The organism is Vibrio diabolicus, assembly GCF_011801455.1.
GTDB lineage: Bacteria > Pseudomonadota > Gammaproteobacteria > Enterobacterales > Vibrionaceae > Vibrio > Vibrio diabolicus.
The window spans coordinates 173,014-230,684 of the sequence record NZ_CP042451.1 but is presented as its reverse complement, the minus strand read 5'-3'; the positions used below and the strand labels follow the sequence as shown (position 1 = coordinate 230,684).

The 57,671-nt window shown below is 46.6% G+C and carries 38 protein-coding genes, 8 tRNA genes and 6 rRNA genes (2 of these 52 only partly in view); 16 read left to right on the top strand and 36 right to left on the bottom strand.

Going from position 1 to position 57,671, the window contains the following annotated elements:
• The 9 genes from FR741_RS01120 to fis all read left to right on the top strand — a co-directional run.
• Positions 1-91, top strand: the final stretch of a protein-coding gene (locus tag FR741_RS01120) for a DUF294 nucleotidyltransferase-like domain-containing protein (protein ID WP_167426161.1). The gene continues 1,736 nt to the left of window position 1, outside the view; 91 of the gene's 1,827 nt are visible here — the last part of the coding sequence; its start codon lies off the left edge, out of view; it ends in the stop codon at positions 89-91.
• A 35-nt stretch (positions 92-126) separates the two neighbouring features.
• Positions 127-756: a 3'-5' exonuclease gene (locus tag FR741_RS01115; protein WP_005382363.1), complete on the top strand. Its 630-nt coding sequence runs from the start codon at positions 127-129 to the stop codon at positions 754-756.
• Between the two features lie 237 nt (positions 757-993).
• A complete protein-coding gene (acs, locus tag FR741_RS01110; RefSeq protein ID WP_167426160.1) occupies positions 994-2,946 on the top strand; it encodes an acetate--CoA ligase in 1,953 nt (650 codons plus the stop codon).
• A 303-nt stretch (positions 2,947-3,249) separates the two neighbouring features.
• Positions 3,250-3,699, top strand: a complete 450-nt coding sequence (gene aroQ / locus FR741_RS01105) for a type II 3-dehydroquinate dehydratase (protein WP_167426159.1) — start codon at positions 3,250-3,252, stop codon at positions 3,697-3,699.
• Between the two features lie 61 nt (positions 3,700-3,760).
• Positions 3,761-4,225: an acetyl-CoA carboxylase biotin carboxyl carrier protein gene (gene accB / locus FR741_RS01100; RefSeq protein ID WP_005397840.1), complete on the top strand. Its 465-nt coding sequence runs from the start codon at positions 3,761-3,763 to the stop codon at positions 4,223-4,225.
• Positions 4,226-4,239: 14 nt separating this feature from the next.
• The gene (gene accC, locus FR741_RS01095) at positions 4,240-5,583 is read left to right on the top strand and encodes an acetyl-CoA carboxylase biotin carboxylase subunit (RefSeq protein ID WP_005397839.1); all 1,344 of its coding nucleotides are present in this window, start codon (positions 4,240-4,242) and stop codon (positions 5,581-5,583) included.
• 165 nt (positions 5,584-5,748) lie between these two features.
• On the top strand, positions 5,749-6,636 hold the full coding sequence (gene prmA / locus FR741_RS01090; RefSeq protein ID WP_012841316.1) for a 50S ribosomal protein L11 methyltransferase: 888 nt from the start codon (positions 5,749-5,751) through the stop codon (positions 6,634-6,636).
• Between the two features lie 139 nt (positions 6,637-6,775).
• Positions 6,776-7,744 carry a tRNA dihydrouridine synthase DusB gene (gene dusB / locus FR741_RS01085; protein ID WP_041853011.1) on the top strand — a complete coding sequence of 323 codons (969 nt, stop codon included), beginning with the start codon at positions 6,776-6,778 and terminating at the stop codon, positions 7,742-7,744.
• 23 nt (positions 7,745-7,767) lie between these two features.
• Positions 7,768-8,064 carry a DNA-binding transcriptional regulator Fis gene (fis, locus tag FR741_RS01080; protein WP_000462885.1) on the top strand — a complete coding sequence of 99 codons (297 nt, stop codon included), beginning with the start codon at positions 7,768-7,770 and terminating at the stop codon, positions 8,062-8,064.
• Between the two features lie 74 nt (positions 8,065-8,138).
• Here fis and FR741_RS01075 read toward each other — a convergent pair whose 3' ends face one another.
• The 16 genes from FR741_RS01075 to zntR form a co-directional block, all read right to left on the bottom strand.
• Positions 8,139-9,296, bottom strand: coding sequence for an MFS transporter (locus FR741_RS01075; protein WP_167426158.1), 1,158 nt, complete (start codon positions 9,294-9,296; stop codon positions 8,139-8,141).
• Positions 9,293-10,864, bottom strand: a complete 1,572-nt coding sequence (locus FR741_RS01070) for an ABC-F family ATP-binding cassette domain-containing protein (protein WP_104971038.1) — start codon at positions 10,862-10,864, stop codon at positions 9,293-9,295. The genes FR741_RS01075 and FR741_RS01070 overlap by 4 nt, the downstream gene beginning before the upstream one ends.
• A 932-nt stretch (positions 10,865-11,796) precedes the next feature.
• Positions 11,797-11,873 (bottom strand) — tRNA-Asp (locus FR741_RS01065).
• 46 nt (positions 11,874-11,919) lie between these two features.
• Positions 11,920-12,036: ribosomal RNA gene (gene rrf, locus FR741_RS01060) — 5S ribosomal RNA — on the bottom strand.
• Positions 12,037-12,121: 85 nt separating this feature from the next.
• Positions 12,122-15,012 (bottom strand): 23S ribosomal RNA (locus FR741_RS01055).
• Between the two features lie 323 nt (positions 15,013-15,335).
• Positions 15,336-15,411, bottom strand: a tRNA-Val gene (locus tag FR741_RS01050).
• A 28-nt stretch (positions 15,412-15,439) separates the two neighbouring features.
• Positions 15,440-15,515 (bottom strand) — tRNA-Lys (locus FR741_RS01045).
• Between the two features lie 2 nt (positions 15,516-15,517).
• Positions 15,518-15,593: transfer RNA gene (locus FR741_RS01040), tRNA-Glu, on the bottom strand.
• 90 nt (positions 15,594-15,683) lie between these two features.
• Positions 15,684-17,236, bottom strand: a 16S ribosomal RNA gene (locus tag FR741_RS01035).
• Between the two features lie 331 nt (positions 17,237-17,567).
• Positions 17,568-17,684 (bottom strand): 5S ribosomal RNA (gene rrf, locus FR741_RS01030).
• A gap of 93 nt (positions 17,685-17,777) precedes the next feature.
• Positions 17,778-20,668 (bottom strand): 23S ribosomal RNA (locus tag FR741_RS01025).
• Between the two features lie 276 nt (positions 20,669-20,944).
• A 16S ribosomal RNA gene (locus FR741_RS01020) occupies positions 20,945-22,497 on the bottom strand.
• Together the 16S, 23S and 5S rRNA genes with 4 tRNA genes alongside form the textbook arrangement of a ribosomal RNA operon.
• Positions 22,498-23,313: 816 nt before the next feature.
• A complete protein-coding gene (locus tag FR741_RS01015; protein WP_031382113.1) occupies positions 23,314-25,449 on the bottom strand; it encodes a lysine decarboxylase CadA in 2,136 nt (711 codons plus the stop codon).
• Between the two features lie 117 nt (positions 25,450-25,566).
• Positions 25,567-26,910, bottom strand: coding sequence for a cadaverine/lysine antiporter (gene cadB, locus FR741_RS01010; protein WP_046874613.1), 1,344 nt, complete (start codon positions 26,908-26,910; stop codon positions 25,567-25,569).
• A 748-nt stretch (positions 26,911-27,658) separates the two neighbouring features.
• Positions 27,659-29,227: a lysine decarboxylation/transport transcriptional activator CadC gene (cadC, locus tag FR741_RS01000; protein WP_167426157.1), complete on the bottom strand. Its 1,569-nt coding sequence runs from the start codon at positions 29,225-29,227 to the stop codon at positions 27,659-27,661.
• A gap of 163 nt (positions 29,228-29,390) precedes the next feature.
• Positions 29,391-29,789 carry a Zn(2+)-responsive transcriptional regulator gene (gene zntR, locus FR741_RS00995; RefSeq protein ID WP_005397290.1) on the bottom strand — a complete coding sequence of 133 codons (399 nt, stop codon included), beginning with the start codon at positions 29,787-29,789 and terminating at the stop codon, positions 29,391-29,393.
• Between the two features lie 265 nt (positions 29,790-30,054).
• On the opposite strand from zntR, the gene purH reads away from it, so the two are divergent.
• Positions 30,055-31,647 carry a bifunctional phosphoribosylaminoimidazolecarboxamide formyltransferase/IMP cyclohydrolase gene (gene purH / locus FR741_RS00990; RefSeq protein ID WP_085344624.1) on the top strand — a complete coding sequence of 531 codons (1,593 nt, stop codon included), beginning with the start codon at positions 30,055-30,057 and terminating at the stop codon, positions 31,645-31,647.
• 293 nt (positions 31,648-31,940) lie between these two features.
• On the top strand, positions 31,941-33,230 hold the full coding sequence (gene purD, locus FR741_RS00985; RefSeq protein ID WP_167426156.1) for a phosphoribosylamine--glycine ligase: 1,290 nt from the start codon (positions 31,941-31,943) through the stop codon (positions 33,228-33,230).
• Positions 33,231-33,311: 81 nt separating this feature from the next.
• Here the strand turns inward: purD and FR741_RS00980 are convergent, their stop codons facing one another.
• On the bottom strand, positions 33,312-34,010 hold the full coding sequence (locus tag FR741_RS00980) for a DUF1481 domain-containing protein (protein WP_167426155.1): 699 nt from the start codon (positions 34,008-34,010) through the stop codon (positions 33,312-33,314).
• A gap of 39 nt (positions 34,011-34,049) precedes the next feature.
• A complete protein-coding gene (hupA, locus tag FR741_RS00975) occupies positions 34,050-34,322 on the bottom strand; it encodes a nucleoid-associated protein HU-alpha (protein WP_005382524.1) in 273 nt (90 codons plus the stop codon).
• A 253-nt stretch (positions 34,323-34,575) separates the two neighbouring features.
• Here hupA and FR741_RS00970 point away from each other — a divergent pair, with 253 nt between their 5' ends.
• Positions 34,576-35,709, top strand: a complete 1,134-nt coding sequence (locus FR741_RS00970) for a hemolysin family protein (RefSeq protein WP_167426154.1) — start codon at positions 34,576-34,578, stop codon at positions 35,707-35,709.
• Between the two features lie 80 nt (positions 35,710-35,789).
• Here the strand turns inward: FR741_RS00970 and FR741_RS00965 are convergent, their stop codons facing one another.
• Positions 35,790-36,377: a YjaG family protein gene (locus FR741_RS00965; RefSeq protein ID WP_167426153.1), complete on the bottom strand. Its 588-nt coding sequence runs from the start codon at positions 36,375-36,377 to the stop codon at positions 35,790-35,792.
• Between the two features lie 66 nt (positions 36,378-36,443).
• Between FR741_RS00965 and FR741_RS00960 the strand changes: the two genes are divergently transcribed.
• Entirely contained in the window at positions 36,444-37,367 is a 924-nt protein-coding gene (locus FR741_RS00960) for a D-2-hydroxyacid dehydrogenase (protein WP_167426152.1), read from the top strand.
• A gap of 2 nt (positions 37,368-37,369) precedes the next feature.
• The gene (locus FR741_RS00955) at positions 37,370-37,942 is read left to right on the top strand and encodes a uracil-DNA glycosylase family protein (RefSeq protein ID WP_005382518.1); all 573 of its coding nucleotides are present in this window, start codon (positions 37,370-37,372) and stop codon (positions 37,940-37,942) included.
• A 221-nt stretch (positions 37,943-38,163) separates the two neighbouring features.
• Here the strand turns inward: FR741_RS00955 and hemE are convergent, their stop codons facing one another.
• Positions 38,164-39,231, bottom strand: a complete 1,068-nt coding sequence (hemE, locus tag FR741_RS00950; RefSeq protein WP_006743188.1) for a uroporphyrinogen decarboxylase — start codon at positions 39,229-39,231, stop codon at positions 38,164-38,166.
• Between the two features lie 247 nt (positions 39,232-39,478).
• Positions 39,479-40,276, bottom strand: a complete 798-nt coding sequence (gene nudC, locus FR741_RS00945; protein ID WP_167426151.1) for an NAD(+) diphosphatase — start codon at positions 40,274-40,276, stop codon at positions 39,479-39,481.
• A 177-nt stretch (positions 40,277-40,453) separates the two neighbouring features.
• On the opposite strand from nudC, the gene FR741_RS00940 reads away from it, so the two are divergent.
• Positions 40,454-40,945: an Rsd/AlgQ family anti-sigma factor gene (locus tag FR741_RS00940; protein WP_031780615.1), complete on the top strand. Its 492-nt coding sequence runs from the start codon at positions 40,454-40,456 to the stop codon at positions 40,943-40,945.
• A 187-nt stretch (positions 40,946-41,132) separates the two neighbouring features.
• On the opposite strand, the gene rpoC is transcribed toward FR741_RS00940, so the two are convergent.
• The 13 genes from rpoC to FR741_RS00875 all read right to left on the bottom strand — a co-directional run bounded on the left by rpoC (position 41,133) and on the right by FR741_RS00875 (position 55,125).
• Complete coding sequence (gene rpoC, locus FR741_RS00935) at positions 41,133-45,335, bottom strand: DNA-directed RNA polymerase subunit beta' (RefSeq protein WP_005397277.1); 4,203 nt, start codon at positions 45,333-45,335, stop codon at positions 41,133-41,135.
• 104 nt (positions 45,336-45,439) lie between these two features.
• Positions 45,440-49,468 carry a DNA-directed RNA polymerase subunit beta gene (gene rpoB / locus FR741_RS00930; protein WP_005397275.1) on the bottom strand — a complete coding sequence of 1,343 codons (4,029 nt, stop codon included), beginning with the start codon at positions 49,466-49,468 and terminating at the stop codon, positions 45,440-45,442.
• Positions 49,469-49,720: 252 nt separating this feature from the next.
• On the bottom strand, positions 49,721-50,089 hold the full coding sequence (gene rplL, locus FR741_RS00925) for a 50S ribosomal protein L7/L12 (protein WP_005397273.1): 369 nt from the start codon (positions 50,087-50,089) through the stop codon (positions 49,721-49,723).
• A gap of 57 nt (positions 50,090-50,146) precedes the next feature.
• The gene (rplJ, locus tag FR741_RS00920) at positions 50,147-50,641 is read right to left on the bottom strand and encodes a 50S ribosomal protein L10 (protein ID WP_005397270.1); all 495 of its coding nucleotides are present in this window, start codon (positions 50,639-50,641) and stop codon (positions 50,147-50,149) included.
• Between the two features lie 293 nt (positions 50,642-50,934).
• Positions 50,935-51,636: a 50S ribosomal protein L1 gene (rplA, locus tag FR741_RS00915; protein ID WP_005384683.1), complete on the bottom strand. Its 702-nt coding sequence runs from the start codon at positions 51,634-51,636 to the stop codon at positions 50,935-50,937.
• Positions 51,637-51,640: 4 nt separating this feature from the next.
• Positions 51,641-52,069: a 50S ribosomal protein L11 gene (gene rplK / locus FR741_RS00910; RefSeq protein ID WP_005384682.1), complete on the bottom strand. Its 429-nt coding sequence runs from the start codon at positions 52,067-52,069 to the stop codon at positions 51,641-51,643.
• A 164-nt stretch (positions 52,070-52,233) separates the two neighbouring features.
• The gene (gene nusG, locus FR741_RS00905; RefSeq protein ID WP_005384681.1) at positions 52,234-52,782 is read right to left on the bottom strand and encodes a transcription termination/antitermination protein NusG; all 549 of its coding nucleotides are present in this window, start codon (positions 52,780-52,782) and stop codon (positions 52,234-52,236) included.
• Between the two features lie 13 nt (positions 52,783-52,795).
• Positions 52,796-53,176: a preprotein translocase subunit SecE gene (gene secE, locus FR741_RS00900; protein WP_005397258.1), complete on the bottom strand. Its 381-nt coding sequence runs from the start codon at positions 53,174-53,176 to the stop codon at positions 52,796-52,798.
• Positions 53,177-53,442: 266 nt separating this feature from the next.
• Complete coding sequence (tuf, locus tag FR741_RS00895; protein WP_012841309.1) at positions 53,443-54,627, bottom strand: elongation factor Tu; 1,185 nt, start codon at positions 54,625-54,627, stop codon at positions 53,443-53,445.
• A 102-nt stretch (positions 54,628-54,729) separates the two neighbouring features.
• Positions 54,730-54,805: transfer RNA gene (locus FR741_RS00890), tRNA-Thr, on the bottom strand.
• A 13-nt stretch (positions 54,806-54,818) separates the two neighbouring features.
• Positions 54,819-54,893: transfer RNA gene (locus tag FR741_RS00885), tRNA-Gly, on the bottom strand.
• A 35-nt stretch (positions 54,894-54,928) separates the two neighbouring features.
• Positions 54,929-55,013: transfer RNA gene (locus FR741_RS00880), tRNA-Tyr, on the bottom strand.
• Between the two features lie 36 nt (positions 55,014-55,049).
• A tRNA-Thr gene (locus FR741_RS00875) sits at positions 55,050-55,125 on the bottom strand.
• Positions 55,126-55,330: 205 nt separating this feature from the next.
• Here FR741_RS00875 and coaA point away from each other — a divergent pair.
• Positions 55,331-56,254, top strand: coding sequence for a type I pantothenate kinase (gene coaA / locus FR741_RS00870; protein ID WP_005398335.1), 924 nt, complete (start codon positions 55,331-55,333; stop codon positions 56,252-56,254).
• Between the two features lie 7 nt (positions 56,255-56,261).
• On the opposite strand, the gene birA is transcribed toward coaA, so the two are convergent.
• Both birA and murB read right to left on the bottom strand, forming a co-directional pair.
• On the bottom strand, positions 56,262-57,227 hold the full coding sequence (gene birA / locus FR741_RS00865) for a bifunctional biotin--[acetyl-CoA-carboxylase] ligase/biotin operon repressor BirA (RefSeq protein WP_167426150.1): 966 nt from the start codon (positions 57,225-57,227) through the stop codon (positions 56,262-56,264).
• Positions 57,224-57,671, bottom strand: the final stretch of a protein-coding gene (murB, locus tag FR741_RS00860; RefSeq protein WP_167426149.1) for a UDP-N-acetylmuramate dehydrogenase. 596 nt of this gene lie beyond the right edge of the window; 448 of the gene's 1,044 nt are visible here — the last part of the coding sequence; its start codon lies beyond the right edge, outside the window — the gene reads right to left on this strand; the stop codon is at positions 57,224-57,226. The genes birA and murB overlap by 4 nt, the downstream gene beginning before the upstream one ends.

Below are 57,671 nucleotides of genomic sequence, written 5' to 3'. Positions count from 1 at the left end.
TAGAACCGAGCGTGACTTACTTCGCCACAGCTTACATGTAGTGAAAAAATTTAAGCAATTTTTAGGCTTCCACTATCAAATTCGTGATTAACCATGATTTTAATAAATCATACAGAGGCGTAGGCAATGAACTGGTTACAACGCAAATACTGGCACTACAAACTGAAAGGCTCTCCTTATCAGTCGCTTTTTTGCACGCCCGATAAAACAGAATACGTTTCTCTCGACTGCGAAACCACTAGCCTTGATCCAAATCGTGCCGAGTTGGTGACCATTGCGGCCACGAAGATCATCGACAACCGCATCATCACTAGCCAGCCATTTGAAGTCCGCTTACGCGCGCCGCAATCGCTCGATTCTGGCTCAGTCAAAATTCATCGAATTCGCCACCAAGACTTAGTCGACGGGATTAGCGAAAAAGAGGCGCTGCTCGAGCTGCTCGACTTTATCGGCAACCGACCACTTGTCGGTTATCACATTCGTTACGATAAAAAGATCTTAGATCTTGCTTGTCTGAGGCAACTTGGCTTTCCACTTCCTAACCCGCTCATCGAGGTCAGTCAGATTTATCACGACAAGCTGGAAAGACATTTGCCGAATGCCTATTTCGACTTAAGTCTGGATGCCATTTGTAAACACCTCGAACTTCCTATCCAAGATAAACACGACGCTTTACAAGACGCGATTTCTGCCGCTTTGGTCTTTGTCCGCTTAACGAAAGGCGATTTACCCAACCTAACCGCGCCGTATACATAAAAATCAGTTGACCTAGCTCCCAGAAATGCTTTTGTTTCAGCGATTTCCCGGCGCTTCCATCACTCTCATCCTAAAGTCTAATTGTGGAAATACGCGCAGTGACTGACAGTTATAAGCACAACGTCGTCATTACCACGACCAAGTTATTTAGAACCAAAAAACAGCCCTACAAAAACATATTCAAAATCTTATCTAGATTGGTGTAAGGCCGAGAAATAAGGCACAAGGAGAGAAGCCATGAGCGAAGCCCACGTTTATCCGGTAAAAGAAAATATTAAAACTCATACACACGCGGATAATGATACTTACTTAGCCATGTATCAGCAGTCGGTAACCGATCCAGAGGGCTTCTGGAACGAACACGGCAAAATCGTTGATTGGATCAAACCTTTCACCAAAGTAAAAAGCACCTCTTTCGATACTGGTCATGTCGACATTCGTTGGTTTGAAGATGGCACACTGAACGTCTCGGCGAACTGTATTGACCGTCATCTCGCAGAACACGGGGATAACGTCGCCATCATTTGGGAAGGCGATGATCCAGCCGACGACAAAACACTCACTTTCAACGAACTACACAAAGAAGTGTGTAAGTTCTCCAACGCATTGAAAGAGCAAGGCGTACGCAAGGGCGACGTGGTATGTCTATACATGCCAATGGTGCCAGAAGCCGCAGTGGCTATGCTCGCTTGTACCCGCATCGGTGCGGTTCATACCGTTGTATTTGGCGGTTTCTCACCAGAAGCTCTCTCTGGCCGTATCATCGACTCTGACGCGAAAGTCGTGATCACCGCTGATGAAGGCGTGCGCGGCGGACGTGCCGTTCCACTGAAAAAGAACGTGGACGAAGCACTAACTAACCCAGACGTAAAAACCATCAATAAAGTGTTGGTGCTTAAACGTACAGGTGGTGATGTCGAATGGCATGAACACCGTGATGTTTGGTGGCACGAAGCAACAGCTAACGTTTCTGACGTTTGCCCACCAGAAGAGATGAAAGCCGAAGACCCGCTGTTTATCCTCTACACATCTGGCTCGACAGGTAAACCTAAAGGCGTACTACACACAACAGGCGGTTACCTCGTTTACGCGGCGATGACCTTCAAATATGTGTTCGATTACCAACCAGGCGAAACCTTCTGGTGTACCGCGGACGTGGGTTGGATTACCGGTCACACTTACCTTATTTACGGCCCACTTGCGAACGGCGCGAAAACAATCCTGTTCGAAGGTGTACCAAACTACCCAAGCACAAGCCGCATGAGCGAAGTAGTCGATAAACATCAAGTCAACATTCTATACACCGCCCCAACCGCGATTCGTGCCCTAATGGCAAAAGGTGATGAAGCGGTTGCAGGCACATCTCGTTCAAGCCTGCGCATCATGGGCTCAGTGGGCGAACCAATCAACCCAGAGGCGTGGGAGTGGTACTACAAAACGATTGGTAACGAGAACTCACCTATCGTCGATACTTGGTGGCAAACGGAAACTGGCGGCATCTTGATTGCGCCACTACCAGGGGCAACCGATCTAAAACCAGGCTCTGCGACTCGCCCATTCTTCGGCGTCCAGCCTGCTCTTGTCGATAATATGGGCAACATTCTTGAAGATACCGTTGCTGAAGGTAACTTGGTTATCCTTGATTCTTGGCCAGGCCAGATGCGCACGGTTTACGGCGACCATGAGCGCTTTGAACAGACCTACTTCTCAACCTTTAAGGGTATGTACTTCACCAGTGATGGTGCGCGTCGTGACGAAGACGGCTACTACTGGATCACTGGCCGTGTTGATGACGTACTAAACGTGTCGGGTCACCGTATGGGTACCGCTGAAATTGAATCAGCGCTAGTGGCTCACCACAAGATTGCAGAAGCGGCGATTGTTGGTATTCCACATGACATCAAAGGCCAAGCTATCTACGCTTACATTACATTGAACGATGGTGAATTCCCGTCAGCTGAGCTGCACAAAGAAGTTAAAGATTGGGTGCGTAAAGAGATTGGTCCAATCGCGACACCAGATGTACTGCACTGGACGGATTCCTTACCGAAGACTCGCTCTGGTAAGATAATGCGTCGAATCCTGCGTAAGATTGCAACGGGCGATACAAGCAACCTCGGAGACACGTCAACGCTTGCCGATCCAAGCGTGGTAGACAAACTTATCGCAGAGAAAGCAGAATTGGCATAAATTCAACCAACTGTTTTAAAAGCACTTTAAAAACCGCCATCACTCATGGCGGTTTTTTGCTTTTGCGCACAAATTAGCCACATAAAGAACATGGCAATTATGTTGTTTTTGTTAACTTGGTTACAGAAACGAAGGTGGCTATTAGGAGATTAGACCAGTAAATTGCTGCTAATTGCTATGAATTAGCTATAATCTTGGTCGATTTTTTAAAATTTGCTCGGTTTTAACAAAAAAATCGTGCTGAACTATCGTATATTTGGGAATATAAACGTTCCACTCACGATAAGGGAAGATAGCAACATAATGTCTGCAAAGTCACGGATTCTTGTTCTAAACGGACCAAATCTTAACCTATTGGGTCTGCGCGAACCGACACACTATGGTCACAGCACCTTAGCACAAGTTGTGGATGCTCTTACGAAGCAAGCTCATAACGCTGGGGTGGAACTGGAACACCTACAATCAAATCGTGAGTACGAACTGATTGAAGCCATTCATGCTGCTCATGGCAAGATTGACTTCATTATCATCAATCCAGCGGCTTTCACTCATACCAGTGTGGCACTGCGAGATGCATTACTTGGCGTCGCCATCCCATTTATTGAGGTGCACTTATCAAATGTGCACGCACGTGAACCATTTCGTCATCACTCTTATCTGTCAGATAAAGCAGAAGGCGTGATTTGCGGTTTAGGCGCACAAGGTTATGAATTCGCTCTGTCTGCCGCGATTAATAAGCTACAGGCAAAGTAACCCTAACACTCTGCAACCCCACGAGGGTTGTCTTAATCACAAGATAAAAGAGAAAGAAAAGATGGATATTCGTAAAATCAAGAAGCTAATTGAGTTAGTTGAAGAGTCTGGCATTGCTGAGCTAGAGATTTCTGAAGGTGAAGAGTCAGTACGCATCAGTCGTCACGGCACTGCAGCCCCTCAAGCACCAGTTCACTACGCAGCAGCTCCAGTAGCGGCACCTGCTCCAGCAGCAGCGGCACCAGTAGCAGAAGCGCCAGCAGCAGAAGCTCCAGCAGCTGCAACGCCTGCAGGTCACCAAGTTCTTTCTCCAATGGTTGGTACTTTCTACCGTTCTCCAAGCCCAGACTCTAAAGCATTCGTAGAAGTGGGTCAGAAAGTAAATGCTGGCGATACGCTATGTATTGTTGAAGCAATGAAAATGATGAACCAAATCGAAGCGGACAAATCTGGCGTTGTTACAGCGATCCTAGCTGAAGACGGCCAACCAGTTGAATTCGACCAACCTCTTGTTGTAATCGAATAAGCGGGGCTTGCCTTATGCTAGACAAAGTAGTCATCGCGAACCGAGGTGAAATTGCACTTCGTATTCTTCGCGCTTGTAAAGAATTAGGTATTAAGACCGTCGCTGTTCACTCGACAGCTGACCGCGATCTTAAGCACGTACTACTCGCAGACGAAACCGTGTGTATCGGCCCTGCTCGTGGTATCGACAGCTACCTAAATATCCCACGAATTATTTCTGCAGCAGAAGTAACAGGGGCCGTTGCCATTCACCCTGGTTACGGCTTCTTGTCAGAAAACGCAGACTTCGCTGAGCAAGTTGAGCGCAGTGGTTTCATCTTCGTTGGTCCAAAAGCAGACACTATCCGCCTGATGGGTGACAAAGTGTCGGCTATCAACGCAATGAAGAAAGCTGGCGTTCCTTGTGTACCTGGTTCTGACGGTCCTCTGGACAACGACGAAGAGAAAAACAAGGCGTTTGCTAAACGCATTGGTTATCCAGTCATCATCAAAGCGTCTGGTGGCGGCGGTGGCCGTGGTATGCGTGTCGTTCGCGCAGAAAAAGACCTAATCCAAGCGATTGCAATGACGCGCGCTGAAGCAAAAGCAGCGTTCAACAACGATATGGTTTACATGGAGAAATTCCTAGAAAACCCTCGTCACGTTGAAGTACAAGTTATCGCTGACGGTCAAGGCGGCGCAATCCACCTTGGTGAACGTGATTGTTCAATGCAACGTCGTCACCAAAAAGTAGTGGAAGAAGCTCCAGCACCAGGTATCACTGAAGAGATGCGTAAGTACATCGGTGAACGTTGTACTCGTGCATGTATCGAAATTGGCTACCGCGGCGCAGGTACGTTCGAATTCCTATACGAGAACGGTGAATTCTACTTCATCGAAATGAACACTCGTATTCAGGTAGAACACCCAGTAACAGAAATGGTTACCGGCATCGACCTAATCAAAGAACAGCTTCGCGTTGCTGCGGGTCAACCTCTGTCATTCACTCAAGATGACATTAAGATCCGTGGCCATGCGATTGAGTGCCGTATCAACGCAGAAGACCCAGAACGCTTCCTACCATCTCCAGGTAAGATCGAGCGTTTCCACGCGCCTGGCGGTATGGGTGTGCGTTGGGAATCACACATCTATTCTGGTTACACAGTACCACCTCATTACGATTCAATGATTGGTAAACTGATTACTTACGGTGAGAACCGTGATGTAGCGATTGCACGTATGAAAAACGCACTGGGTGAGATGATCATCGAAGGCATCAAAACTAACGTGCCACTGCAATTCTCTATTATGAATGACGAAAACTTCCAACACGGTGGTGCAAACATCCACTACCTAGAGAAGAAGCTTGGCTTACAATAAGCCTAAGCAAACGTCTTAAAAAATGCCCACTCCCGTGGGCATTTTTGTTTTATATGTACGCGAACGGCTCAACATATAAATCGGCTTATTTGGGTATATACTCAAACAAATCGTAGAGTTCTGGTAAACTCTGCGCCACTTCATTCACTTTAAGAGCAAAAACCAATGCCTTGGATTCAAATCAAACTCAACGCGACCAATGAAAACGCTGAGCAAATCGGCGATATGCTAATGGAAGAGACTGGCGCGCTGTCTGTTACATTCTTAGACGCGCAGGATACACCTGTATTCGAACCTCTACCTGGCGAAACTCGCTTATGGGGCGATACTGACATTCTGGCACTGTATGATGCAGAAGCAGACACTAACTTCATCATCGACCAAATTAAAGCGAGCAATATGCTGGCTGACAATTTTGCTTACAAAGTAGAACAGCTTGAAGATAAAGACTGGGAACGCGAATGGATGGAAAACTTCCACCCAATGAAATTTGGTGAACGCCTATGGATTTGTCCAAGCTGGCGCGACATTCCAGATCCTGACGCTGTTAATGTTATGTTGGATCCTGGCCTTGCATTCGGTACGGGTACTCACCCTACAACAGCACTTTGTCTTGAGTGGCTAGAAAGCATGGATCTTAGCGGTAAGACCGTTATCGACTTCGGTTGTGGCTCTGGCATTCTGGCGATCGCTGCGATCAAACTGGGCGCTGAAAAAGTGATAGGGATCGACATTGATCCTCAAGCACTGCTTGCTTCAAAAGACAATGCTGAGCGTAATGGCGTTGCAGACAAACTAGAAGTTTACTTACCGCAAAATCAACCAGAAGGTCTGATTGCAGACGTGGTTGTTGCTAACATTCTTGCTGGCCCATTGCGTGAACTTGCACCAATCATTAAAGGCCTAGTTAAGCCACATGGCGACCTCGCTATGTCTGGCGTATTAGACACTCAAGCCGAAGATGTTGCGAACTATTACCGTGACGAGCTTCACATTGACCCGATTGTTGAGCAAAGTGAATGGTGTCGCATCTCTGGTCGTAAGCAAGGCTAGACAAGGTTTTCAGAGCTAATTGTTTGAAATTCATACAATTTACAAAAACAATTTGTAAATGCTCAAATATTAGTCTTTTCACGCAGTGAAAAAATGCGTAAAATGCGCGCCCTTGCTGGTACAGAACTGTGATGACGTTTTGAAAATCGGAAACTATCAACTTAAGAACAATCTAATCGTAGCCCCTATGGCTGGTGTAACGGATAGACCGTTTCGCGAGTTGTGTCTTCGCTATGGTGCGGGAATGGCCGTCAGTGAAATGATGTCTGCTAACCCAAAACTATGGGGAACGTCAAAGTCGAAACAGCGCATGGTACACGAGGGCGAATCGGGCATTCGCTCTGTACAGATTGCGGGTTCCGATCCACAGCTTATGGCGGACGCAGCTCAATTCAGTGTTGAGAACGGTGCACAAATCATCGACATCAACATGGGCTGCCCGGCAAAAAAAGTGAATAAGAAGCTAGCGGGCTCTGCTCTGCTTCAATACCCAAACATTATCGAAGAGATTTTGAAAGCGGTCGTGAATGCAGTGGACGTTCCTGTAACGTTAAAGACTCGAACTGGCTGGGATACAGACAACAAGAACTGTGTCCAGATCGCTAAATTAGCCGAAAACTGCGGCATACAAGCTCTTGCTCTGCATGGCAGAACGAAAGCATGTATGTACAAAGGTGAGGCCGAATATGACAGCATTAAAGCGGTAAAAGAGGCGATTTCAATTCCGGTTATCGCGAACGGTGATATCGATAGCCCGGAGAAAGCCAAATTTGTACTGGAGTACACCGGTGCGGACGCTTTAATGATTGGACGCCCTGCCCAGGGTCGTCCGTGGATTTTCCAGGAAATCCATCACTATTTGGAAAACGGCACCACAATGGAGGAGCTTCCAACTGAGGAAGTGAAAACCATTATGCTTGGTCATGTAAATGCTCTGCATGAATTTTATGGGGAGTACTTAGGCCCACGTATCGCGCGCAAGCACGTTGGGTGGTACCTAAAAGAGCATGAACAGGCAAGTGAGTTTCGCCGTACCTTCAACGCTATCGACGCAGCTCCGCTGCAAATTGAGGCGTTAGAAGGTTATTTTGATAACGTTGCATCATAATTAAGAGAAGAGCTAGACCGAATATGTTCGAACAAAATCTGACTTCAGAAGCATTAACAGTAACTACAGTAACGTCACAAGACCAGATTACTCAGAAGCCTTTACGTGACTCTGTTAAAGCGTCTCTTAAAAACTACCTTGCTCAACTAAACGGCCAGGAAGTAACAGAACTATACGAATTAGTTCTAGCTGAAGTTGAACAGCCACTATTAGATACTATCATGCAGTACACTCGCGGTAACCAAACTCGCGCGGCAACTATGATGGGTATCAACCGCGGTACTCTTCGCAAAAAACTTAAGAAATACGGCATGAACTAAGACCGGCTTTCAAAAAGTATTTGGAACAAGCCGTTACCTTTTTAGGTAACGGCTTTTCTTTATCTACTAAAACACTACGAATAACGCTCACTTTGTTCAGCATTACCAACTGGCTTTAAGATAACCACTGCTGAGCCAAACAATAACAAAGCCACGACAGCGACCCATTCATGACCTACAGAATAAGCAAAGCCCGCCAAGGCAGACCAAATCGCGACACCAAAGTGCATCATACTCATTCCAGAAGACATCAGCACACCTCGATGTTCATCAGATAAGCTTGCTATATGTGCTTGTAACGCCGGAGAGCCTACCCCTCCAGCAAGAGACCAGAGCACTAGAGCTGGAAGATAAGCGGTCACCGTACTCATCTCATTTGAGAACACCCATGCACTGCAAGGTATGCACACCATTAAAGCCACTCGCATAACGGCTCGAGAGCTACCAAGCCAACGGCAAGCTCTCCCCACGCACATATTTCCAACCACACTCACGATCCCTAGAGCAGCATAAATAGCGCCCACCCAACCAAGCGCCAACTCGCTGGTATCTCGAATATGAAGGCCTATCAGGTTAAATACACCAATACCTCCCCCTAGGCCTAAACACATCGCTAGAATCGCCCTCAACGCGCCTGGAAGATGAATGACGTCTGTGATAGGCGGCAGAGTATCTAATGCCTTTGACTCATCATGCTTGTTGTTCATGAACACTACGCTCATGGCACCGACAAGAAGAGCCGCAACGCCCAAAATAATAAAAGCGGCACGCCATGATAAAAGCTGGGTCAACAATGCTCCGAGCGCCGGGCTGGTTATCATACCCAGCGTTAATCCCGCCTGAACCATCACAATTTGACGCATCGCTCTATTACCCTTCGCGTCTCCCGCCAACGCGAATGCAATTGGCAACATGCCTGCACTTGCAATACCTGTGATCACTCGACTTGCAATCGCAAGTTCAAAATCATGAACTATGCCCGTCGTAATAGACGCAACCCCAAATACGAAGCAAGCAGGCAACATGATACGAATACGCCCAACCCGGTCTGATAAACGTCCCAGGTAAGGAGCACAAATTGCTATAGCTAAACTATATGCCGTAATAAATAACGTAACCTGACTCGGTTGAACACTTAAATCATTTCCGATAGGTTCAAGAATAGATACAAGCATCAACTCATCAGCACCAACAAGAAAAGCAACAAGAAATAGGATCATGGACTGCATCATAGCGCCACCTCCTGTTCTGTTTCCGATTCAGCATAAGTGAGCAACGAAATATCTAAAACTCTATCAGGCCAAGATTGTAAAAACGCCTTCTCATGAGATACCACAATCACACTACCAGAAAAGCGCTGGAGAGCCTCTTTAAGCGCATTTTTACTGCTGCTATCCAAATGTGTCGTTGGCTCGTCCAACAGCAAAACATTGCATTTCTGGACTGATAAACAACAAAGTTTCACGCGAGTTTGCTCACCTCCACTTAATGTATCTAGGTGGCGCTGCGTCTTATCTCCGGTGACCCCAAAGCGAGCTAATAGCTTGCGTGATTCTTTGCTTGATATCGTTGGATCACAAGAGCATAGCTCCTGCTCAGGCGTGTGCTGAGGGTGACGCCAAGACAAATCTTGAGAAAAATACCCAATCATTGCACCTTTTGCCAATACCACCTCACCAGAGAGCGGCTCGATCTCCCCCATAAGGGTTTTAATTAAAGTCGACTTACCTACGCCGTTAAAACCAGAAACGACCAACTTCTCCCCGCGCGCTAACGTGATATCAAGCGCAGGAAGCAGAGGCTGCTGATAACCTATCATCAACGCTTTTGCGTCAATCACATACTGTTGCCCAATAGGCTGGTGAGCAAAGTCAAACATCGAAACTTTCTCTATACAATTCAGTTGAATACGTTCGATTTTATCCAGTTTTTTCTTGCGTCCCTTAGCAAGACTCGCGTTAACTCCAGCGCCATTTTTGGCAATAAATTGCTCTAACTTTCGAATTTCATTTTGCTGAGCCTTATATTGCTTTTCTAACAAAGCACCGTCGTGATGCTTTTGCTGCATTGCTTTGACATAAGTGCCGCTGTATTTTCGGACCGTTTGATAATCAATATCACAAATACTGGTCGCTACTTGATTAAGGAAGTCAATATCATGAGAAACCAGTAAAACAGTGCCAGTGTAATCGTTAAGAAACGTGACCAACCATTCAATGTGCAGAGCATCAAGATAGTTTGTCGGCTCGTCGAGAATTAACACATCGGGGTTGCGGAGTAACAACCTCCCTAAAAGGACCTTGTGTCTTTGACCCCCACTTAGCGAGACAAGCGGTGTATCTAAGCCAAATTGATAAATGCCAAGACCTACAGCAACTTGTTCAATTTTGGTATCAATTGCATAGAAGTCTTCATCTTCTAAATATGCCTGTAGTCGGGCGACTTGGCTTAAAAGAGATGTAGAGTGAGACTCGGTCATCGCCTGATACAAAGTCCAAAGCTTCTGCTCGGCAGCGTATAAGTTCTCAAAAGCACTCTTTAAGCATTCATAAACCGTCAGCGCATTATCCATCTTAAAATGTTGCTCTAAATACCCCACCTCAAGGTTTGGTAACCAGTCAATGCAGCCCTTATCTGCAGATAATTCACCGATAAGCAGTTTTAATAAGGTGCTTTTTCCAACGCCATTCGCTCCGGTGATACCTATTTTCTCTCCCACGTTAATTCGAAATGTCGCGTTATTATATAAACTCTTATCAGCGAGCTGATAAGACAAATTTTTAACTTGTAAAATACTCATGTTTTTAACCAAATAAAAAGGGCCGGTGATCAATACCGGCCCTTATTTCAATACTGGATAATGCTTTGTAGCTGCTTAACAGATACAAAAAGGCCGATGATGAAATATCACCGGCCATCTCTTCTCTTTTATCAGGTGTACAGACGCCTGCGTATAACTTCAGCGAAGTTACTCACGCATAAAACACCTGATGAAGATTAATTTAAGACTCCGAGCAACACTTCATCGCGTTTTTTGCACGGAGTTCAGCCTTCTTACAAAGCTTTTAAACAAGAGATATAACATGGTTTACTGTCGAAAAAACATTCGATGTGAAGCGTACACCTTTAGAATAAAAAGTGCCAGATAATTATTAAAACTATCGTGACTTACACGAAGGTCCACTGAAAGAAGACCTTTCCTCAGTCAATGTGCCAGCTGAACGACTTACTTAGCAAACACAGCTATGAGAGCACCTATACCGCTCACGTTATACGTACGTAGTGGTGGCTTTATCGGTTGGAGACGATTAGAGGGGAAGAAGTAGCAAATATCCTTTAAGGCAGGCACTGGCTTAAATAGATCTACAAACAAAATCCATGTTCGGAAAGTTTTAAATGCGCTGAGTTTATTTTAATGAGCGCCTGTGGCTAAATCAAAACATCTAAAGCAGAGAAATCTCCCCCGAAAATAACATAACCTAGTGAATTAACTTTCTAGGTAATAATAAAGGAAGCTTTGGTAAGTTAAGCACAGGGGCTCAAAACTAGAGCTCGAAACTGCAGAAACCACACAGAACTGCGCATCAACTCGTTCATGACAGGGCTTAGAAAGCATAGCGAAGAGGGAAGTCTGCCTCTCGATGCAAGGTTTCAATATGGAAATGAGGTTAAGGTAAGTCGGGTAACCAAAACGAAAAAAGCCCCAGTCTTTCGACTGAGGCTTAATATAAGTGGCGGAGTGGACGGGACTCGAACCCGCGACCCCCGGCGTGACAGGCCGGTATTCTAACCAACTGAACTACCACTCCGCAGTGGTATCACTCGCTTGTAATCAGCAAGTGTCCATAATTTAAAGCCTGGCGATGTCCTACTCTCACATGGGGAAGCCCCACACTACCATCGGCGCTATTTCGTTTCACTTCTGAGTTCGGCATGGAAGTCAGGTGGGTCCAAAACGCTATGGTCGCCAAGCAAATTCTTTAATTCGGAAAGCTGTTTTCGTTCTTACACATTCAATGTTCTTTCATTGAGTCCATCAAAACCCCTTGGGTGTTGTATGGTTAAGCCTCACGGGCAATTAGTACAGGTTAGCTCAACGCCTCACAACGCTTACACACCCTGCCTATCAACGTCGTAGTCTACGACAACCCTTTAGGATACTTAAAGTATCAGGGAGAACTCATCTCAAGGCTCGCTTCCCGCTTAGATGCTTTCAGCGGTTATCGATCCCGAACTTAGCTACCGGGCAATGCGTCTGGCGACACAACCCGAACACCAGAGGTCCGTCCACTCCGGTCCTCTCGTACTAGGAGCAGCCCCTTTCAATTCTCCAACGCCCACGGCAGATAGGGACCGAACTGTCTCACGACGTTCTAAACCCAGCTCGCGTACCACTTTAAATGGCGAACAGCCATACCCTTGGGACCGACTTCAGCCCCAGGATGTGATGAGCCGACATCGAGGTGCCAAACACCGCCGTCGATATGAACTCTTGGGCGGTATCAGCCTGTTATCCCCGGAGTACCTTTTATCCGTTGAGCGATGGCCCTTCCATTCAGAACCACCGGATCACTATGACCTGCTTTCGCACCTGCTCGAATTGTCATTCTCGCAGTCAAGCGGGCTTATGCCATTGCACTAACCTCACGATGTCCAACCGTGATTAGCCCACCTTCGTGCTCCTCCGTTACGCTTTGGGAGGAGACCGCCCCAGTCAAACTACCCACCAGGCACTGTCCGCAACCCCGATAAGGGGTCGACGTTAGAACATCAACACTACAAGGGTGGTATTTCAAGGACGGCTCCACGCAATCTAGCGACTGCGCTTCAAAGCCTCCCACCTATCCTACACATGTAGGGTCAATGTTCAGTGCCAAGCTGTAGTAAAGGTTCACGGGGTCTTTCCGTCTAGCCGCGGGTACACTGCATCTTCACAGCGATTTCAATTTCACTGAGTCTCGGGTGGAGACAGCGTGGCCATCATTACGCCATTCGTGCAGGTCGGAACTTACCCGACAAGGAATTTCGCTACCTTAGGACCGTTATAGTTACGGCCGCCGTTTACCGGGGCTTCGATCAAGAGCTTCGACCGAAGTCTAACCCCATCAATTAACCTTCCGGCACCGGGCAGGCGTCACACCGTATACGTCATCTTGCGATTTTGCACAGTGCTGTGTTTTTAATAAACAGTTGCAGCCACCTGGTATCTGCGACTCTCAATAGCTCCATCCGCGAGGGACTTCACCGTCGAGAGCGTACCTTCTCCCGAAGTTACGGTACCATTTTGCCTAGTTCCTTCACCCGAGTTCTCTCAAGCGCCTTGGTATTCTCTACCCGACCACCTGTGTCGGTTTGGGGTACGATTCCTTACAATCTGAAGCTTAGAGGCTTTTCCTGGAAGCATGGCATCAATGACTTCACATCCGTAGATGCTCGACGTCGTGTCTCAGCCTTAAAGAGAGCCGGATTTACCTAACTCTCAAGCCTACGCACTTGAACCTGGACAACCGTCGCCAGGCCCACCTAGCCTTCTCCGTCCCCCCATCGCAATTGTAAGAAGTACGGGAATATTAACCCGTTTCCCATCGACTACGCCTTTCGGCCTCGCCTTAGGGGTCGACTTACCCTGCCCCGATTAACGTTGGACAGGAACCCTTGGTCTTCCGGCGAGGAGGTTTTTCACCCCCTTTATCGTTACTCATGTCAGCATTCGCACTTCTGATACGTCCAGCATGCGTTACCACACACCTTCAACCGCTTACAGAACGCTCCCCTACCCAATGCACTAAAGTGCATTGCCGCAGCTTCGGTTTACTACTTAGCCCCGTTACATCTTCCGCGCAGGCCGACTCGACCAGTGAGCTATTACGCTTTCTTTAAATGATGGCTGCTTCTAAGCCAACATCCTGGCTGTCTGAGCCTTCCCACATCGTTTCCCACTTAGTAGTAATTTGGGACCTTAGCTGGCGGTCTGGGTTGTTTCCCTCTCCACGACGGACGTTAGCACCCGCCGTGTGTCTCCCGGATAGTACTTACTGGTATTCGGAGTTTGCAAAGGGTTGGTAAGTCGGGATGACCCCCTAGCCTTAACAGTGCTCTACCCCCAGTAGTATTCGTCCGAGGCGCTACCTAAATAGCTTTCGGGGAGAACCAGCTATCTCCAGGTTTGATTGGCCTTTCACCCCTAGCCACAAGTCATCCGCTAATTTTTCAACATTAGTCGGTTCGGTCCTCCAGTTGATGTTACTCAACCTTCAACCTGCCCATGGCTAGATCACCTGGTTTCGGGTCTATATCCAGAGACTGAACGCCCAGTTAAGACTCGGTTTCCCTACGGCTCCCCTAGATGGTTAACCTTGCCACTGAATATAAGTCGCTGACCCATTATACAAAAGGTACGCAGTCACAGGACAAAGCCTGCTCCTACTGCTTGTACGTACACGGTTTCAGGTTCTATTTCACTCCCCTCACAGGGGTTCTTTTCGCCTTTCCCTCACGGTACTGGTTCACTATCGGTCAGTCAGTAGTATTTAGCCTTGGAGGATGGTCCCCCCATATTCAGACAGGATATCACGTGTCCCGCCCTACTCGATTTCACTGAATATGCGTCGTCAGTTACGGGGCTATCACCCTGTATCGCCAAGCTTTCCAGCTTGTTCACCTAACGCCTATAAAGCTTAAGGGCTAGTCCAATTTCGCTCGCCGCTACTTTCGGAATCTCGGTTGATTTCTTTTCCTCGGGGTACTTAGATGTTTCAGTTCCCCCGGTTCGCCTCGTTATGCTATGTATTCACATAACGATACTTACTTATGTAAGTGGGTTTCCCCATTCGGAAATCCCAGACTCAAGTGGCTTTTACTGCCTAATCTGGGCTTATCGCAAGTTAATACGTCCTTCATCGCCTCTGACTGCCAAGGCATCCACCGTGTACGCTTAGTCACTTAACCATACAACCCGAAGGAGTTTCGAGTTGATGTTCAAATCACCAAAGTTGTCTCTCATTATTTGAATGAGCGAGAGACATATCGATTTTGCCGGACTCAAATTCCAAGAACACTTGAATGTGTTATTAGTTGTATTCATAAATGAATACTTTGAGAACTTTACAAACAACAATAAATTGTTGTTTTGTCAGCTTTCCAAATTGTTAAAGAGCTATGTTTCTTCACAAGGAAGTTACATTTTCTAAAGACTTTCAGAGTCAAAAGTACCAACCAGTATCAATTGCTTGTTCTGGTTTGGACGTTTTATTCCAAAAATACTTAGAGAATGGTGGGCGATACCGGGCTCGAACCAGTGACCCCCTGCTTGTAAGGCAGGTGCTCTCCCAACTGAGCTAATCGCCCACATTGTTTTGATTTCCGTGGAAGGAAATGGTGGGTCGTGCAGGATTCGAACCTGCGACCAATTGATTAAAAGTCAACTGCTCTACCAACTGAGCTAACGACCCAATGGTATCCCGTAGGGGAGTCGAACCCCTGTTACCGCCGTGAAAGGGCGGTGTCCTAGGCCTCTAGACGAACGGGACACTAAGTTGAACATCTTGGGGGATGTTCTATCTCTTAAACTTCATAAACCGTATCAATCTGTGTGAACACTCATCGCAATAATCATCGTATAAGGAGGTGATCCAGCGCCAGGTTCCCCTAGCGCTACCTTGTTACGACTTCACCCCAGTCATGAACCACAAAGTGGTAAGCGTCCCCCCGAAGGTTAAACTACCTACTTCTTTTGCAGCCCACTCCCATGGTGTGACGGGCGGTGTGTACAAGGCCCGGGAACGTATTCACCGTGGCATTCTGATCCACGATTACTAGCGATTCCGACTTCATGGAGTCGAGTTGCAGACTCCAATCCGGACTACGACGCACTTTTTGGGATTCGCTCACTCTCGCAAGTTGGCCGCCCTCTGTATGCGCCATTGTAGCACGTGTGTAGCCCTACTCGTAAGGGCCATGATGACTTGACGTCGTCCCCACCTTCCTCCGGTTTATCACCGGCAGTCTCCCTGGAGTTCCCGACATTACTCGCTGGCAAACAAGGATAAGGGTTGCGCTCGTTGCGGGACTTAACCCAACATTTCACAACACGAGCTGACGACAGCCATGCAGCACCTGTCTCAGAGTTCCCGAAGGCACCAATCCATCTCTGGAAAGTTCTCTGGATGTCAAGAGTAGGTAAGGTTCTTCGCGTTGCATCGAATTAAACCACATGCTCCACCGCTTGTGCGGGCCCCCGTCAATTCATTTGAGTTTTAATCTTGCGACCGTACTCCCCAGGCGGTCTACTTAACGCGTTAGCTCCGAAAGCCACGGCTCAAGGCCACAACCTCCAAGTAGACATCGTTTACGGCGTGGACTACCAGGGTATCTAATCCTGTTTGCTCCCCACGCTTTCGCATCTGAGTGTCAGTATCTGTCCAGGGGGCCGCCTTCGCCACCGGTATTCCTTCAGATCTCTACGCATTTCACCGCTACACCTGAAATTCTACCCCCCTCTACAGTACTCTAGTCTGCCAGTTTCAAATGCTATTCCGAGGTTGAGCCCCGGGCTTTCACATCTGACTTAACAAACCACCTGCATGCGCTTTACGCCCAGTAATTCCGATTAACGCTCGCACCCTCCGTATTACCGCGGCTGCTGGCACGGAGTTAGCCGGTGCTTCTTCTGCAGCTAACGTCAAATGAATACGCTATTAACGCATCCACCTTCCTCACTGCTGAAAGTACTTTACAACCCGAAGGCCTTCTTCATACACGCGGCATGGCTGCATCAGGCTTGCGCCCATTGTGCAATATTCCCCACTGCTGCCTCCCGTAGGAGTCTGGACCGTGTCTCAGTTCCAGTGTGGCTGATCATCCTCTCAGACCAGCTAGGGATCGTCGCCTTGGTGAGCCCTTACCTCACCAACTAGCTAATCCCACCTAGGCATATCCTGACGCGAGAGGCCCGAAGGTCCCCCTCTTTGGCCCGTAGGCATCATGCGGTATTAGCCATCGTTTCCAATGGTTATCCCCCACATCAGGGCAATTTCCTAGGCATTACTCACCCGTCCGCCGCTCGACGCCGTTATCGTTCCCCGAAGGTTCAGATAACTCGTTTCCGCTCGACTTGCATGTGTTAGGCCTGCCGCCAGCGTTCAATCTGAGCCATGATCAAACTCTTCAATTTAAGATTTTGTTCGGCTCAATGAATACTGAACATTCCTTTGCTAATAAATAGCTAAAGTAATGTTTGAATTGACTGTGCTGAGTCCGAAGACTCAATGGTCACTTCGTATCATTGAAACCTAAATTGTTTCCGAGGAAACTATTTGGATTATCATCAACGAGTGCCCACACAGATTGATAGGTCTATATTGTTAAAGAGCTTGGCTTTCAGTGCCTTAGCACGTAAGCGAGGTGCGTATAATACGCTTTCCACTTTGAAAGTCAACATAAAACTCTAAAAAGATTAGAACCTTATGGTGACTTGCTTAAATCTTAAGCAAGTGCAAAATAAAGCCTGGCGATGTCCTACTCTCACATGGGGAAGCCCCACACTACCATCGGCGCTATTTCGTTTCACTTCTGAGTTCGGCATGGAAATCAGGTGGGTCCAAAACGCTATGGTCGCCAAGCAAATTCTTTAATCTGGAAAGCTGTTTCTTAATTCTCGTTACTACACATTCAATGTTCTTTCATTGAGTCCATCAAAACCCCTTGGGTGTTGTATGGTTAAGCCTCACGGGCAATTAGTACAGGTTAGCTCAACGCCTCACAACGCTTACACACCCTGCCTATCAACGTCGTAGTCTACGACAACCCTTTAGGATACTTAAAGTATCAGGGAGAACTCATCTCAAGGCTCGCTTCCCGCTTAGATGCTTTCAGCGGTTATCGATCCCGAACTTAGCTACCGGGCAATGCGTCTGGCGACACAACCCGAACACCAGAGGTTCGTCCACTCCGGTCCTCTCGTACTAGGAGCAGCCCCTTTCAATTCTCCAACGCCCACGGCAGATAGGGACCGAACTGTCTCACGACGTTCTAAACCCAGCTCGCGTACCACTTTAAATGGCGAACAGCCATACCCTTGGGACCGACTTCAGCCCCAGGATGTGATGAGCCGACATCGAGGTGCCAAACACCGCCGTCGATATGAACTCTTGGGCGGTATCAGCCTGTTATCCCCGGAGTACCTTTTATCCGTTGAGCGATGGCCCTTCCATTCAGAACCACCGGATCACTATGACCTGCTTTCGCACCTGCTCGAATTGTCATTCTCGCAGTCAAGCGGGCTTATGCCATTGCACTAACCTCACGATGTCCAACCGTGATTAGCCCACCTTCGTGCTCCTCCGTTACGCTTTGGGAGGAGACCGCCCCAGTCAAACTACCCACCAGGCACTGTCCGCAACCCCGATAAGGGGTCGACGTTAGAACATCAACACTACAAGGGTGGTATTTCAAGGACGGCTCCACGCAATCTAGCGACTGCGCTTCAAAGCCTCCCACCTATCCTACACATGTAGGGTCAATGTTCAGTGCCAAGCTGTAGTAAAGGTTCACGGGGTCTTTCCGTCTAGCCGCGGGTACACTGCATCTTCACAGCGATTTCAATTTCACTGAGTCTCGGGTGGAGACAGCGTGGCCATCATTACGCCATTCGTGCAGGTCGGAACTTACCCGACAAGGAATTTCGCTACCTTAGGACCGTTATAGTTACGGCCGCCGTTTACCGGGGCTTCGATCAAGAGCTTCGACCGAAGTCTAACCCCATCAATTAACCTTCCGGCACCGGGCAGGCGTCACACCGTATACGTCATCTTGCGATTTTGCACAGTGCTGTGTTTTTAATAAACAGTTGCAGCCACCTGGTATCTGCGACTCTCAATAGCTCCATCCGCGAGGGACTTCACCGTCGAGAGCGTACCTTCTCCCGAAGTTACGGTACCATTTTGCCTAGTTCCTTCACCCGAGTTCTCTCAAGCGCCTTGGTATTCTCTACCCGACCACCTGTGTCGGTTTGGGGTACGATTCCTTACAATCTGAAGCTTAGAGGCTTTTCCTGGAAGCATGGCATCAATGACTTCACATCCGTAGATGCTCGACGTCGTGTCTCAGCCTTAAAGAGAGCCGGATTTACCTAACTCTCAAGCCTACGCACTTGAACCTGGACAACCGTCGCCAGGCCCACCTAGCCTTCTCCGTCCCCCCATCGCAATTGTAAGAAGTACGGGAATATTAACCCGTTTCCCATCGACTACGCCTTTCGGCCTCGCCTTAGGGGTCGACTTACCCTGCCCCGATTAACGTTGGACAGGAACCCTTGGTCTTCCGGCGAGGAGGTTTTTCACCCCCTTTATCGTTACTCATGTCAGCATTCGCACTTCTGATACGTCCAGCATGCGTTACCACACACCTTCAACCGCTTACAGAACGCTCCCCTACCCAATGCACTAAAGTGCATTGCCGCAGCTTCGGTTTACTACTTAGCCCCGTTACATCTTCCGCGCAGGCCGACTCGACCAGTGAGCTATTACGCTTTCTTTAAATGATGGCTGCTTCTAAGCCAACATCCTGGCTGTCTGAGCCTTCCCACATCGTTTCCCACTTAGTAGTAATTTGGGACCTTAGCTGGCGGTCTGGGTTGTTTCCCTCTCCACGACGGACGTTAGCACCCGCCGTGTGTCTCCCGGATAGTACTTACTGGTATTCGGAGTTTGCAAAGGGTTGGTAAGTCGGGATGACCCCCTAGCCTTAACAGTGCTCTACCCCCAGTAGTATTCGTCCGAGGCGCTACCTAAATAGCTTTCGGGGAGAACCAGCTATCTCCAGGTTTGATTGGCCTTTCACCCCTAGCCACAAGTCATCCGCTAATTTTTCAACATTAGTCGGTTCGGTCCTCCAGTTGATGTTACTCAACCTTCAACCTGCCCATGGCTAGATCACCTGGTTTCGGGTCTATATCCAGAGACTGAACGCCCAGTTAAGACTCGGTTTCCCTACGGCTCCCCTAGATGGTTAACCTTGCCACTGAATATAAGTCGCTGACCCATTATACAAAAGGTACGCAGTCACAGGACAAAGCCTGCTCCTACTGCTTGTACGTACACGGTTTCAGGTTCTATTTCACTCCCCTCACAGGGGTTCTTTTCGCCTTTCCCTCACGGTACTGGTTCACTATCGGTCAGTCAGTAGTATTTAGCCTTGGAGGATGGTCCCCCCATATTCAGACAGGATATCACGTGTCCCGCCCTACTCGATTTCACTGAATATGCGTCGTCAGTTACGGGGCTATCACCCTGTATCGCCAAGCTTTCCAGCTTGTTCACCTAACGCCTATAAAGCTTAAGGGCTAGTCCAATTTCGCTCGCCGCTACTTTCGGAATCTCGGTTGATTTCTTTTCCTCGGGGTACTTAGATGTTTCAGTTCCCCCGGTTCGCCTCGTTATGCTATGTATTCACATAACGATACTTACTTATGTAAGTGGGTTTCCCCATTCGGAAATCCCAGACTCAAGTGGTTTTTACTACCTAATCTGGGCTTATCGCAAGTTAATACGTCCTTCATCGCCTCTGACTGCCAAGGCATCCACCGTGTACGCTTAGTCACTTAACCATACAACCCGAAGGAGTTTCGAATTGATGTTAAACAACCAAAGTTGTCTCTCATTATTTGAATGAGCGAGAGACATTCGATTTTGCCGGACTCAAATTCCAAGAACACTTGAATGTGTTATTAGTTGTATTCATAAATGAATACTTTGAGAACTTTACAAACAACAATAAATTGTTGTTTTGTCAGCTTTCCAAATTGTTAAAGAGCAATAATAGCTCGAAGCTTTCGCTTCAAAACCATCAATCTGTGTGAACACTCATCGCAATAATCATCGTATAAGGAGGTGATCCAGCGCCAGGTTCCCCTAGCGCTACCTTGTTACGACTTCACCCCAGTCATGAACCACAAAGTGGTAAGCGTCCCCCCGAAGGTTAAACTACCTACTTCTTTTGCAGCCCACTCCCATGGTGTGACGGGCGGTGTGTACAAGGCCCGGGAACGTATTCACCGTGGCATTCTGATCCACGATTACTAGCGATTCCGACTTCATGGAGTCGAGTTGCAGACTCCAATCCGGACTACGACGCACTTTTTGGGATTCGCTCACTTTCGCAAGTTGGCCGCCCTCTGTATGCGCCATTGTAGCACGTGTGTAGCCCTACTCGTAAGGGCCATGATGACTTGACGTCGTCCCCACCTTCCTCCGGTTTATCACCGGCAGTCTCCCTGGAGTTCCCGACATTACTCGCTGGCAAACAAGGATAAGGGTTGCGCTCGTTGCGGGACTTAACCCAACATTTCACAACACGAGCTGACGACAGCCATGCAGCACCTGTCTCAGAGTTCCCGAAGGCACCAATCCATCTCTGGAAAGTTCTCTGGATGTCAAGAGTAGGTAAGGTTCTTCGCGTTGCATCGAATTAAACCACATGCTCCACCGCTTGTGCGGGCCCCCGTCAATTCATTTGAGTTTTAATCTTGCGACCGTACTCCCCAGGCGGTCTACTTAACGCGTTAGCTCCGAAAGCCACGGCTCAAGGCCACAACCTCCAAGTAGACATCGTTTACGGCGTGGACTACCAGGGTATCTAATCCTGTTTGCTCCCCACGCTTTCGCATCTGAGTGTCAGTATCTGTCCAGGGGGCCGCCTTCGCCACCGGTATTCCTTCAGATCTCTACGCATTTCACCGCTACACCTGAAATTCTACCCCCCTCTACAGTACTCTAGTCTGCCAGTTTCAAATGCTATTCCGAGGTTGAGCCCCGGGCTTTCACATCTGACTTAACAAACCACCTGCATGCGCTTTACGCCCAGTAATTCCGATTAACGCTCGCACCCTCCGTATTACCGCGGCTGCTGGCACGGAGTTAGCCGGTGCTTCTTCTGTCGCTAACGTCAAACAACGCCGCTATTAACGACGCCGCCTTCCTCACGACTGAAAGTACTTTACAACCCGAAGGCCTTCTTCATACACGCGGCATGGCTGCATCAGGCTTGCGCCCATTGTGCAATATTCCCCACTGCTGCCTCCCGTAGGAGTCTGGACCGTGTCTCAGTTCCAGTGTGGCTGATCATCCTCTCAGACCAGCTAGGGATCGTCGCCTTGGTGAGCCCTTACCTCACCAACTAGCTAATCCCACCTAGGCATATCCTGACGCGAGAGGCCCGAAGGTCCCCCTCTTTGGCCCGTAGGCATCATGCGGTATTAGCCATCGTTTCCAATGGTTATCCCCCACATCAGGGCAATTTCCTAGGCATTACTCACCCGTCCGCCGCTCGACGCCGTTATCGTTCCCCGAAGGTTCAGATAACTCGTTTCCGCTCGACTTGCATGTGTTAGGCCTGCCGCCAGCGTTCAATCTGAGCCATGATCAAACTCTTCAATTTAAGATTTTGTTCGGCTCAATGAATACTGAACATTACATAAAGTAATGTTTGAATTGACTGTGCTGAATCCGAAGATTCAATGGTCACTTCGTTTCATTGAAACCTAATTTGAAACCGAAGTTTCTAATTGGATTATCATCAACGAGTGCCCACACAGATTGATAGGTTTATATTTTTAAAGAGCTTTTCTAACTTATCCAGCAACTTAGTTGCTCGTCGTTAGGGGTGCGTATCTTACTCCGCACCGTGAGAGAGTCAAGCATTTTTTCAAATTTCTTTTTCTCTCACTTCCGACTCGCTGTGTGACTTTCGTCTCACTCCGTGTCGGTGGATGCGCAGTATAGGGAGTTGAGAAATTAGCACAAGCGTTTTTTGCAAAAAAACTTTCAACCGAACAAATAACAAGCATCCTGCATAGATACTCAACGATTTTGTCTAATATTTCGGGTTGTAGAGGATCTTTTCATGAAGAAACACCTGACTTCTGCATTAAAAGACCGCCGATTTCTTGGTAATTTCGATCGCTGATCTTATCTCTCTTGGTTCTTTTTTCTCTTTCTAACTATATAAAGACGAAAAAAAGAGCAGAACGATAACGAACTGCTCTTTGGTCTTTGCTTTTTACTTGGGGTACTTCAGGTGAAGTCTTGGAAATTGCTTCTTCTATATAGAAGAAAAGATCAGAGCATCCTTGCCCTTCTCTTTACGACAGATTAGTTAGGGGTATATCTAAATGTCGTTATTGTTCGATGACACATTGAGCTCGTAAGAGTGGAGCATGCTTGCATTCCCAATGACGTCATCTTCGAGAGGAACTTAGTTCTTCAATACTTTTACGGTGTAGCTACCATCTTTTTGTTGGTACAGACCGTGGATGTCGGTTTCGAAACCTGGGTAATGCGCACCGATCTCACAAAGCATCTCTAGGAAGTCCAGTACAGGGCGAGACTCTTGAGTCACCATTTCACCAGGAAGTACTAGTGGCACACCTGGAGGGTAAGGAAGGATCATGTTCGCACTTACGCGACCAACCATTTCTTCCAGTTTGATTTCTTCTACGTTACCGCGAAGCTCTTCTTGCCATGCTGCGTGTGGTGTTACTTTCATTTCTGGAAGTACATCGAACGCTTTGTACATTAGCTCTGGCAGGTTGTATTTCTTAGTTAGGTCGTGAATTGCTTGTGCTAGTTCTTGAACGCGCATGCCTTCATAGAAGCTTGGGTCTTCGTTATATAGCGAAGGAAGGAAGCTCTTGATGGTTAGGTTCAAGTCGTAGCCACGTTTAAATTCAGTTAGACCGCGTAGCAATTGCATTGCTTTTGATTTGTCGATACCGATTGAGAATAGGAACAACAAGTTGTATGGACCTGTTTTCTCTACCACGATGCCGCGCTCGTCTAGGAATTTAGCCACCAGCGAAGCAGGAATACCTGATTCTTCTAGTTCGCCTTCTTTATTCATCCCAGGAGTCAATAGCGTTACTTTGATTGGATCAAGATACATGTGGTTGTCATCCATGTTCTTGAAGCCGTGCCATGTATCGCTAGGGTCTAGTTTCCAACATTCTGTGGTATCGATGTTTTCTGGTTGCCATACATCGAAGAACCAGCTGTCACTTTCTGCTTCTAGGCGTTTGATCTCTTTACGGAAGCGAATTGCGCGATCGATAGAGTCTTGCATCAACTTCTTACCAGTGTTGCCGCGCATCATTGCCGCTGCAGTTTCAGTAGAAGCAACAATGCCGTACTGAGGTGAAGTTGAAGTGTGCATCATGAATGCTTCGTTGAAAGACTCTTTATCAAAGTCACCTTTCACGTGAATCATTGAAGCTTGTGAGAACGCTGCCAATAGTTTGTGTGTTGATTGTGTTTCGTAGAACACTTTGCCTGGCATCGCTTCACCACTCATACCACATTTACCTTCGTAAATTGGGTTGAAGTTAGTGTAAGGCACCCAAGCACTGTCGAAGTGGATGTGTTTACAGTCTAGCGACTCTTTGATGAATTGTGTGTTGTACAACAGACCATCGTAAGTTGAGTTAGTCACTACTGCGTAACTTGGCGCTGTTGCACCTGGAGTTCTCGCCACTTTCTCTGCAATGACATCGCGGCTGAATTCGCTTTGTGGAATACCACCAAGGATGCCGTATGCGTTACGAGTTGGGCGGAAGTAGATTGGTGTCACGTCGCTCATCATCATTAGGTGAGTCAGAGATTTGTGACAGTTACGGTCAATCAGTACTGTGCTGCCCGCAGGTGCTGAGTACATACCAACGATTTTGTTCGATGTAGACGTACCGTTAGTTACGATGTAAGAGCTGTCTGCATTGAATGTGCGTGCGATGTATTCTTCTGCATCTTTATGTGGACCTGAGTGGTCTAGTAGAGAACCTAGCTCAGGCATTGAGATTGATACGTCCGCTTTAAATGTGTTTGGACCGTAAAAATCGTAGAAGATGCTACCAGCAGGGCTTTTCTGGAATGCAGTACCGCCCATGTGACCTGGAGTACAGAAGGTGTATTTACCTTCTTCTACGTATTTGAATAGCGCTTTAGTGAATGGAGGCATGATGGCATCTTTGTATGCCTCGGTCGCTTGGTTGATTTTGATAGCGATGTCGTCAGCCATACCTAAAGCGTACTCGAAGAAGCTCACGTTCAGACGTAGGTCTGTTAGTGAAATATCGAGAGTAGACTGTTCGTTAGCAAATGCGTGAACAGGCAGTTTTTCGTTGATTTGGCTAATACGTTCACATAGCTCTAGTGAGTATTTATCCCAGTCGAACAGCACACCGCAAATGCGTGGGTTCATCTCAATCATTTTGATCAAGTCTTTATCATCTACTGGGTAAACCACTTCGTAGCCCGCTTTCTCAAGAGCAGCGTGAAGTTGACGAACTGGCTCTTCTTTAAAGAACACACCCATGTGGTTCAAGATAGCGAATATATTCATTTGGACATCTCCAAGGCGAATGAGGGCGCTCTTTGCCATTTACAGGCAATGAGTAAAGGTGAGCGCCGCGTGAATTTGGGTTTTATGGGCTGGCACCGAAGTGCCAGCGTTTGGGGATTAGTTGCTTGCTTGGGCAGGCATATCGTCAGCGTGCATTTTCACGTACTGAGCAAGACCTGCTTTTTTGCTGTAGAACATCAAGATAACGAGAGACACGATGAAGGTTGCTGTGAGCGTACCGCCTTCTGCACCCGCTAGTGCGATGAAGCAGAACAGACAAGCCACACCAGAGAACAGCATTACGAAGCCGTTGCGTGTTGTCATACCTTCGAAGCGAATCAAGTTAATGCTTGAGTAGAAGTAAGGCAGCATAGTTAGTAGAACTGCATCAGTCGTTAGCTGGTTGAACAGGTCTGATGCGTGTGCTGTTTTAGAGCTGAAGAACATCAGTACAACCATTAATGCTGTCATCTTGATTGACGCAAGGATTAGACCTTTCTTAGGCACACCGTTTTTGTCAGTTTCGCCGTAGATTTTAGGGAAGTTGCCATCGCTTGCTGCACGTTTACCAGCTTCGCCCACCAGCATCATCCAAGAACCTAGCGAAGTGAAACATGCTAGTGCTGTGAACGCTGATACGAATGGTGCAGTCCAGCTACCGAATAGCTCAGTGGTTGCCAATGCAAATGGCGCACCTGATGCCGCGACTTCAGAAGCAGGGAACATGCCGCTGATCATTTGAGTTGATAGGATGTAAATCACACCTGCGATACCAGTACCCAGCATGGTTGCTAGCGGTACAGTACGTTTAGGATTTTCTACCATACCTGTCGATACTGCTGCTGACTCCACACCAACGAATGACCATAGACAGATAAGAACCGCAGTCACAATCGCATGGCTATCAGTACCCGCAGATACGTTCCAGTTTTGGCTGTATAGCGCGGTGTCGAAGTGCGTCCAACCAAATAGAGCGGTACCAACAACTGGAATTAGGATTAGAACAAGACCAAGCGTACATAGACGGCTTACCCAGCTACCACCAAGTAGGTTGACGAAAGTGAAGATCCATACCGATGCAATCGTCGCAATACCTGCTGGGATTGGGTCATTAAGCACAGGGAAGAATACTGAAAGGTAAGAAACACCTGTAATAGCAATAGCTAGGTTACCAATCCAGTTCGCGTGGTAATAAAGCACGCCCGTTTGGAAACCAAAGACTGGGGAAACTTCGCCCGCATAAGCGATAGGACCACCTTCTTGAGGGTTTTTGGTTGCCAGACGAGCGTAAACAAACGCAAGGCTCAGTGCACCGATCAAACAGATCAGCCAGCTGAAAATTGAAACAGAGCCTACTGAAGCTAGGCTAGAAGGTAACAGTGCAATACCACTACCCATCATGTTACCGGCGACTACACCCGTACAGGCAATTAGGCCGATTTTTTTCGTATTCGATGACATAACATCTCCAAATCTATTCTACTCAAGTCAACGTGACTCAAACTGAACGGTTATTAGCGAGATGCTATGAAGTAGATACCTGCTCGACCTCGCTAAATTTCGAAGTGAAGACTACGCCCAAAAATCGGGAAAAAAATAAACTTGGCGTTATCAATAAAATGATTAGTTAATCAACATCAAGTTGAGATAAACATGATAAACACAAAAATATAAAGCCATATTATTCATGCAGTTATAAGAAAAACATCAAACCTTATACCGATAGATAAACTCTCATCAACTCGTTGGTAATCGCGATAAAAGTTATCAACCTCTATCAACTTCCCCATCCCGAAGGGTTAATTCCCTGAACTGTTGATTCCATAAATCTCTCCCTGATCGCGCTTTTTGACCCACATCAATATTCATCTCGCCTGCAAGAAAGCATCAGAATCATTCTCGCCACATAACTCAGCCAGACACTCCATACAATCAATAGAGATAGAGATAGAGATAGAGATAGAGATAGAGATAGAGATAGAGATAGAGATAGAGATAGAGATAGAGATAGAGATAGAGATAGAGATAGAGATAGAGATAGAGATAGAGATAGAGATAGAGAAGCAAACCGGATATGTCTTCCCGTTGCAAGCTTGCGTTGTTGGCTCCTTCGTAAGTCATTGCCCCACCGCCCCAGCTTTTTCACTTTTCGACAGCGACAAAAAAGCCCCTCACCGAAATGAGGGGCTAGTATTTGAGTCCGAGAAAATTAAAGCATTCGAACGACAGAAGGGTGAACGGCGCGATACATGGCGTAATCAATCGCCTTCATGTTACTTGGGAAGACCAAGTTTTCGCACAGCAGGTACGTCTCAACCGACGTATCAATATAGAAAGCTTCGCTGTAAGACTCACTGGCCAAATCCAGATCACCATCCAATTCAGCGTGTTTACCACGAATCACATAAGAAAGCACCGAATCACGTAACCTCAAAGCCTGCCCAAGATGCTGCTTGGCTGAAGCCATGTCACCAATAATGGTTTCGTGCAGGGCTAAAGCTTCATAAATTCGGGGTTGAATTGGCCCAACCATCATTTTTACGTTAGTTTCTAGTGCGTCACTCAACTGCTGCACTCGCCCTTTCTTCAACTCCTGTGAAAAATCGAGCACCTTCTGCACGTGGTAAGCAATTAATAACTCTGCCTGAACGTAAGCGTTATCTGGCTCAATTTCTAAAATGTTTTCCATCAAGTTGACGCCTTGGCGAAACTGCTTGGCATCCGAGACATTGAGATAATGGTTAGCTTGAACAAACAGCTCCAAAGCATCTGGGTTAATTGGCATTCCCGCCACCAGCATCGTGGATTTCAGCTTGGCATCCGGTACTTTCAGGACTTGCATCAAGTCTAACGACGCTTGTTGAAGCACTGTCTTTAAATGGCTGCTGGTTAACGCGTATTGACGACTAAACAACACCTTTTCAGATGAGTTATTGCGATATTCCACCTCTAAAAAGCTACCACCATCATTTTCACGAACCCGCACCACAACCGATTTGCCCGGCACAATACCCGAGGTAAACGACGACTTCTTTAGCATGACTCGGTAATCGCTCACTTGAGCAATGTCGGACATCAACTTTTGGGCAAACCCGTCTGCCAAGTCGTAGCTTAACCCTTCGCTCGTGAAGTTATCTTGAAACTTGAATTCGATAAGGTGAGTATCGATGGCTTGAGTAATACGCACTTCCGATTGCTTGTAGGTAAACACGCCCATCACCACAACCAAGACACTGATCCAGATGAAGTTCATGATCCCCAGGCGCCACGGACTGATTTTATTTTTTTTCTGAGGGGCCTTTTTCTCTTTAGACATCTCACAGACCGCGCGAGTCAGAGGGCCTGCAGGAAAAGTGACGGCAGGTGCGATAGGTAGAGTCTCTTCTTCTGGCTCTTCAACAATAGGAGGAAGAGTTTCTGAATCACAATGACGACTTGCGAGGAATTCCTCGAGTGTCATTGGGGTCACATTCGCCACCAGCTTGTAACCACGTTTCGGCACTGTAATGACGTAGCTGGTATTTTCTTCCCGACCGTCCCGCAGTAATTTACGCAACTCAAAAATGGACTGAGTCACCACTTGATCGGTCACAATCGCCCCAGCCCAAACGTATTGGATCAGTTCCTCACGATTGAACACCTCATTCGCATGCTCCGCTAGGAAATGCAGAAGATTAATTAAGCGTGGCTCAACAGTAACTTCCCTATCTTGTCGATACAGCTTATTTTCATCAACGCTTAAAACCCAGTCATTGATTTGAAAATAGACTCCAACCATGTATGAAAACTCTCGTATCTACAGACAGCGCTACGGCAGGAATCAAACAATGGTCAATTCCTACAGGTAACTAAAGGCGAGATTATAGGTGGGAAAACGGCGTGCACCTAGAAAAGCAAGCCGCCAAAAATGCAAACTTAAGTTAAGTGATGCAGAAATGAGACTACTCAAGTGCTGCAAGGATAGAACAATGAGTAGCATCATCGTCCGTATGACCGCAGCAAGCATCATTGATCTTCTTCAAAGCTCGACGAATTTTCGTTAGCTCGTTAATTTTTCCATCAATCAGCTCTAACTTAGCAGAAGTAATAGCTTTAACCTCTGCACAGCTGTGTTCTGTTGCTTCTAGTTTGATTTCTAGTAGCTCTTTAATCTCATCCAAGCTCAGGCCCAGCTCTTTACCTTTAAGGATGAAGTGTACCTGCTTTTGATTCTCTTCATTATAGAGACGATAACCTGATTCACTTCGACCTGCGGGCTTTATCAGCGCGTTTTTCTCATAAAAACGCAGCGTATCTGCCGTCACACCACAACGTTTTGCCAGTTCACCTATCTGAAACATAACTTTCCCTATTAACTATCTCGTTACTTTTAAAGCTAAAGAACCTCTTTTTCACAATTATTTTTGAGATGCCAAACGATTGCGCGAGCTTTTTTGTAATAAATTGGTTAGAATACGCGCCATCAAATGTGGAGACTGTTTTCTAACCAGAAAACATCCGGCAAAGGTCTTTACCAAAACTGGCCAATATTTTACCCCAAGAGGTAAAAACAAGTTCATTTTTGGCAAACATCTTTAACTCCGTGAATTTGAGGAAAATGGAAGCATGAATAACGCTCGTCCTATTCGCCGTGCGCTTATCAGCGTATCAGACAAAACAGGTATTGTTGAGTTTGCACAAGCTCTTGCTGAGCGCGGTGTCGATATCCTATCTACTGGTGGTACAGCACGCCTACTTGCCGAACAAGGCATCGCAGTAACAGAAGTCTCTGACTACACAGGTTTCCCAGAAATGATGGACGGCCGCGTTAAAACGCTTCACCCGAAAGTTCACGGTGGTGTGCTTGGTCGTCGTGGTCAAGATGACGACGTGATGGCAAAACATGGCATCAATCCAATCGACATGGTCGTTGTTAACCTATACCCATTCGCAGAAACCGTTGCAAAAGAAGGCTGTACACTAGCTGACGCGGTTGAAAACATCGATATCGGCGGCCCAACGATGGTTCGCTCTGCAGCGAAAAATCACAAAGACGTGACTATCGTTGTGAACGCTCATGATTACGATCGCGTTATCGCTGAAATGGACGCGAACGAGAAATCTCTAACACTAGAGACTCGTTTCGACCTTGCTATCGCAGCATTCGAGCACACTGCTGCTTACGATGGCATGATCGCAAACTACTTCGGCACTATGGTTCCATCTTACGGTGAGAACAAAGAAGGTGATGAAGAGTCTAAATTCCCACGTACTTTCAACCAGCAATTCGAGAAAAAACAAGACATGCGCTACGGTGAGAACAGCCACCAAGCAGCCGCATTCTACGTTGAAGCAAACCCACAAGAAGCATCTGTTTCTACTGCTCGCCAAATCCAAGGTAAAGCCCTCTCTTACAACAACATTGCAGACACTGATGCAGCACTTGAGTGTGTGAAAGAGTTCAACGAGCCTGCATGTGTAATCGTAAAACACGCCAACCCATGTGGCGTTGCGCTAGGTAAAGACATCCTCGAAGCGTACAACCGCGCTTACCAAACTGACCCAACGTCAGCGTTCGGCGGCATCATTGCATTCAACCAAGAGCTAGATGCAAAAACGGCTAGCGCTATCGTTGAGCGTCAATTCGTTGAAGTGATTATCGCACCTTCTGTTTCTGCTGAAGCGATTGAAATCGTTGCAGCGAAGAAGAACGTACGTCTACTAGAGTGTGGCGAGTGGTCAACGAAGACAACGGGCTTTGACGTAAAACGCGTCAACGGTGGTCTACTGGTTCAAGACCGCGACCAAGGCATGGTAAGCCTAGACGATCTTAAAGTCGTGTCTAAACGTCAGCCGACAGAAGAAGAGCTAAAAGACGCCCTATTCTGCTGGAAAGTAGCGAAATACGTGAAATCTAACGCGATCGTTTACGCGAAAGGCGACATGACTATCGGTGTAGGCGCAGGCCAAATGAGCCGCGTTTACTCAGCGAAAATTGCCGGCATCAAAGCCGCAGATGAAGGCTTAGAAGTTGCCGGTAGCGTAATGGCATCTGACGCTTTCTTCCCATTCCGCGACGGTATCGATGCCGCAGCAGAAGCCGGCATTAAGTGCGTAATTCAGCCAGGTGGCTCTATGCGTGACGACGAAGTTATCGCAGCAGCAGATGAGCACGGCATGGCGATGATCTTCACGGGTATGCGTCACTTCCGCCACTAATTTCCTCATCGTATTTGGCACTGTGGCATTGTTAACTGCTTTCGGCCACCCCGGTTACGTAGCTGGCTATGTTTCCGGGATGGGCTCAATTGTTGCCTAGCCACATCATCAACTACTTTGAGCAAGACTTATTTAATTTAGCTAATTTGAAATACTCTTAGTTTTAGAAATTTTCATTTTAGAGCAAAGCCATATTGATAAGGTCAAGGAGAGCTCGCGGAGTTTATAAGTATAAATGAGCAAGCTCGACGCAGAGATTAGCAATATGGCGCAGCTATCAAAGGATAAATAAAATGAATGTACTTATCATTGGTTCAGGTGGCCGTGAACATGCGCTAGGCTGGAAAGCGGCGCAAAACCCAAATGTTGAGACTATTTTCATTGCTCCAGGCAACGCAGGTACGGCACTAGAGCCAAAACTAGAGAACGTAAACATTGATGTGGAAGACATCGATAGTCTGGTTGCTTTTGCAAAAGAGAAGGCGATTGAATTGACTATCGTTGGCCCAGAAGCACCGCTGGTTATTGGTGTGGTGGATGCGTTCCGCGAAGCGGGCTTACCAATCTTTGGTCCTACCCAAGCCGCAGCGCAGCTTGAAGGCTCTAAAGCGTTTACTAAAGACTTCCTTGCTCGTCACCAAATCCCAACCGGTGCATACGCAAACTTCACAGAAATTGAACCAGCGCTTGCTTACGTGCGTGAGCAAGGTGCGCCGATTGTGGTGAAAGCCGACGGCCTTGCGGCTGGTAAAGGCGTGATTGTGGCAATGACGCTAGAAGAAGCCGAAGACGCAATCAAAGACATGCTAGCAGGCAACGCATTTGGTGACGCAGGCAGCCGCGTGGTTATCGAAGAGTTCCTAGATGGCGAAGAAGCAAGCTTCATCGTGATGGTGGATGGTGAGAACGTTCTGCCAATGGCCACCAGCCAAGATCACAAACGCGTGGGTGACAAAGATACTGGCCCAAACACTGGCGGTATGGGCGCGTACTCGCCAGCTCCTGTGGTAACACCAGAAATTCACAACCGCATCATGGAAGAAGTCATTTACCCAACAGTACGTGGTATGGCGTCTGAAGGTAACCCATACACAGGTTTCCTATACGCGGGTCTGATGATCGACAAAGATGGTACGCCTAAAGTGATCGAGTACAACTGCCGCTTCGGTGATCCAGAGACACAACCAATCATGATGCGTATGGAATCGGATCTGGTTGATCTTTGCTTGGCTGCGATTGACCAAAAACTGGATCAAGTGGAATCAAAATGGGATCCACGTGCGTCGATTGGTATCGTGCTCGCAGCCGGTGGTTACCCAGCAGCGTACAACAAAGGCGATGTGATCTCTGGTCTGCCACAAGTTGAAATTGAAGGCGAGAAAGTCTTCCACGCGGGTACAGACAATAAAGATGGCAACATCGTAACAAATGGTGGTCGCGTATTGTGTGCAACTGCGTTGGGCAACAGCGTATCAGAAGCGCAGCAACGCGCTTACGAGCTTGCAAAACAGATCAGTTGGGACGGTATGTTCCATCGCAGTGACATCGGCTACCGTGCGATTGCACGTGAGCAAGAAAAATAAAAACAACTTAAGTTGGCTAAAAAACAAAAGGCGCATTCAGCGCCTTTTTATTACTCTGTCAGCAAGTAAGTCTCACCAAGCTTACTCTGCGAGTAATGCTGGTCGTGGTACACAATCAAAGTCATCATCATTGAGCATCAACAGTTCATCAACCGTTGCTTTATTTCGTGACTGCTTGCCGACAAAAGCCACGTAACTGTCTACAGATGAGAGACGCTCGATAATAAAATTTGGCAACGTCTGATTAAACTCGAGTGTCGAGAACGCTTTACCTTTGCAGGTTTCAAACGATTGGCCATTCCAATAACCTTGAATGAGGCTCTGACTGTTACGAGACTGCGCCTTAACCGACGCCACTACATCATTCGCTTCTGTCTTGTAACGTTCTAATTGTTCATGCTGAAGTGGTAAGACTTTACGATTAACGCGATATTGTTGGTAAACCGCTTCGCCATCTTTATTAAAACGGATGTGGATTTGAAAAGGCACCAACTCTTGCTGGGTATCAACTTGCTCACCTTTTCGAATCAACTCTCGAAGCTCACCGTCATCCCAACGGTAGTCACTTTGAAACCAGCCATTATCCCCCATCGTTACGTAATCAGCAGCCGTACTCACGCGAGTGAGTTTCTCGGTCATCCAGTACAAGCTACTTGCGCCTCCAGCAACTTTGCCGCCAGAGAAGTGAGTGAATTGTTCTAAATTAGGAGTTTCAACCGACGAACAGCCAAAAAGGGTAAAGCTAGATAAGAGAAGTGAAGCGAGTAGATGTTTTTTCATGAAGTTGCACCGAGGCAGGATACCTCGGTGCATTCTAACTTAGTTTACTGATTCTTTCAGCGCTTTACCTGCTACGAATGCAGGTACGTTAGCTGCTGCGATTTGAATCTCGTCACCAGTCTTAGGGTTACGACCAGTACGTGCAGCGCGGTGGTTTACTTTGAATGTACCAAAACCAATTAGTTGAACTTGGTCACCCTCTTTAAGTGCACCAGTTACACCATCAAGAGTCGCTTCAAGAGCAGCTTTTGCTTGTGCTTTTGATAGGTCTGCTTTCTCTGCGATAAAGTCGATTAATTGGGTCTTGTTCATTAGGTTTCCCTTCTCATAGGTTATCGAATTCGTCTCACTCTAAAACATAAATGCCCCATCTGGCAAAGGTTTGTAAGCGATCTTTCGATTTTCTGACGTACTTTTAGCCATAATATGAGTAATAACTCACAATTTGTTACCACATACCCCCTGAAAACCCTTGCTTTCCAAGGTATTTGGACCAATTTATAAGGCACTTTTGCGGTTATAATAGCTGCAAATAACCACTATCAAACTACATTCAAGGGCAACTATGCTGCTGTTATCCATTTATATCTCTATTGCAATCGGCATTTCGTTTATCTGTTCGGTGCTGGAGGCGGTACTGCTGAGTATCAGTCCGAGCTACATTGCGCAGCTCAATCAACAGGGGCATCCCGCAGCTGGGCAACTGGCTAAGCTAAAATCAGATATCGACCGACCATTGGCATCCATTCTAACTCTAAATACCATCGCTCATACCATCGGCGCGGCCACTGCTGGTGCACAAGCTGCGGTGGTATTTGGTAGCGAAGCGTTAGGTATCTTTTCGGCAGTGCTCACACTGGCGATCTTGGTGCTTTCAGAGATCGTACCGAAAACAATTGGCGCAACTTACTGGCGTCAATTGGCGCCAACCGCGGCAGTCGCATTACGCTGGATGGTATGGGCGCTAACACCATTCGTATGGTTTTCAGAGCAAATCACCAAGCGTCTTGCTCGTAACCACGAAGCACCCAAGATGCGCGATGAACTGTCGGCAATGGCGATTCTGGCACGTGAAAGCGGTGAATTTGCCGAGGGTGAATCAAAAATATTAAGCAACTTGCTTGGCATCCAAGATGTACCTGTAACTCAGGTTATGACCCCACGTCCTGTGGTATTCCGTATTGATGCCACGATGACCATCAATGAGTTCCTAGAAAAACACAAGGATACACCTTTCTCCCGCCCATTGGTTTATAGCGAGCAGAAAGACAATATCATTGGTTTTGTGCACCGCCTTGAGTTGTTCAAACTCCAACAATCAGGCTGTGGACAGAAACAACTGGGAGCAATCATGCGCCCGATTCAAGTGGTGCTAAACAACACGACTTTACCGAAAGTGTTTGACCAGATGATGACTCATCGCCTACAGCTAGCCCTTGTCGTTGACGAATACGGTACTGTGCAAGGCTTGGTGACGTTGGAGGATATTTTTGAACACCTCGTGGGTGAAGAAATCATCGATGAAGCGGATAAAAGTACCGACATGCAAGAACTGGCTTACCAACGTTGGGAAAGTTGGAAAGAGATGCACGGCGTAATCGAAAGCCGCGATGACGATGAAGAAGAGGAAGAACTGGAGAAGCATCACAAGGAGCCAGAAGCTCAAGAAGCGACAAAACCAGGCTCTAAAGAATCGTAATCAGCATTGGGCATAACCGCTCAAACGCCGCAAACAAAAAGGCATCCATTTAGGATGCCTTTTTTCTATCTATTCAACGATTAAAGTGCGATACCGATGTTGCTCACGCCTTCTTCACGTAACTCTTCACGTAAATCTTTAATCAAGCTGATGTCACGCTCTACCGCTTCACGCAGTGGACGGAAAATAGCCCACTGCACGTCCCATTCTTCACATACGGCTTCATTTTCTTTCTGGTTGTCGTTGGTTATTGGCTCTGCACCTTGCGCTTGCTCTAGATCAGCAACGGTTTGTACCGACTGTTGGCTCACTTTAAGCATTGAATCGAAAAGGTAGTCGCGGTCCAATAGACCATGCAGTAACGTAGACAAACCCTGACACGCGTCCATCGCTGGGTAAACGCCGTAAAAATCGAACTCATCCGCACTTGGGAACAACTCTTCTAACTTCTCTAATTGACGTTCGAAGTTAATTTTCGCGTTCTTAACTGTCAAAACTTCCCATACACTATCAAGAATCGCTCGGTAAGCACGCGGGTCAGCAAATTCTGTGTTCTCACAAAACATCGCATAGTTTGGATACATGCGTTCACACAGACACGCCATAAAGGTAATTTGTTGCCAAGGTTCTAGTTTTTCTAAACGAACCTGAAGAGGATTCTTAAGCATAGTCACTCAATCATTGAAGAAAAAAACAGCGAAAGTGTACTTGATTCATCACAGGGAAAAAAGTTAATGCCGCACTCAAATCAGATTTTCCTGCTCTCAGAGCATCGTGACACCTACGAAACATTATTGACGGAGAGAAAGCTACCAGATCTGAGCATCACTGATAAGCCAGAGGAAGCTCAAATAGTTCTTGCTGATCCACCATTACTATCCAATAGATTAGACGAGTTTTCACAGCTTGGGTGGGTACAATCGACATTCGCTGGCGTCAATGCACTAATGCTACCTAACCTTCGTCAGGACTACACCCTGACCAATGTTCGAGGCATCTTCGGCCCACTGATTGCCGAATATGTGCTGGGTTACAGTATTGCCCATTACCGCCACTTCAACCGATACCACCAGCAACAACAAAACAAACGATGGCAGCCTCACCTCTATACATCATTACAAAGTAAAACCATGGTGATTCTCGGTACTGGTAGCATTGGGTGTTATTTGGGCAATGCCGCTAAAGCAATGGGAATAAAAACCATCGGTATGAACCGCACAGGTATTCCGACCTCAGGTGGTGAGTTTCATCAGACCTTTCATATCAGTGAACTAAGTAAGGCATTTGAACAAGCCGACATTGTTGTGAATACCCTACCAAGTACACCGGAGACGCAACAGTTACTCAATCGTCAAACACTCAGCCAACTAAGTCAGGCGTTATTGTTTAACGTAGGTCGTGGCGACGTACTGGATGAGGCTGGATTGCTCTTCGCTCTGAAAAACCGTTGGGTAGAACACGCCTTCTTAGATGTGTTTGAGCAAGAACCGTTATCGGTAGAACATCCGTTTTGGAAAGTTCCGCAAGTAACCATCACCCCTCACATCGCGGCGTTAAGTTTCCCCGAGCAAGTGTTCGACATTTTTGCTGACAACTATCTACGCTGGCGCGATGGGTTTTCATTAAATTATCAGGTGGATTTCGAAAAGGGTTACTGAGAATGTCGTTAGACGAGCTATTGCAGCAAGTGAGGGCCTGCCAGATCTGCGCGGATAATTTACCTTTGGGCGCAAACCCTGTCGTACAAGCAGCAAAAGGGGCACGCATCCTAATCATCGGTCAGGCCCCTGGCACACGTGTACACAAAACCTCGATACCTTGGAATGACCCAAGTGGTGATCGATTACGCCAATGGCTCGATATCGACAAAGACGTTTTCTACGACCCAAATAAAATTGCCATTGTCCCAATGGGATTCTGTTATCCAGGCAAAGGGAACTCTGGTGATTTACCGCCTCGTAAAGAATGTGCGCCCACTTGGCATAAAAAGATTCTTGAGCAGCTGCCCAATATAGAGCTCACTCTACTAATTGGTCAGTACTCGCAGCAGTACTATCTCACCAACAAACCAAAGACACTAACGCAAACCGTTCAACAATGGCAGGATTGGGAACCGGACTTTATCCCGCTTCCTCACCCGTCTCCACGCAATACATTATGGCTAAAGAAGAATCCTTGGTTTGAATCTGACGTCGTGCCGTACCTTAAAAAACGCGTTCACTCGATGCTTTAGGTTACCTATGATCTAATTGCTTGCTTATCTGTACAAGAAAATTAGAACATAAAACCCGAAATCATAAGTGTTTGTTTATATTAAACTTTAACATCTAGTGTACAGCTAGAGTAGTAATTAGATCATAGTAGACCAAATACTACCAGAGCTGTACGGCCTTGAGTTTTAGGTAAAAAAATACCGGCACTGAATGCCGGCATTTGATTTCAAAAAAATCTAACTTACTTGTGGTATGGCTTAGATAGCTCGTGTACCGCTTCCACAAATACGCCCGCGTTTTCTGGCGGCACATCCAAGTGGATACCATGGCCTAGGTTGAACACATGACCAGTACCCGTATCACCAAAGCCTTCTAGGATATCCGCTACTTCTTCGCGGATACGCTCTGGTGAAGCGTAAAGCATGGATGGGTCCATGTTACCTTGCAGCGCCACTTTATCACCGATACGTGCCTTCGCGTCTGCAATGTTGATTGTCCAGTCTAGACCAACCGCATCACAGCCCGTTGCTGCGATTTGCTCAAGCCACATACCGCCATTCTTAGTAAACAGTGTGACTGGCACGCGACGACCATCGTTTTCACGAATCAGACCATCTACAATCTTGTGCATGTATTGCAGTGAGAACAGGTTGTAGTCACGAGGCGTCAGTACGCCACCCCATGTGTCAAATACCATTACCGATTGCGCACCCGCTTTAATTTGCGCGTTTAAGTACTCGATAACGCTATCTGCCAGCTTATCTAGAAGTAGGTGCAGAGTTTGTGGTTCCGCGTACATCATTTTCTTGATCTTGGTGAAGGCTTTAGAACTGCCACCTTCGATCATGTACGTAGCAAGAGTCCAAGGACTACCAGAAAAACCAATCAGCGGCACTTCACCCTTCAGGTCTTTACGGATCTGGCGTACTGCGTTCATTACGTATTGCAGTTCACCTTCAGGATCTGGCAAACCAATTTTTTCCACGTCGGCTTTGCATGTAATTGGGTTATCAAAAACAGGTCCTTCACCCGCAGCAAAACGCAAACCAAGCCCCATGGCATCTGGAATCGTTAAGATGTCCGAGAATAAGATCGCAGCATCAAGAGGAAAACGGCGTAATGGTTGAAGTGTCACTTCGGATGCGAGTTCTGCATTTCGACACAAAGACATGAAATCACCCGCTTCTGCACGAGTCGCTTTGTATTCTGGTAGGTAACGACCTGCCTGGCGCATCATCCATACTGGCGTGTAATCTACCGGCTCTTTTAAAAGCGCACGCAGATAACGATCATTTTTTAATTCAGTCATTCCGTAATTCCAACTGTTAGGCTTTCTGTGAAAGGGGGTATTCTATCACTGATTTAAGTCCAATAGCTGTGTGCTTTGCAACCTGGATCAAGTTATTAACTTTTAAATCAATGCTTAATTTGCACCCAATCGGTATCAGTGTTAAAAATTTGTTCGCTAGCGAAAACTACAATTATAAACTGAGTACCCAGTACTCAGCATCTCATAACGACATCTTACTTACCCCCTCCCTCTCGGAGGGTTTTTTTTATCTATTTATCAGATAATTAGAATCAATATCTTGTAGCGTTTGTTCGATAAGCGCTCTTGCAATCGTTCCTTTAGGCGCAACAGGCGGCATCTCGTCAATACCAAACCATTGTGCATCAGACAGCTCAGTGTAGTCTGGACTTAACTCTCCCGATTCATAGTCAGCTAAAAACCCCATCATCATACTCGATGGGAAAGCCCAAGGCTGGCTGCCAAAGTAACGAATATTTTTAACGAGAATTCCCGTTTCTTCATGAATTTCTCGAGCCACACACTCTTCTAATGTCTCACCAACTTCTAGAAAACCCGCAATGACGGTATACATACCATTTCGATGCCTAGGATGTTGGGCCAATAAGATCAGGTTCTCTTTACGCACAGCAACGATAATACACGGAAATATTCGAGGATAATGGAGAGTACGGCATTCGCCACACTGCATAGCTAACTGATTATTATTAAGAAAGTTTCTTCCACCGCACTGTGGGCAAAAACGCAGACTTTGCGTCATGTGCCCATACTGGACCGCTTTACTTAACAACATAAATAATGGCTCAGGAAAATGCAGGCAGTCGCGTAGTGAGACTAATGGTAGATCATGCTCCAGATCAGACAAATTAAGCCACATGACGGGCGAACCTGAATACTCACCAATGGTCCTTGCACTCACTTCAGGCAGTGATAACTGCTCTGCAGACCCGAAAGGCACAGCACCATCCACCAGCCAAATTTCACTTCCTGCAACAACACACCAGTATGCATTTATCGCGCGGTTAACATCACCTTTTCTTAACATTACACCATCCCTTTGCTTGAAGTTCGTTCATTTTACTGGCAATCTAATTTCATACTAGAGTTTGTCGTTAAGTAAATTTGCACTCTAAATTCTAGTAAGGACAAGAGTTTGTAATAACTTTACTAACTTTGCTTTGCAAAGGATACGTTCGCCAACAGGCGATCAGATCATGAGGGCATGGTCATGCTAAAAAAATTCAAACAAACACAAGACCAGTGGGGTGGCTCAAGTGATGTCATTGATCACTGGTTAGAGACAAGACAATCCCTGATTGTTGAATATTGTAAGCTTGCAGCACTGCAACCTTGTTCGAAAACCAATGTTATTGAACTCCCATCTCCTTCCGAATTGCAGGATTTCTGTCAGCATCTCGTTGATTACATCTCCGAGGGCCATTTTAAAATCTACGACATGGTTATGGATCGCTGGAAAGCGACTGGCTTTGTCGTGACCAATGAAATCAATCAAACTTATGGTCAAATAGTCCTGACAACTGAACCACTATTGAACTTTAACGATAAGTACTCAGAAGTTACTGAAGATGATGAATTAGATGATTTCGATTCTGATATGTGTCTCATTGGCGAAATTCTTGAGACTCGATTTGAAGTCGAGGACTATCTGATACAGCAGATCGCAGAAAGTCTGTCTATGCCCCCAGGGGCTTAGTGTTTGCGAACATTCAGAGACTGAAGGATAGAAAAGACTGACGATCATCGTCGGTCTTTTTTGTTTCTAGCCTTATCACTATTACCTTCTCTAAGAACCCTCTCGAAGAAAAAGGCAGGATAAAAACTAAAAAGGCACCCGAAGGTGCCTTTTTTCTTAAGCTTCTAACGATTACTCGTTAAATGGCTTACTCTTCAGAAGAGAAACCAGCGTTTAGAAGTGCCGCTAGGTTGTCTGTTGCTTGCTCAGCAGAAGGACCATCTTGCGCTTCAGAACGTTTAGCTTGACGCTCTTGGTGGTATGCGAAACCAGTACCAGCTGGGATCAGACGACCAACAATTACGTTCTCTTTCAGACCACGTAGGTCATCACGCTTACCAGAAACCGCTGCTTCTGTTAGTACGCGAGTTGTCTCCTGGAACGATGCCGCAGAGATGAACGACTCAGTCGCTAGAGATGCTTTAGTAATACCTAGTAGTTCACGTTCGAAACGTGCAGGCTCTTTGCCTTCAGCTTCTAGGTTACGGTTAGCAATCTTAACTTGTGAGTATTCAATCTGCTCACCAGGTAGGAACTCAGAGTCACCAGAGTGAGTAATAGTACACTTACGTAGCATCTGACGAACGATAGTTTCAATGTGCTTATCGTTAATCTTAACGCCTTGTAGACGGTAAACTTCCTGTACTTCGTTAGCAATGTACTGCGTTACCGCGTGTACGCCACGTAGACGTAGGATGTCGTGTGGAGACTCTGGACCATCTGCGATCACGTCACCACGTTCAACTTTTTCACCTTCGAATACGTTCAACTGACGATGCTTAGGAATCATCTCTTCGTAAGCTTCACCGCTTTCACGTGTGATCACTAAGCGACGTTTACCTTTGGTCTCTTTACCAAAGCTCACAGTACCTGTGTGCTCAGCAAGGATTGCAGGCTCTTTCGGCTTACGTGCTTCAAATAGGTCAGCAACTCGTGGAAGACCACCGGTGATATCTTTGTTACCGCCAGACTTCTGAGGAATACGTGCTAGTGTCGCACCAACACCTACTGCTGCGCCATCTTCGATGTTTACAATCGCTTTACCAGGTAGGAAGTAGTGAGCTGGCATATCAGTACCAGGGATCATTACATCGTTACCTTGCTCGTCAACAAGTTTGATAGCTGGACGCATATCTTTACCTGCTGAAGGGCGAGCTGCTGGGTCAGTTACTTCGCTTGAAGATAGACCAGTTAGGTCATCAGTTTGACGAGATACTGTTACGCCGTCGATCATATCTACGAACTGGATGCGACCTGCTACCTCAGTAATGATAGGTAGTGTGTGCGCTTCCCAGTTTGCAACTGTTTCGCCAGCTTGAACTGTATCGCCATCGCCTTTGCTTAGTAGCGTACCGTAAGGCAGTTTGTGTTTCTCTTTCGTACGACCAAACTCATCAATAATAGTTAGCTCTGTCGCACGAGAAGTGATAACGATCTTACCGTCATCTGCTAGTACAGATTTAGCGTTGTGTAGCTTGATAGAACCGTTGTTCTTAACTTGAACACTGTTCTCTGCCGCTGCTGTCGATGCCGCACCACCGATGTGGAACGTACGCATGGTAAGCTGTGTACCTGGTTCACCGATAGACTGAGCAGCGATAACACCTACTGCTTCACCTTGGTTCACTAGGTGGCCACGTGCTAGGTCACGACCGTAACACTGTGCACAACAACCGAAGTCAGAATCACACGTTACTACAGAGCGCACTTTCATGCTGTCTACTGAGTTCTCTTCCATGATTTGACACCACTTCTCATCGATCAGGGTGTTACGTGGAATAAGAACGTCTTCAGTGCCAGGTTTTAGTACGTCTTCAGCAACAACACGACCAAGAGCAAGCTCAGAAAGTGCAACTTTAACATCACCACCCTCGATGTGAGGCATCATGTCGACACCTTCATGAGTGCCACAGTCATGTTCAGTTACAACAACGTCTTGAGCAACGTCTACTAGACGACGAGTTAGGTAACCCGAGTTCGCTGTTTTCAGTGCCGTATCCGCAAGACCCTTACGAGCACCGTGCGTTGAGATAAAGTACTGAAGTACGTTTAGACCTTCTTTAAAGTTCGCAGTGATCGGTGTCTCGATGATTGAGCCATCTGGACGTGCCATCAGACCACGCATACCCGCTAGCTGACGAATCTGAGCTGCAGAACCACGAGCGCCCGAGTCCGCCATCATGTAGATGCTGTTGAATGACTCTTGCTGTTCCTCTTCACCGTCACGGTTAACTACCGTTTCAGATGAAAGGTTTTCCATCATTGCTTTCGCAACACGGTCGTTGGTCGATGCCCAGATATCGATAACTTTGTTGTAGCGTTCGCCCGCAGTAACAAGACCTGATTGGTACTGTTCCTGGATTTCACGTACTTCTTCTTCCGCTTCTGCGATTTCAGTGTACTTAGCTGCTGGTACAACCATATCGTCGATACCAACAGATACACCAGAAAGTGCCGCGTATGCGAAACCGGTGTACATGATTTGGTCAGCGAAGATTACAGTGTCTTTCAGACCTAGTTTACGGTACGCCTCGTTAAGTAGGTTAGAGATTTGCTTCTTACCTAGCTTTTGGTTAACGATGCTGTACGGTAGACCAGCTGGCACGATTTGCCATAGCATTGCACGACCAACAGTGGTGTCTACCATCTTGGTTTCTGTAGTGCTGTTGCCGTCTTCGTCTACAACGGTTTCTGTAATACGTACTTTAACGCGTGCGTGAAGCTCAGCTTGTTTAGTGCGGTATGCTTTCTCAGCCTCTTCTGGGCCAGAAAGGTACATGCCTTCACCTTTCACGTTGATCTTTTCACGAGTCATGTAGTACAGACCCAATACAACGTCCTGAGAAGGTACGATTATCGGATCACCTGACGCTGGCGACAGAATGTTGTTTGTCGACATCATCAGAGTACGAGCTTCAAGCTGTGCCTCTAGAGTTAGAGGTACGTGAACCGCCATTTGGTCACCATCGAAGTCCGCGTTGTACGCCGCACATACAAGTGGGTGTAGCTGAATCGCTTTACCTTCGATTAGTACTGGTTCGAACGCCTGGATACCGAGACGGTGAAGTGTCGGTGCACGGTTCAATAGTACTGGGTGTTCACGGATTACTTCGTCTAGGATATCCCAAACGACCGCTTCTTCACGCTCTACCATTTTCTTAGCAGCTTTGATTGTAGTCGCAAGACCACGAGTCTCTAGCTTGCTGTAGATGAATGGTTTGAATAGCTCAAGTGCCATCTTCTTAGGAAGACCACACTGGTGTAGACGAAGGTATGGACCTACTGTGATTACAGAACGGCCAGAGTAGTCTACACGTTTACCTAGAAGGTTCTGACGGAAACGACCTTGTTTACCCTTGATCATATCAGCAAGAGATTTCAGAGGACGCTTGTTAGAACCTGTGATCGCACGACCACGACGACCGTTATCTAGTAGCGCATCAACAGACTCTTGCAGCATACGTTTTTCGTTACGTACGATGATGTCCGGAGCAGCTAGCTCTAGAAGACGCTTCAAACGGTTGTTACGGTTGATCACACGACGGTATAGATCGTTAAGATCAGAAGTCGCAAAGCGACCGCCATCTAGAGGTACTAGAGGACGTAGATCTGGCGGAAGTACTGGAAGTACTGTTAGGATCATCCACTCTGGGTTGTTACCCGATGCGATGAACGCTTCTACCAGCTTAAGACGCTTAGTTACTTTCTTACGCTTAGTTTCAGAGTTTGTTGTCTCTAACTCTTCACGCATTTGTTCTGCTTCAGCGTGCATATCCATAGAACCTAGTAGGTCCTTGATAGCTTCCGCACCCATCTTAGCAGTGAACTCGTCGCCCCACTCTTCTAGACGATCTAGATACTCTTCTTCCGTAAGCATCTGACCTTTTTCTAGATCAGTCATACCTGGTTCTGTTACTACGTACATTTCGAAGTAAAGAACACGTTCGATATCACGTAGAGGGATATCCATCAGTAGACCGATACGAGACGGTAGCGATTTTAGGAACCAGATGTGAGCTACTGGTGAAGCCAGTTCAATGTGGCCCATACGGTCACGACGAACTTTAGTTTGTGTAACTTCTACACCACACTTCTCACAGATAACACCACGGTGCTTCAGGCGCTTGTACTTACCACAAAGACATTCGTAGTCTTTAACTGGACCAAAGATACGCGCACAGAACAGACCATCGCGTTCAGGTTTGAACGTACGATAGTTGATCGTTTCAGGTTTTTTAACTTCACCAAAAGACCATGAACGGATCATGTCTGGTGAAGATAGACCGATTTTGATTGCATCAAATTCTTCGGTCTTATGCTGTGCTTTTAGAAAGTTTAATAAGTCTTTCACAATCAGCTCCTGTAAGGAGTTAAAAGGAGCTCACTCGCTAAAGTGAGCACCTTCTTCCAAATAATCGCTTTGATTCTCTCGACTTTCATCAAGAGAGAAAAGGATTACTCTTCGTCTTCTAGCTCGATGTTGATACCTAGCGAGCGGATCTCTTTCAACAGTACGTTGAACGATTCTGGCATGCCAGGTTCCATGCTGTGGTTACCGTCTACGATGTTTTTGTACATCTTAGTACGGCCGTTAACGTCATCCGACTTAACCGTTAGCATTTCTTGTAGCGTGTAAGCAGCACCGTATGCTTCTAGTGCCCATACTTCCATCTCACCGAAACGCTGACCACCGAACTGAGCTTTACCACCTAGTGGCTGCTGAGTTACTAGGCTGTACGAACCAGTTGAACGAGCGTGCATCTTGTCATCAACAAGGTGGTTCAGTTTCAGCATGTACATGTAACCAACAGTTACAGGACGCTCAAACGCATCACCTGTGCGACCATCAAACAGTGTTAACTGACCTGATGTTGGTAGATCTGCTAGCTCAAGAAGTGCTTTGATTGACTCTTCTGGAGCACCATCAAATACAGGAGTCGCGATTGGTAGACCGCCACGCAAGTTCTTGATCAGAGTACGTACTTCATCATCAGATAGAGAAGCAATGTCTACTTTCTGGCGAGTGTCGCCTAGGTCGTAAACTTTTTGTAGGAACTCACGGAATTTCGCTAGTTCTTGCTGCTCTTTAACCATCTGGTTGATCTTGTCACCGATACCTTTCGCTGCCAGACCTAAGTGTACTTCTAGGATCTGACCGATGTTCATACGCGAAGGTACACCCAGTGGGTTAAGTACGATGTCTACAGGCTGACCTTTTTCATCGTATGGCATGTCTTCAACAGGGTTGATCTTAGAGATTACACCCTTGTTACCGTGACGACCCGCCATCTTATCACCAGGCTGAATGCGACGTTTAACCGCTAGGTAAACCTTAACGATCTTCAGTACGCCAGGTGCTAAATCATCACCTTGAGTGATCTTACGACGTTTAGTTTCGAACTTCTTATCGAAGTCAGCTTTTAGCTCGTCCCACTGCTCAGCAAGTTGCTCAAGCTGAGTTTGTAGTGCGTCATCTTCTAGCGTTAGCTCTAGCCACTTCTTACGATCAGTCGTGTCTAGTTTCGCTTCAGAGTAACCGCCTTCAATCAATACAGCTTTAACACGGTTTAGAAGGCCACCCTCAAGAATCTGGAATTCTTCAGTTAGGTCTTTCTTCGCTTCTTTAAGCTGCATCTGTTCGATTTCAAGCGCACGCTTGTCTTTCTCTACGCCATCGCGAGTGAAGACTTGAACGTCGATGATCGTACCTGATACAGAGTTAGGTACACGTAGTGAAGTATCTTTAACATCAGATGCTTTTTCACCGAAGATAGCACGTAGTAGCTTCTCTTCAGGCGTTAGCTGAGTTTCACCTTTAGGTGTTACTTTACCAACTAGGATGTCGCCACCCTTAACTTCAGCACCGATGTAAACGATACCTGACTCGTCTAGTTTAGACAGAGCAGATTCACCTACGTTTGGAATATCAGCTGTAATCTCTTCAGAGCCCAGCTTAGTATCACGCGCCACACAAGTAAGTTCTTGAATGTGGATTGTCGTGAAGCGGTCTTCTTGAACTACGCGCTCAGATACTAAGATCGAGTCTTCGAAGTTGTAACCGTTCCAAGGCATGAACGCGATACGCATGTTTTGACCAAGCGCTAGCTCACCTAGGTCTGTCGAAGGACCATCAGCAAGCACGTCACCGCGTGATACAGGTTCACCTGGCATCACACATGGGCGTTGGTTAATACATGTGTTCTGGTTAGAACGTGTGTATTTAGTCAGGTTGTAGATATCGATACCAGCTTCACCTGGTACTAGCTCTTCTTCGTTTACTTTAACAACGATACGAGAAGCATCTACTGACTGGATTACACCACCACGTTTCGCAACTGCAGTTACACCTGAGTCAACGGCTACGTTACGTTCAATACCAGTACCAACAAGCGGCTTGTCAGCTTTCAGTGTCGGAACTGCCTGACGTTGCATGTTCGCACCCATCAATGCACGGTTCGCATCATCGTGTTCTAGGAACGGGATAAGCGATGCAGCGATAGATACAACCTGGTTTGTCGCAACGTCCATGTACTGAGCGTGCTCACGAGGGTGTAGACCAGATTCACCTTTCTGACGAGCTGTGATCAGCTCATCTGCAAAAGTACCATCTTCGTTTAGCTTAGCGTTCGCCTGAGCGATAACAAATTGGCCTTCTTCGATTGCAGACAGGTAATCTACTTCGTCTGTTACTACGCCATCTACAACGCGACGGTATGGTGTCTCTAGGAAACCGTACTCGTTACAACGCGCAAACGCAGATAGAGAGTTGATCAGACCGATGTTTGGACCTTCAGGCGTTTCGATAGGACATAGACGACCGTAGTGCGTTACGTGTACGTCACGTACTTCGAAGCCAGCACGTTCACGAGTTAGACCGCCAGGACCCAATGCAGAAATACGACGCTTGTGCGTTACTTCTGATAGCGGGTTGTTTTGGTCCATGAACTGTGAAAGCTGTGAAGAGCCAAAGAATTCTTTAACTGCCGCAGAAATTGGCTTCGCGTTGATCAAGTCTTGAGGCATGATTGCGTCAAGATCGCCTAGGCTTAGACGCTCTTTAACTGCACGCTCAACACGTACTAGACCTACACGGAACTGGTTCTCAGCCATTTCGCCTACAGAACGGATACGACGGTTGCCTAGGTGGTCGATATCGTCCACTTCGCCCTTACCGTTACGGATCGCGATCAGCTTCTTCATCACTTCGATGATATCAGTTTCATCAAGTGTACCTTGCTCTTGAGCATCTTCACGGCCGATAGAGCTGTTGAACTTCATACGACCAACAGTCGATAGATCGTAACGCTCTTCAGAGAAGAATAGGCTTTCGAATAGAGCTTCTGCAGCTTCTTTTGTTGGCGGCTCACCAGGGCGCATCATGCGGTAGATTTCTACCAATGCAGAAATACGATCAACCGTGCTGTCGATACGTAGTGTTTCTGACATGAATGGACCGTGGTCTAGATCGTTCGTAAATAGAACTTCTAGCGCTTTGTGGCCAGCCTGAGATAGGTTCGCTAGTGCTTCCAGGCTGATTTCCTGGTTAGCGTTAACAATGATCTCGCCAGTTGCTTCATTAATGTAATCTTTTGATGCAACTTTACCTACGATGTACTCAACTGGTACTTCGATGTGATCAACACCATCTTTTTCTAGTTGGCGGATATGACGAGCTGTTACGCGACGACCTTGCTCAACGTAAACTTTACCATTCGCTTCGATGTCGAATGACGCAGTTTCACCACGTAGACGATCTGGAACCAACTCCATCAATAGAGTTTGGTCTTTCACTTCGAAGTTCACTTTCTCGAAGAAGAGATCTAGGATTTCTTCTGTCGACTTACCTAGTGCACGAAGAATGATCGATGCTGGTAGCTTACGACGGCGGTCGATACGAACGTACAAGTTATCCTTAGGATCAAACTCGAAATCAAGCCATGAACCACGGTAAGGAATAACACGTGCGTTGTATAAAACTTTACCTGAAGAGTGGGTCTTACCCTTATCGCTGTCGAAGAACACGCCTGGGCTTCGGTGCAGCTGGGATACGATAACCCTCTCGGTACCGTTAATTACGAAGGTACCATTGTCTGTCATGAGTGGAATTTCACCCATGTAGACTTCTTGTTCTTTAATGTCTTTTACAGTACCTGCTGGCGCGTCTTTATCAAAGATAACTAGGCGTAGTTTTACACGTAGTGGCTTTGAGTAAGTTACACCGCGGATTTGACATTCTTTAACGTCAAAAACTGGCTCACCAAGACGGTAGCTAACGTATTGCAGCTCAGAATTGCCGTTGTAGCTCTGAATCGGGAATACAGAACGGAAAGCGGCTTCAAGACCGTATTGACCTTCAGGATCCTGTTCGATGAATTTGTCGAACGAATCGAGCTGGATCGATAGCAGGTATGGAATGTCCAAAACTTGTGGACGAGTACCAAAGTCCTTACGGATGCGCTTTTTCTCGGTATAAGAGTAAACCATGGGGTTCCTCAGCTCGCTGATAAGTGACCCAAACTGTCCGCCCGCTCCTAGTTACTTAAGGGGGGTAAGGGACAGTGACTAATATAGCTGTTTACTGTAGTGACATTTCATTTCGTAAGAATGAAATGTTTTTTGCATGGATATCAGGCGCTTAAACAGCGGGAAAATTCGCCTATACCCTACAGCGCAAAAAGGCCGGTGGTTAAAAAACCACCAGCCAATTAGCCGTTAGGCTAAGAAACTATGCAATAATTACTTAACAGCAACAGTTGCACCAGCTTCTTCTAGCTGAGCTTTAAGAGCTTCAGCTTCTGCTTTCTCAACACCTTCTTTAAGAGGTGCTGGAGCGCCGTCTACAAGAGCTTTAGCTTCTTTAAGACCTAGGCCAGTTGCGCCACGTACTGCTTTGATTACAGCAACTTTGTTACCGCCAGCAGCTTCTAGGATTACGTCGAATTCAGTTTGCTCAGCAGCAGCTTCGCCGCCAGCAGCGCCGCCAGCTACAACAGCAGCAGCAGCAGAAACACCGAATTTCTCTTCCATTGCTTCGATTAGTTCAACAACTTGCATTACAGACATTTCTGCAACTGCGTCTAGGATTTGCTCGTTAGTAATAGACATAACAATTCTCTTTTAAGTCAACAATAAGTTTATTAAGCAACCAGTAAAAAGCAAGGCTTATGCCGCTGCTTCTTGTTTTTGATCGCGGATAGCTGCGATAGTACGCGCCAGCTTGCCAGCCGAAGCTTCTTTCATGCACATCATTAGGCGTGCAATTGCTTCGTCGTAAGTTGGTAGTGTTGCTAGTACTTCAGCGTCAGTTAAAGCGCCTTCATAAGCAGCAGCTTTGATCTCGAAATCTTTGTTCTCTTTAGCGAAGTCTTTGAAAAGACGCGCTGCAGCACCTGGGTGCTCATTAGAGAATGCGATTAGTGTAGGACCAGTGAAAGTGTCAGTTAGACACTCGTACTCAGTACCTTCAACCGCACGACGAGCAAGAGTGTTACGAACAACTCTCATGTAAACGCCAGCTTCACGAGCTTGTTTACGTAGAGAAGTCATCGCGCCAACTTGAACGCCACGAGAATCAGCTACAACTGCAGAAAGTGCACCACTGGCAGCTTCGTTGACTTCAGCAACAATTGCTTTTTTGTCTTGAAGGTTTAAAGCCATCTTGGATTTACTCCTGGTTGTCGTTACACCACTCACTATCATCACGACAGTGAGAGCTATTGAGGTGCTTCCCCAGAAGAAAGTTAACTATATTACATAGAGCTTTCTGTCAGTTCGGGCACCATCTACGTAGGATAATTAAGTTTGCTTTTACACAAACACCTACGGTCTTGGACGGAGACTGGGTCTTAATTCATTTCGAACTAGGAGACAGTTCAAAGAACCAAAGTTCAGCCCCAACCACAAATATTAGGCGCAAAATTATACACTAATTTTGCGCCTAAGCAAATAAATTATGCTTGAGTGTTCAGGCTAGCCTGATCAACAGCAACACCAGCACCCATAGTAGTAGAGATGCTTACTTTCTTCAGGAAAGTACCTTTCGCTGAAGATGGCTTAGCTTTCTTCAGAGCAACTAGAAGTGCTTCTAGGTTCTCTTTGATCTGCTCAGCAGAGAAGTTTGCTTTACCGATAGTAGTGTGGATGATGCCGTTTTTGTCGTTACGGTAACGAACCTGACCAGCTTTAGCGTTTTTAACTGCTTCAGCAACGTTAGGAGTTACAGTACCAACTTTAGGGTTTGGCATAAGACCGCGAGGACCTAGGATAGTACCTAGTTGACCTACAACGCGCATTGCATCTGGAGAAGCAACAACTACGTCAAAGTTCATTTCGCCTTTCTTAACTTGCTCAGCAAGATCTTCCATACCTACGATGTCTGCGCCAGCTTCTTTAGCTGCTTCAGCGTTAGCACCTTGAGTGAACACTGCAACGCGGATTTCGCGGCCAGTACCGTGAGGTAGTACAGTTGCACCACGTACGTTCTGGTCAGATTTACGAGCATCAATGCCTAGGTTAACAGCAACATCTACAGACTCAACGAATTTCGCAGTCGCTAGTTCTTGAAGAAGAGCTACAGCTTCGTTGATTTCGTATTCTTTAGTTACGTCAACTTTTTCGCGGATTACGCGCATGCGCTTAGTTAGTTTTGCCATCTTATTAACCCTCTACCACTAGGCCCATTGAACGAGCAGTACCAGCGATAGAACGCTTCATCGCTTCGATGTCAGCACCAGTCATATCAGCAGCTTTAGTTTCTGCGATTTCTTGGATTTGAGCGTCAGTTACAGTACCAACTTTTTCAGTGTTTGGACGACCTGAACCAGACTTAACGCCAGCAGCTTTCTTAAGAAGAACAGCAGCAGGTGGAGTCTTAGTTACGAACGTGAAAGAACGGTCGCTGTATACTGTGATAACTACTGGAGTTGGTAGACCTTTCTCAATAGATTCTGTTTTTGCGTTGAACGCTTTACAGAATTCCATGATGTTCACACCGTGTTGACCTAGTGCAGGACCTACTGGTGGACTAGGGTTAGCCATACCAGCAGCAACTTGTAGCTTGATGTAAGCTTCAACTTTCTTAGCCATGATAATTCCTAAGTTTGGGTACAAACGCTAATCGCGGATCAGCTCCCCGTTTGTGTAAGAAACTTTTTACTTCACTTGAAGTAAAAAGGCGCGAAATTATAGTCATAATCCGCGCCTTATACAACCCTAAAAAGGTGATTTTTTATACTCTTTAACGAAGAGTCTTAGTCCAGCTTTTCAACCTGACCAAATTCAAGCTCAACTGGTGTCGCACGACCAAAGATCGAGACAGACACTTTCAGGCGGCTCTTCTCGTAATCCACTTCTTCAACAGTACCGTTGAAGTCAGCAAATGGACCTTCGTTAACACGTACCACTTCACCCGCTTCGTACATTGTACGCGGACGAGGCGCTTCACTCGCTTTCTCAAGACGATTAAGAATCGCGTCAGCCTCTTTATCCGTGATAGGTGCCGGACGGTCTGAGGTACCACCAATGAAGCCCATGACACGCGGCACACTGCGTACTAGGTGCCATGATTCATCGTTCATAATCATCTGAACAAGGACGTAACCTGGGAAGAACTTACGCTCAGATTTGCGACGCTGACCCGCGCGCATTTCTACTACTTCTTCAGTAGGAACAAGTACTTCACCGAATAGCTCTTCCATGCCGTGCATTTTGATATGCTCGCGCAGAGATTGAGCTACACGACCTTCAAATCCAGAGAAGGCTTGAACCACATACCAGCGTTTTTTTGGAGCTTCACTCATGAATAAAAACCCTCTATACCCCAGTTGCTAGAGCTACTAGACGAACCATAATTCCGTCAATACCCCATAGCACTAGAGCCATTACAATACTTACAGCTAAAACGATCAGTGTTGTTTGCATGGTTTCTTGGCGAGTAGGCCAAACAACTTTACGTACTTCCATACGCGATTCTTTTGCAAAACTGATCGCTGCTTTACCTTTAGTCGTTGTTGCTGCAACGCCTAAGGCAGCTGCAATAAGAACAACAACGCCTGCAGCACGAACCACTACAGACATTTCACCATACAGGTAATTACCCACAACAGCGGCAGCTGCCAATACGAAAGCGGCTAACCACTTAAACGTATCTGCTGCGTTTGAGCTATCAGGAGTTTCAGCATTATTTGCTTTCATAAAACCAACCTGTTACAAGTCTTAATATAGACGACAACAACCCCGCTGTTGCAGGGCAAACTCCATATCGCTGAAAAAATCAGCGTACTCTTCTTAAGATTAAGCATCTTTGCTTAATCTTGCTCTGCGCCCAACCCACTTCTGAACAAGAAAACAGCAAAAATAATGTTGAGTGCAGAAAAAGGGCATCAAATGATGCCCTTTTTGCTACTGGTTCGTCAAATCTAATTCAAGATTTTCCGAAAGCATCGCTAATTCGCTATGAATTAGTCGAAGATCTTAGCAACAACACCAGCACCTACTGTACGGCCACCTTCACGGATCGCGAAACGTAGACCTTCGTCCATTGCGATTGGTGCGATTAGCTCAACAGTCATCTGTACGTTGTCACCTGGCATTACCATTTCTACGCCTTCTGGTAGCTGGATGTCACCAGTTACGTCAGTTGTACGGAAGTAGAACTGTGGACGGTAGCCTTTGAAGAATGGAGTGTGACGACCACCTTCATCTTTAGACAGTACGTATACTTCTGATTCGAACTTAGTGTGTGGAGTGATTGAACCAGGCTTCGCTAGTACTTGACCACGTTCAACTTCGTCACGCTTAGTACCACGTAGAAGTGCACCAACGTTCTCACCTGCACGGCCTTCGTCTAGAAGCTTACGGAACATCTCTACACCAGTACATGTTGTAGTAGTTGTTTCCTTGATACCTACGATAGCAACTTCGTCACCTACAGTTAGGATACCACGCTCGATACGACCAGTTACTACTGTACCACGACCTTGGATTGAGAATACGTCTTCGATAGGCATTAGGAATGGCTGATCTACCGCACGCTCTGGCTCAGGGATGTAAGTATCTAGAGCTTCCGCTAGTTCAACGATTTTCGCTTCCCACTGCTCTTCGCCGTTTAGTGCGCCTAGTGCAGAACCTTGGATAACTGGTAGGTCATCACCTGGGAAATCGTATTCAGATAGAAGTTCACGAACTTCCATTTCTACTAGTTCTAGTAGCTCTTCATCGTCAACCATGTCACATTTGTTCATGAATACGATGATGTATGGGATACCAACCTGACGGCCTAGTAGGATGTGCTCACGAGTTTGTGGCATTGGGCCATCTGTCGCAGCAACAACTAGGATACCACCGTCCATCTGTGCAGCACCAGTGATCATGTTTTTAACGTAGTCCGCGTGTCCTGGACAGTCAACGTGTGCGTAGTGACGAGTTGGAGTGTCGTACTCAACGTGAGAAGTTGCGATTGTGATACCGCGCTCACGCTCTTCTGGAGCGTTATCGATAGATGCGAAGTCTTTAGCTACACCGCCGTAAACTTTAGCAAGAGTAGTACAGATAGCTGCAGTTAGAGTTGTTTTACCGTGGTCAACGTGGCCGATAGTACCAACGTTAACGTGCGGTTTCGTACGTTCAAATTTTTCTTTAGACATGAGTGGTCCCTCTAGGTACGGATTTAGGTGGCCCAAATTGACCACGCAACCAAAAAAAGATAATTGGTAAATCTAATATCAAAAGGAAATAAACTTGAGAGCTGGTGCTGATAGGCAGACTCGAACTGCCGACCTCATCCTTACCAAGGATGCGCTCTACCACCTGAGCTATATCAGCACTCAAATTAGAGTGGAGCGGGCAGCGGGAATCGAACCCGCATCATCAGCTTGGAAGGCTGAGGTAATAGCCATTATACGATGCCCGCAACACGTAACTCTGAGAGCTATTTCCTAAAGAATATGGTGGAGGGGGACGGATTCGAACCATCGAAGGCAGTGCCGGCAGATTTACAGTCTGCTCCCTTTGGCCACTCGGGAACCCCTCCAAATTTTCAAGCCATTCAGACTACTAAAGGAAAGAATGGTGCCGACTACCGGAATCGAACTGGTGACCTACTGATTACAAGTCAGTTGCTCTACCTACTGAGCTAAGTCGGCATAAGTGGTGCGCATTCTATTGAATGATTTTCGAGGTTGCAATAGTAATTTTAAAAAAAATCATAAAATTCGATTTTTTAGATTCGTTTGCTGCAAATTCGTACAAACTTGGCTTTTTTAAAGTAAACTTCGACCTTTGTCGTTTGCTTTGAAGTTCGCTTGATGTATGTTCTTGCTTCTACTAAACCAAGGATAAAAGAGACCCATGAGTCCATTTTTGTCATTTGACCGTGCAAACTGGGCCGAGTTAAGAAACTCTGTACCGATGACACTTTCTGAAGACGACTTGACTGCGCTTCAGGGCATTAATGAAAACCTAACCATGGAGGAAGCGGTAGAAATCTACCTTCCTTTGTCTCGTCTTTTGAATCTGTACGTCCAAGCCCGTCAAAGCCGCAACTCTGTATTACAACAATTCTTGAATACGGAAGAACATGCCCCTCCTTTTGTGATTGGTATCGCCGGCAGTGTCGCTGTAGGCAAAAGTACGACAGCTCGTATTCTGACCGCATTGCTTTCTCGTTGGGAGAATCATCCCAAAGTGTCCTTGGTCACTACAGATGGCTTTCTATATCCGAAAAAGGTACTAGAAGAACGCGGTATCATGCATCGTAAAGGGTTTCCTGAGTCCTATGATATCAAACGTTTAGTTGAGTTTATGTCTGACGTTAAAGCGGGTAAGCCGGATCTTGAAGTACCTATTTACTCCCACATCACGTATGACATTACGGACGAACTAAGAAAAGTTGATAGACCGGATGTTCTTATCATTGAAGGTTTAAACGTTCTACAAAGTGGAATGGATTATCCGCATGATCCACATCGCGTCTTTGTCTCTGATTTTTTGGATTTTTCGATCTATGTCGATGCTGAAACAGAGACAATTGAACAATGGTATGTGGAACGATTTTTAAAGTTTCGCCAAGGGGCTTTTACTAAACCCGGTTCTTATTTTAGTCACTACACGCAACTGTCAGTCGATGAAGCAAAGCAAAAAGCGAAACAAATTTGGCATGATATTAATGGGCTCAACTTGGAGCTGAATATTCTTCCAACCCGAGAAAGAGCCCATTTGATTCTACACAAAGGCGTCAACCACTTGGTTGATAAGGTATCTTTGCGAAAGTAATTGAACGTCAATCGCTTTTACGCAACGAGATTTCACCACCAATGTAAGTCTCTAGCCCTTGGGAGGTTTCGAGTAATATCCCGCCTTGATGATCAATGCCGCGTACGACGCCGTGCACCTCTCTAGGTCCGATGAGCAGCTTGACTTGACGATTGAGAAAGTTATCTAATCGATTCCAACGTTCGACAAAGCTGGTAAGTCCTTTCAGTTCATACTCGATAAGTGCGGAATTCCAATGCTGGATAAGCGTCGTCGCTAGGACATTTCTATCGATCACGAGACTCTCGTTTACCTGATTCAATGTTGTCCATGGTTGATCAATCTCAGGTTGCTCATCAGGCATTCCAATATTGAGCCCCATCCCAATCACAAGATGAGCAGCACCACCGGCCTGCCCTGACATCTCCACTAAGATTCCTGCCAGTTTTTTATCTTGATAATACAGGTCATTTGGCCACTTGAGTTTAACGCCTTGTATGCCCATTTCTTCTAGTGCTTCCACTGCGGCAATACCAATAACAAGGCTTAAGCCCATTGCCGCGGCCATTCCCGCATCTAATCGCCAGTACATGGATAGGTATAAGTTAGAGCCAAATGGAGAGATCCATTGTCTACCGCGGCGACCACGTCCTTGTGCTTGATACTCAGCTATACAAACACGGCCCTTTTCTGACTCTGCAACTCTATCAAGCAAATACTGGTTGGTTGAGTTAATCACAGGAACAAGCTCAACAAGTGACTCCGCACTAGCAGTAAGGAGAGCTTCATCTAGCAACTGCAATGGTGATGCCAACTGGTAACCGCGCCCTTGCACTCGATAAATATCAATGCCCCACTCACTAAGACCTTTAATATGCTTAGCTATTGCCGCTCTGGATACATTCAGGGCTTCGCCCAGCGCCTCTCCAGAATGAAACCCGCCGTTACTTAATGACTTTAAGATATGAAGTTTCGTAGAGTGATCTTTTCTCATCTTAACGCCTCGATCTGAGCCAAGTTGGTTTCCCCGGTACGGTTCAGAAATCGCACTTCATGCTCAAGTTCTATTTGGTATTTATCCCACACTGCCTGCTTCACTAGGGAAGCAAGTGCGACAACATCATCGGCACTGCAGTTGTCCATGTTGGTCAAAACCAAGGCTTGCATAGGGTTGACCTGTGCACCATGCACAGACTTCCCCTTTAATCCGCACTGATCAATCAGCCAACCAGCCGCGACTTTCATTCCGCCAGGAGTTGGATAGGCCACGATATTAGTATGTTGCTTCATGAGCCGATCATAATGATCTTGAGTGATCACTGGGTTTTTAAAGAAACTCCCTGCGTTACCTACTTTGGCTGGATCCGGCAGTTTCTCCGTTCGCACTTGGCAAACTCGCTCGAAGATTGTTGCTGGGCTAAGTTGTTCTTCCGGAATA

Excerpts from the sequence above, each read along its gene's own strand:
- prmA (WP_012841316.1), top strand. The coding sequence starts at position 5,749 with ATGCCTTGGATTCAAATCAAACTCAACGCGACCAATGAAAACGCTGAG.
- nudC (WP_167426151.1), bottom strand. The coding sequence starts at position 40,276 with ATGTTAAGAAAAGGTGATGTTAACCGCGCGATAAATGCATACTGGTGT.
- aroQ (WP_167426159.1), top strand. The coding sequence starts at position 3,250 with ATGTCTGCAAAGTCACGGATTCTTGTTCTAAACGGACCAAATCTTAAC.
- rpoB (WP_005397275.1), bottom strand. The coding sequence starts at position 49,468 with ATGGTTTACTCTTATACCGAGAAAAAGCGCATCCGTAAGGACTTTGGT.
- FR741_RS00940 (WP_031780615.1), top strand. The coding sequence starts at position 40,454 with ATGGTCATGCTAAAAAAATTCAAACAAACACAAGACCAGTGGGGTGGC.
- coaA (WP_005398335.1), top strand. The coding sequence starts at position 55,331 with ATGAGTCCATTTTTGTCATTTGACCGTGCAAACTGGGCCGAGTTAAGA.
- FR741_RS00955 (WP_005382518.1), top strand. The coding sequence starts at position 37,370 with ATGTCGTTAGACGAGCTATTGCAGCAAGTGAGGGCCTGCCAGATCTGC.
- accB (WP_005397840.1), top strand. The coding sequence starts at position 3,761 with ATGGATATTCGTAAAATCAAGAAGCTAATTGAGTTAGTTGAAGAGTCT.
- FR741_RS00980 (WP_167426155.1), bottom strand. The coding sequence starts at position 34,010 with ATGAAAAAACATCTACTCGCTTCACTTCTCTTATCTAGCTTTACCCTT.
- FR741_RS01070 (WP_104971038.1), bottom strand. The coding sequence starts at position 10,864 with ATGAGTATTTTACAAGTTAAAAATTTGTCTTATCAGCTCGCTGATAAG.
- rplJ (WP_005397270.1), bottom strand. The coding sequence starts at position 50,641 with ATGGCTTTAAACCTTCAAGACAAAAAAGCAATTGTTGCTGAAGTCAAC.
- FR741_RS01115 (WP_005382363.1), top strand. The coding sequence starts at position 127 with ATGAACTGGTTACAACGCAAATACTGGCACTACAAACTGAAAGGCTCT.
- hupA (WP_005382524.1), bottom strand. The coding sequence starts at position 34,322 with ATGAACAAGACCCAATTAATCGACTTTATCGCAGAGAAAGCAGACCTA.
- FR741_RS01075 (WP_167426158.1), bottom strand. The coding sequence starts at position 9,296 with ATGATGCAGTCCATGATCCTATTTCTTGTTGCTTTTCTTGTTGGTGCT.
- FR741_RS00970 (WP_167426154.1), top strand. The coding sequence starts at position 34,576 with ATGCTGCTGTTATCCATTTATATCTCTATTGCAATCGGCATTTCGTTT.
- FR741_RS00960 (WP_167426152.1), top strand. The coding sequence starts at position 36,444 with ATGCCGCACTCAAATCAGATTTTCCTGCTCTCAGAGCATCGTGACACC.
- rplK (WP_005384682.1), bottom strand. The coding sequence starts at position 52,069 with ATGGCTAAGAAAGTTGAAGCTTACATCAAGCTACAAGTTGCTGCTGGT.
- cadB (WP_046874613.1), bottom strand. The coding sequence starts at position 26,910 with ATGTCATCGAATACGAAAAAAATCGGCCTAATTGCCTGTACGGGTGTA.
- fis (WP_000462885.1), top strand. The coding sequence starts at position 7,768 with ATGTTCGAACAAAATCTGACTTCAGAAGCATTAACAGTAACTACAGTA.
- rplL (WP_005397273.1), bottom strand. The coding sequence starts at position 50,089 with ATGTCTATTACTAACGAGCAAATCCTAGACGCAGTTGCAGAAATGTCT.
- zntR (WP_005397290.1), bottom strand. The coding sequence starts at position 29,789 with ATGTTTCAGATAGGTGAACTGGCAAAACGTTGTGGTGTGACGGCAGAT.
- acs (WP_167426160.1), top strand. The coding sequence starts at position 994 with ATGAGCGAAGCCCACGTTTATCCGGTAAAAGAAAATATTAAAACTCAT.
- birA (WP_167426150.1), bottom strand. The coding sequence starts at position 57,227 with ATGAGAAAAGATCACTCTACGAAACTTCATATCTTAAAGTCATTAAGT.
- hemE (WP_006743188.1), bottom strand. The coding sequence starts at position 39,231 with ATGACTGAATTAAAAAATGATCGTTATCTGCGTGCGCTTTTAAAAGAG.
- accC (WP_005397839.1), top strand. The coding sequence starts at position 4,240 with ATGCTAGACAAAGTAGTCATCGCGAACCGAGGTGAAATTGCACTTCGT.
- purH (WP_085344624.1), top strand. The coding sequence starts at position 30,055 with ATGAATAACGCTCGTCCTATTCGCCGTGCGCTTATCAGCGTATCAGAC.
- FR741_RS01015 (WP_031382113.1), bottom strand. The coding sequence starts at position 25,449 with ATGAATATATTCGCTATCTTGAACCACATGGGTGTGTTCTTTAAAGAA.
- purD (WP_167426156.1), top strand. The coding sequence starts at position 31,941 with ATGAATGTACTTATCATTGGTTCAGGTGGCCGTGAACATGCGCTAGGC.
- rplA (WP_005384683.1), bottom strand. The coding sequence starts at position 51,636 with ATGGCAAAACTAACTAAGCGCATGCGCGTAATCCGCGAAAAAGTTGAC.
- tuf (WP_012841309.1), bottom strand. The coding sequence starts at position 54,627 with ATGTCTAAAGAAAAATTTGAACGTACGAAACCGCACGTTAACGTTGGT.
- cadC (WP_167426157.1), bottom strand. The coding sequence starts at position 29,227 with ATGGTTGGAGTCTATTTTCAAATCAATGACTGGGTTTTAAGCGTTGAT.
- secE (WP_005397258.1), bottom strand. The coding sequence starts at position 53,176 with ATGAAAGCAAATAATGCTGAAACTCCTGATAGCTCAAACGCAGCAGAT.
- nusG (WP_005384681.1), bottom strand. The coding sequence starts at position 52,782 with ATGAGTGAAGCTCCAAAAAAACGCTGGTATGTGGTTCAAGCCTTCTCT.
- FR741_RS00965 (WP_167426153.1), bottom strand. The coding sequence starts at position 36,377 with ATGCTTAAGAATCCTCTTCAGGTTCGTTTAGAAAAACTAGAACCTTGG.